The following is a 54,639-nucleotide window of genomic DNA, read 5'->3' as shown; positions in this document are numbered from 1 at the left end:
GGGAACCACTCGCCGTACAGCGAGCTCCGTACGGTGACCGTGCCGGTCGGCTGACGGACGCGGGGGACACGGGACAGGGCCGCCGCTACCGCCCTCCTCGCTCGCGGCGCACAAGCCGACTCCCCCGCCAGGCGGCCGACACCCGGCGGGGACCCCCGGCGCGGCGGTGGTCAGCCCACCTCGGCCTGCCGCGAGTGATCGGCCGACGGCTGACGCTCGCCGCGGGACACCTCCAGGACCGCCTTGCCGGGGACCCGGCGCCCGCGGAGTGCCTCGGCCGCCTCCGCGAAGCGTTCCCAGGGGTCCTGGCGGCCGATCTCGACCGTGAGGGCCCCTTCCGCGGCCAGTGCGGTGAGAGTGGCCAGGTCGGCACCGGCGTTGCCCTCGATGACGAAGGAGGTCAGCGACTTGGCCGGGCCGACCGTCGCGTACGGGGGGAAGACGGCCGGTTCCCCGGAGGTCCAGCCGACGCTCTGCACGGAGCCGCCGGGGGCGAGCAGGCTCCAGGCGGTGACCAGTTGGGAGCCTCCGACGCTGTCGATGATCACGTCGACCGGGCGGTCGAGTCCGTCCAGGCCGATCAGGACCTCGTCGGCGCCGAGTTCGGCCAGTCCCTCCCCGCGGGCGGCCGAGCCCACGGAGGCGATCACATGGGCTCCGGCCCGCGCCGCCAGCTGGACGGCGAACCGGCCGACCCCGCCGGAGGCACCGGTGACCAGCACCCTGCTGTCCGGTCCGAGTCCGGCGGCCCGCAGCGAGCGCAACGCGGTCACTCCGGCCACCGGCAACGCGACCGCCCGCGCCAGGTCCAGGGAGGCCGGCACCTCGGCGAGCGCGTCCACGTCGACCGCGACGCGTTCGGCGAACGCGCCCGGCGTCAGGGCCACGACCCGGGCGCCCACCGCCGGGCCGGTTCCGTCGGCGGCGGCCCGGGTCACCACTCCGACGGCGTCCGAACCGAGCACCGCTCCTGGCGGGACCCGGCCGGAACGGGCGTCGTTGAGATCGCCGTAGTTCAACGACACGTGGGTGACGTCCACCAGGACCTGGGACGGCCCCGCGACCGGGTCGGGAACCTCGTCGAGGCGGACGGCGGCGGGCGCGGACGGATCGACGACGAGAGCGCGAACGGACATGGCTTCTCCCCCTTGGCGCACGACGTGCTTGGTGCACGATGTGTTACAGAAGTCATCATCGGTAACGTGGTCGCTCGGCGGAAGGAGGCACATTCATGTCACGGAGTCACACCCGTGTCGCCGAGGCGGTGAGGGACGCGGTGCGGGACGAGGCGTGTCCGGTCACCGAGGTGATCGACCGGGTGGCGGGCAAGTGGAGCGTCGGCATCCTGATCGCCGCCGCCCACGGTCCCGTCCGGTTCACCGAACTCGAACGCGCCATCCACGGCATCAGCCGACGCATGCTCACCCTCACCCTGCGCCGGCTGGAGCGGGACGGACTGCTCGTGCGCACCGTGTACCCGACCGTGCCGCCCAAGGTCGAGTACGGCCTGACCCCCATGGCCCGGGAGCTCTACACCTCGCTGACCGGCCTGGTGGACTGGGCCGAGCGCCACCGATCCGCCATCGCCGAGGCCCGCGCCGCCTACGACGCCACCGCCGGGCGGGCGTCCGACGCGGTCTGAGGGGACCGGATCGCCTCACCGGTGACGGCCGTGCCCGTCGCCGGCGGCTGTCACACGAGGTGCGGCGAATCCGCGCAGGAGTGTCACACAGACTGCACACAGCCCGACGCGGGTGTCGTTAGCGTTGCTGCCCACTCCCTTCCCCGTACGAACGCGGCCCGAACGCGGCCACTTCACGGCCCCGAGGGTCGTCGACAGGTCAACTCAGGAAGGCCGCAGATGGACTACTGCTCCACGTGTCGCCGGCACCTCAACGGCGCCCTGGTGTGTCCGGGGTGCGGTGCCTACGCGCCGGACATCGCGCCGATCACCGACGGCCACACCGCTGTCGCGCGCGTGACCACGGCGCGGACGGCCACGGTGACCGGCGTCGCGGCGGCCTGGGAACCGACGTCCGGGGTGACGTGGCCCGAGGAGGGCGTCGGGGACGCGGAGGCGGCGGAGGCGGCCGACCGGGACGAGACCCCGGCGAGCGGCCCGTCCGGTGAGCCGGCGGGCGTGGCGAGCGCGCCGTCGGGGCGGGCGGCACGGCGCCGGCAGCTGGCCCGTTGGAAGAAGACACAGCGCCGCGCCCTGGTCGCGACGGCCGTGGCCTTCGTCGGAGGCGGCCTGACCGTCGCCGCGAACCCGTTCGACCGGCATTCCACCGACCGGGCCCAGGCGGCCACGACACCGGACACCACGGGCATGGGCGCCGCGGAGGAACCGGTGACGGAGCAGGACGTGCCCAGCGCCGTCCCGTCCTCCCCGACCGTCCCCGCGCGGTCGGCCGCGACCGACGACGCGCGCCGCAAGTCCACCGCGCCGGCGAACACCCGGCCGGACGCGACGACCGTCCTTCCCACGGCGGTGCCGTCGACGCCGCAGCCGCGGACCACGCCACCGACCTCGGGCTACGACGCGGTGGTCCCGGACCGGATCGGTACCGGCACCGGCGACACCGCCGGCAGCGCGGCCACCGCCGACACACCGGTGCCGCAGACGTCCGCGCCACCGGCCGCCGAGGACCCCGCGGACTCACCGGCGTCACCGCCGAGCCCGGCGCCGTCGGCGACGGCGCCGGAGAAGCTCTGCCTGCTCGTGGTCTGCCTCGGCTGACCGGGCCGGCCCGCGCCTTGCCGCCGGCCCCTCGAAGGGTCCGTTCCCACCGGACGCGACGCCTTCGGGGCGCGTCCGGTGGGAACGGCGGTGGGACGGCGGACCGGACGGCGGTCAGCGGAAGTTCACGTCACTGCAGAGGAAGTACGTCTGGTCCATGTGCGAGGCCTGCCAGATCGTGTAGACGACGTGCCGGCCGGTGAGGCCCGAGGTGCTCACGTCGATCGAGTAGTTCTGGCTGGGCGCGTACCGGCCGGTGCGGGCGACCAGTTGCAGGTCGCTCCAGCGCAGCGGCTGGGTGGCGGGGTCGAAGCCCTGGCGGGTGACGTAGACCAGGAAGTAGTCCGCGCCGTGGCTGGCCTGGTCGTACAGCCGCACGGTGAAGTTGCCCGAGACGTCGGTGGTCTTCCAGGCGCCCACGGCGTCCAGGGAGTTGTAGCGGCCGCCCTCGGTGCGGCCGCCGCTGCACAGCTGGCCGTCGGGGACGACGGCCTGGAAGTTGCCCGCGGAGCCGTTGCGGTACAGGCCGTTCCAGTTCCACATGGCGTTGGGGTTGTCCTGCCACGCCTGCCAGCACATGGGGTCCTGCTGTGCCATGGCCGGGTTCTGGAAGTCGCTGCCCCAGCGCAGCCAGCAGCCGTAGTTCCGCGACGCCGGGTCGACGACCGAACCGTGGGCCGCGGCGGTGCCGCTGCCGGGGATCAGGCTGAAGAGCAGCGCGGCGAGCACGCTCAGGAGGAGAGCCGGACGGAACCCGACCCGTCCCATGTCATGATCATGCCAAAGTGTACGGCGTAACACGGTCTCCCTCTTTCGGTGTGGGGGATGTGAGAGTGCCCCGGACGGGGGGTGGGAGCGCCGGTGTGGGGGGTGCGGGTGCCGATCTGGGAGCGCTCCCACACTGCACAGGCTGCGCCTCGGCCCCCATGGTCGCAACGCCGGATCGCGCCACTTTCACGCCCGGGTGGCGCGATCCTTGGGGTGCGGGCCACCGGGAGCCGAGGCGGGGTGGCGGCCGCCTCGGCGACCGCTGCCCGTGAGGCCGCGGGCGTTGCACACGCACCGGCCGGGGGCTCCGCACCGGTCGGGGGCGGTGGACCAGTCGGGGCGGGGCACCGGTCGGGGGCGGGGCACCGGTCGGTGGCGGTGCCGCTGAGGGCTCCGTCCAGGAGCTCCGTCCCGGGCGCCGGGTCCACCGACCGGTGGACAGCGGGTTCAACCGAGTGCCTCTGTCCGGCGACCGCCCCGCTCGACAAGGCTTTCGGGCATGAACTCACTCACTGTGCGCACGGCACGCTGGAGCGCGCGGCACCCTTGGCGGGCGATCGTCGGCTGGCTGGTGTTCGTGGCGCTGTGCCTGGGGGCCGGCAGTGCCGTCGGCACGAACAGCGCGAGGACGGCGGACTACCGGGTCGGTGAGGCGGGCCGCGCCGAGGCCCTGGCCGCCGAAGGCCACCTGGAGCGCAGAGCCACCGAGCAGGTGCTGATCTCCGCGAGGGCGGGCGCTCTCGACCACGGCGCCGCGCGGGCCGCGGCGGAGGAGCTCACCGCCCGGATGAAGCGGCTCCCGGACGTGGCGGCCGTGGCCGCCCCGCTGCTCTCCGACGACCGCTCGGTCCTCATGGTCGAGGTCGCGCTGAAGGGCGAGGAGCGGGACGCCAAGGACAAGGTCGACGCGCTGGTGGCGCAGACGGCGGCGGTGCAGCGGAGCCATCCGGAGCTGCGTCTCGAGGAGACCGGCAGCCCGTCCATCAGCAAGGGCGTCGACCAGCAACGCAGCGACGACCTGGCGCTGTCCGAGGCGATCACCCTGCCGGTCACGCTGATCACGCTGCTGGTCGTGTTCGGGTCGGTCACCATGGCCGGCGTCCCGCTGCTGTTGGCGCTGTCGTCGATCGCGGCGGCGATCGGGCTCTCCATGGTGGCCTCGCACCTCTCCCCCGACGCCGGGGTCGGCACCAACGTCATCCTGATGATCGGCCTCGCGGTCGGCGTGGACTACACGCTCTTCCACCTCAAGCGCGAGCGTGAGGAGCGGGCCCGCTCCGGCGGCCGGCTCGGCCCCGAGGCACTGGTGGAACTGGCGGCCGCGACCTCGGGCCGCGCGGTCGTGGTCTCCGGGCTCGCGGTCGTCGCCTCCACGGCAACGCTGTACCTGGCCTCCGACGTGATCTTCTCCTCGCTCGCGACGGGCACCATCGTCGTCGTCCTGGTCGCGGTGGCCAGTTCGCTGACGGCACTGCCCGCGCTCCTGGTCAAGCTCGGGCAGCGGGCGGAGCGCGGGGCGCTGCGGCGTGCGGCACGCGGGAAGCCCGACCGCCGGGTACGGGGGCAGGGAGGCGGCGGCCGGGTGTGGGGCGCGCTGCTGCGGCCCGCCGCCCGGCACCCCCTGGCCACTCTGTGCGTCTCGGTCATCGGCCTCCTCGCGCTCGCCGCGCCGCTGGCCGGACTGAGGATCACCGAGATGAGCCGGGACACCCACTCCCGCGACATCCCCGCGATGCGGGTGTACGACCGGCTCAACGAGGCGTTCCCGGAGCAGCGGGTGACCCACCAGGTCGTCGTACGCGCCGACGTCGCCCGCGCGGCGCAGGTCGCCGGGGCCCTGCGCGAGGTGGCCCGGCGCGCCGACGCCGACCCCCTGTTCACCGGTGCCTCCCGGACGCGGACCTCGGCCGACCACCGCACCAGCGTCCTCGAGCTGAAGGTGCCGTACCTGGGCGATTCCGAGCAGGCCCACGACTCCCTGGACCGGTTGCGGGACGACTACCTGCCCGCCACCGTGGGCCGGATCGACGGCGCCGAGTACGGGGTGAGCGGCGACGTCGCCCGCTACGCCGACTATCCCGCCCACCAGAACGGCAAACTCCCGCTGGTCCTGGGCGCGTTGCTGCTGGTGACCTTCGCGATGACCGTGTACGCCTTCCGGTCGGTCGTGCTCGGCCTGCTCGGTGTCGCGCTGAACCTGCTGTCCGCGGCGGCGGCGCTCGGACTGCTCGTCCTCGTCTTCCAGGGGACCTGGGCCGAAGGGCTGCTGGACTTCGACTCCACGGGGTCGATCGGCTCCCGCGTGCCGCTGTTCCTCTTCGTGATCCTCTTCGGGCTCTCGATGGACTACCAGGTGTTCGTGGTGAGCCGGATCAGGGAGGCCTCGCTCGCGGGGGTCCCCACGCGGCAGGCGGTGCTCGACGGGATCCGCGGCTCGGCGAGCGTGGTGACCAGTGCCGCGGTCGTGATGACGACCGTCTTCGTCAGCTTCGTCTTCCTGCACATCATCGAGATGAAGCAGATCGGCTTCGTGCTGGCGGTGGCCGTGCTGATCGACGCGTTCGTCGTGCGGGTGCTGGTCCTGCCGTCGGCGATGCTGCTGCTCGGCGAGGCGAGTTGGTGGCCCTCGCGCGGAGCGCGCCGCGCGGCGGCCGTACGGGAGGAAACCTCACTCGCCCGCCCGGCGGTCGACGTACGTTGATCGGCATGACCCCTCTCGCCGGGCCCCCCGCCGACGCCTTCTGGGCCACGACGCTGCGCCGCTGGAACGCGGTGTGCTGGGTGTTGTTCGCCGTGATGGCCGTCGGTCTCGCGGCCATGGACCGGCCCGATGGGGGCACGTACGCGGCGCTCGCGCTGCTGGGCAGCGTGGTGTTGTGCTACGCGGTCCTCGACCGCTTCCCGGACAACCCCGTCGTACGGCCGCACGTCTACCTGTCGGTGCTGGCCGTGGCGCTGGGCGGGATCGCGTACCTGCGCGGGAACTACGCGGCGCTGTTCATGGTGACGCTGCCGCACTACTGGATGTTCGGGCGGACACCGCGGGTCTCGATGGGCTTCCTGGGCCTCGCCACGGCCGGCACGCTGGCGGGCACGGTCCTGCGGCAGGACGGCTGGTCGGTGGAGTTCTTCAGCGAGACGCTCGTGTCCACGCTGATCGTCGTCGCCGTGGGGGTGCTCATCGGGCTGTGGGCGCACTCGGTGGTCGAGCAGAGCACGGAACGTGCCCGGCTCATCGACGAGTTGGAGCGGGCTCAGGCGCAGCTGTCCGAGGCGCACCAGCGTCAGGGGGCGGCGGACGAACGGGAGCGGATGGCGCGGGAGATCCACGACACGCTCGCCCAGGGCTTCGCTTCGATCGTCGTCCTCGCGGAGGCGGCCCGGGCGGGGCTCGACTCCGACACCGCGCGCAGTGCCCAGCAGCTGCGGTCGATCGAGTCGACCGCCCGGGAGAACCTCGCCGAGGCACGGGAGCTGGTCGGCTCGGCGCAGCGGCCGGGCCAGGTGGCGGCCGGTTCGGTGGCGCGGACGCTGCGCCGGACTCTCGACCGCTTCGTGGAGGACACCGGGCTCACCGTGGAAGCCGACCTGGAGGACCTGGTGTGCGACCAGCAGACCCGGATCGCGCTGCTGCGCTGCACCCAGGAGTCCCTGGCCAACGTACGCAAGCACGCCCGCGCCTCCACGGTCGGCGTGGTGCTGGCCCGGCAGGCGTACGGGGTGGAACTGGAGATCACCGACGACGGGGCCGGGTTCGTGGTCGGGGAGTCGCCGGGCTTCGGCCTGGACGGGATGCGCAAACGGCTGGCGGAGCTGGGCGGGAGGCTGACGGTGACGAGTTCGGTGGGTGACGGGACGCGGGTGCTGGCGCTGATCCCCGTGGCTGCCCCGGCGCCCGGAGAGAGCGGGGCGGGGACATGACCGGCCGGCACGGTACGGGAGCGACCGGCGGACGGGGTGCCCGCAGGGGTGGCGGAGGGGTCCGCGCGGGTGACGGAGGGGTGCGCGGGGTCCGCATCATCGTGGTGGACGACCACACCGTCATGCGGGCGGGAGTGGTGGCTCTCCTCGCCTCCGACGCCGGCATCGAGATCGTCGGCGAGGCGGGCGACGGCCGCGCCGCCCTCGAACTCGTCGAGCGGTACGAGCCCGACGTCGCCCTGGTCGACCTGCGGATGCCGGTGCTCGACGGGGTCGCCACGACGACCGAGATCGTGGCGCGCCATCCCCGTACCCGGGTGCTGATCCTGACGACGTACGACACCGACGCGGAGATCGAGCGCGGAGTGGAGGCCGGCGCCATCGGCTACCTCCTCAAGGACACCACCCGGGAGCAGCTGGTCGACGCGATCCACGCGGCGGCCCGCGGTGAGACGGTGCTGGCGCCCCGGGTGGCCGAGAGGCTGGTCGCCCGTATGCGGCAGCCCGCCCAGGTCCCGCTCACGGCTCGCGAGGCGGACGTGCTGAACGCGGTGGCGGACGGTCTGACCAACGCGGAGATCGGGCGGCGGCTCGTCATCGCCGAGGCCACGGTGAAGACCCACCTGCTGCGCCTGTTCGCCAAGCTCGACGTGAACGACCGGACCAGGGCGGTCGTGGTGGCGATGGAGAGAGGGCTGCTGCGCAGGGCGTCCGGTGCGGAGGGCTCCTCATGAACGGTCGACCGCGACGGCGGACGGGGACAGGCCGACCCCGGGGGGGACAGGCCGACCCCGGCGGACGGGAACAGGCCGACCCCGACGGGCGGGAAAGACCGCCCCCGACGGGCGGAAGAGGTCGGGCGCGACGGTAGGGGCGACTCTTTCGACTGACCGGGGCTGACCGAGGGGCACGGCTCGTCGAGTCCCTCGGTGGGCGGGCCCGCTCAGCGCGTGGGCCACCCCCAGCGGCTGTCGACCCGTTCCCACTCCGCGGCCCACTGCGCCAGACGGCGTCGTTCCAGCCCCAGCCGCACGGCCCAGGCGAGGCCCATGACCACCCCGCAGGTGGCCGCCGCCGCCAGCACACCGCCCGAGATCGCGTGCAGCCGGCTCTCGCCCGCGGTCAGCGGCTCGGCCGCGATCCGGCCTCCGCCGTCCGTCCATACGGTGACCGTGCTCCCGGACGGCGTCGTGGGCGCCACCCTCGCCTCGTCGGTGTACGTCCGGCCGTCCGGCGCGGTCCAGCGCACCGTGGCCCAGACCCGGTGGTCGACCGCCGCCCGCGCGGTCACGCGGTCCTTCACGTCCTCGACCACCACGGCCGAGACCTCACGGCTGCGCGCCCGCTGCCGCTCGGCCTCCGCCTCGACGGCGTCCGCCGTCACGAATCCCGCGACCAGGCCGCCCAGCAGGGCGAGCACCCAGGCGGCGAGCACGATCCACGCCTCGACGAGGTCGCTGCGGCGCCTGAGCGGATTCCGCCGCCACCTCCACAGACGCACCCTTCGGCACTGCGGAGCAGCCATCGGCCGACACCCCCTCGTGAGCATCGACAGCCCGCTTCCAGTGTGCGCCCGCGGAAGGCGTCCCGTCCGTTTCGCGTCAGGCCGGGGACGGTCCGCCCGCCGGAAAGACGGGGCCGTATCCCGGTCCCCGACCCGGGTGACATATACCCCCTAGGGGTATACATTGATGAGTGTGAGGCCGCCGCAACGGGGCCACACTGGATGGGAATGGGGATGGAAGTCATGGACCACAGCGCTCATCACACCGACACCACGCACGGCCGCACACCCCACGCCGCTCACGCCGCCCACGGTCACGCGGGGCACCCCGGTGGGCACGCGGGGGCGTCCTGGAGCACGGCCGTCAAGGCGACCCTGCACTGCCTGACCGGCTGCGCCATCGGCGAGATCCTGGGCATGGTGATAGGCACCGCGCTGGGCTGGGCCAACGTGCCCACCATGGCCCTGGCGATCGGCCTGGCGTTCCTGTTCGGCTACTCGTTCACCCTGTTCGCGGTAATCCGGGCCGGCCTGGACCTCAGAAGCGCGATCAAGGTGGCGCTGGCCGCCGACACCGTCTCGATCGCCGTGATGGAGTTCGTCGACAACCTCATCATCGCCCTCACTCCGGGCGCGATGGACGCCCACCTGGCCGACGGGCTCTTCTGGTCGGCCCTGCTGGGCGGGTTCGCCGTCGCCTTCCTGATCACCACGCCGGTCAACAAGTGGATGATCGGCCGTGGCAAGGGCCACGCGGTCGTGCACGCCTACCACTGACACCGCCACGGGGGCGCCCCGCGAGTGTCACTGACGCCGCCCTTCGCAGCCCCCGCCTAGGATGACGCCCGTGAACCGTCCCGAGCAGCGCACCGCCGAACCGCCCGCGCGGCGGTGGCGGGCGCTGCTCGTGCTGGGGCTGCTGGCCGGGCTGCTCGGCATGCACGGTCTGGCGCCCGGCGGCGCCCTTGCGGACCACTCCCACGCCCGGCCCATGACGGTCACCGCCACGGTCGTCGCCCACGACGACTGCTCCGGGCACGGGGACTGCGGAGGCAGCCCCCTCCACCACGCCGACCCGACCTGCGCGTCGGCCGGGGTGAGCGGAGGGCCGGCGCTGCCGGCGCTCGTGCCCGACCCGGTCGCCGCCCTCGTACGCGCCGACGCGGTCCGCCCGTACGCGGCCGTCGCCCCGGACGGTGCCCGAGCGCCACCCTCCCTGGCGGAACTCCAGCTCCTGCGGATCTAGACACCGCCCGCCGCACCGCGTCGCACCGCTTGCGCGACGTGGCGCACCGGTCTGTCGCGATCCCTTCCACCGAGCAGGAGTTCACGCATGAGCAGCACCCGTACCCTGACGCGCCGCGCCACCCTGGCGGCCACGGCCGTCACCGCCGCGCTCGTCCTCGCCGGCTGCGGCAGCGCCGACGGCGGCAGCGGCCACTCGGGCCACGGCGCCTCGTCGTCCGCGAGCGCCGAGGCCACCGCCGGCGCGCACAACGCCCAGGACGTCGCCTTCGCGCAGGGCATGATCCCGCATCACCAGCAGGCCCTGGAGATGGCGCGGCTCGCCCCCGACCGGGCCTCGTCCGCCCAGGTCAAGGACCTCGCCTCCCGGATCGAGAAGGCGCAGGACCCGGAGATCAGGACGATGAGCGGCTGGCTGACGGCGTGGGGCGAGGACGTGCCCGCCTCCGGCGGCTCCACGGAGTCGTCGATGCCGGGCATGGACCACTCGGCGCACTCCGGCATGCCCGGAATGATGGACGCCGCGGACATGGAGAAGCTGCGGAAGGCATCCGGCGCGGACTTCGACACCATGTTCGTGACCATGATGATCGAGCACCACGAGGGTGCCGTCGAGATGGCCACCACGCAGAAGAGCAAGGGTGAGTACGAGCCCGCCGTGGCGATGGCCGACGACATCGTCACCGCGCAGACCGCCGAGATCAGCGAGATGAACAAGCTCCTCGGCAGGAACTGACGGTCCCGGGAGGGGAGGCCGTGCCGTCACCGGCCTCCCCTCCCCCACCGCGGCCGGGACATGACGGGTACCGGCCAGGACACGAGGTCACTGGCCAGGAATGCCGGGCGGTCACGAGCCGGGCACCGTCCGCCCCTCAGGAGATCGGGTCCGTGAGCCGGGGACCGTCCGCCCCCTCAGGAGATCTCGTCCGGGTGGGTCCGGTCGGCGGGGGGCCTGCTGGCGTCGAGCCAGGAGCGGAGGGGGTCGGAGTCCTTCGAGCAGTCGAGCGTCAGGTGGAGCCGGGTACCCGTACCCGACGGGTCCGCGGGATAGCTGCGCTGCTCGCCGCCGGCGAAGAGGTGCCGGAGGGCGTCGGCCACCAGCCGGGCGGCTTCCGGGTCCTCGGAGACGATGCGGACCTCCACCCGGGCCCGCTTCCCGGGCTCCTCCCCGGGCTCCCCGGACCCTTCCGAACGGCGGTGTGTGGTGTCGGATGTCATGCCACGGAACCTACCCCGGACCCGCACGGCCCGCGTCGCCCTGCGTCCGAGGACGAGACCGGCCCGGCCACCGGCGTACGACGTGCCCTCGGCCGTTCCACGCTACTCCTGCGGGCCGGGGCGAGGACGCCGTCGGGAACGGCACGGTCTCCGGCTCGCCTCGCGGGACCACTCCGCGCGATGACGGGAATCTCCCACGGGGGGAGCACATTTCCGCGTCCGGCGGAGTTAGGGTTGTCGCGCCAGGCAAATGGTTCTGAGTCCTTCGGAGCACGGGTGCCGAGCACGCCCGAGTCCCTCGCCGCGTCCCCGAAACGAAGGTGCTATGCCCGCCGAGAACTCCCCCGCCGTCGGCAACCTCGACAACGACGACTACCCCGCGTACACCATGGGGAGAGCCGCCGACCTCCTCGGCACCACGCCCGCCTTCCTGCGGGCCCTCGGGGAGGCCAGGCTGATCACCCCGCTGCGCTCGGAGGGCGGCCACCGGCGCTACTCCCGCTACCAGCTGCGGATCGCCGGCCGGGCCCGGGAGCTCGTCGACCAGGGCACTCCCGTCGAGGCGGCGTGCCGCATCATCATCCTCGAGGACCAGCTCGAAGAGGCCCTCCGGCTGAACGAGGAAATGCGCCAGAACCTGGACGGGCGCGGTACGGATATCTAGTGCGGCCAATGCAGAAATGCGCGCGCCGCCGGGGCGAGTGCCCTGAAACACATGGGGTTTTCGGCAGACCTGTGTTAGCGTGATAGCAGTTGCAGTTTTGGTTACCAGAGACTTGTTTCTTTGCGGCGCTTTCCGGGTCTTTCCGGAGGGGTGATCATCGCGGCGACTCGGCATCCGTAAAGTGCGGATTCCGGCACTGCCCCCAAGGGAGATTCAATATGGCATCTGGCACCGTGAAGTGGTTCAACGCGGAAAAGGGCTTCGGCTTCATCGAGCAGGACGGCGGCGGCGCTGACGTGTTCGCCCACTACTCGAACATCGCCACCTCCGGCTTCCGCGAGCTTCAGGAGGGCCAGAAGGTGACCTTCGACGTCACGCAGGGCCAGAAGGGCCCGCAGGCCGAGAACATCGTTCCCGCCTGACGCTGACGCGAACCAATGTGGCTGGGGCCCGCACTCTAGGGGTGCGGGCCCCAGCCCATTGCTGTCCCGCAGTACCCGCCAGGCTCGGCTTCTTTTCGCGTTTCTTCGGCTCATTCTTGCGAATCCTCGTGCGGCTTTCCTGCCGCCGACTCGTGCGGCCCCTTTGCCGCCGGGAGGAATTCCTCGATACGTGCCGCATCGAGGAAGGTCCCCCATGACCCGCACCCGTGACACCGCTCGGGGCAACCGCTTCCGATCCCAGGACACCCGTCGGCAGGACTCCCGTCCGGCCACCCGGCGCAAGAACGGCCAGGGTTCCCGCCCGGCCCCGCGCCAGGGTGAGTTCGCCCTGCCGGTCACCCTCACCGAGCCGCTGCCGGCCGTCGAGGCGTTCGCCGACCTCGACATGCCCGCGCCGCTGCTGACCGCGCTGCGCTCCGAGGGCGTGACCGTGCCCTTCCCGATCCAGGCGGCGACGCTGCCGAACGCGCTGGCCGGCCGGGACGTCCTGGGCCGCGGGCGCACCGGTTCGGGCAAGACGCTCGCCTTCGGCCTGCCGATGCTGGCCCGGGTGAACGGACAGCGGGCGGAACCCCGCCAGCCCCTGGCCCTCGTCCTCGTCCCCACCCGGGAACTGGCCCAGCAGGTCACCGACGCGCTCACCCCCTACGCCCGGGCGCTGCGGCTGCGGCTCGCGACGGTCGTGGGCGGCATGTCGATCGGCCGGCAGGCGAGTGCGCTGCGCGGCGGCGCGGAGGTCGTCGTGGCGACACCCGGCCGCCTCAAGGACCTCATCGACCGGGGCGACTGCCGTCTGGACCGGGTGGCCCTCACCGTCCTCGACGAAGCCGACCAGATGGCCGACATGGGCTTCATGCCGCAGGTCACCGCCCTGCTCGACCAGGTGGCCCCGGGCGGCCAGCGGCTGCTGTTCTCGGCCACGCTGGACCGCAACGTCGACCTGCTGGTCCGCCGCTACCTGCACGACCCGGTGGTGCACTCGGTCGACCCGCCCGTGGGCGCGGTGACCACCATGGAGCACCACCTGCTGCACGTGCACGACGCCGACAAGCACGCCACCGCCACGGAGATCGCCGCCCGCGACGGACGCGTGATCATGTTCCTGGACACCAAGCACGCGGCGGACCGCCTCGCCAAGCACCTGCTGTCCGTCGGCGTGCGCGCCTCGGCCCTGCACGGGGGCAAGTCGCAGCCGCAGCGCACGCGCACGCTCGCCCAGTTCAAGGACGGCCACATCACCGTCCTGGTGGCCACCAACGTCGCGGCCCGCGGCATCCACGTCGACAACCTCGACCTCGTCGTCAACGTCGACCCGCCCGGCGACCACAAGGACTACCTGCACCGCGGCGGACGCACCGCCCGCGCCGGCGAGTCCGGCACCGTCGTCACCCTCGTCCTGCCGCACCAACGCCGCGCGGTGGACCGCCTGATGGCCGACGCCGGCATCACCGCGCGCACCGCCCGGGTCCGCCCGGGCGAGGCCGAGCTGAGCCGTATCACCGGCGCCCGGACCCCGTCGGGAGTGCCCGTCGTCATCGCCGCCCCGGTCGCCGAGCGCTCCGAGCGTCCCCAGCGCGCCGGGTCCGGCGGCCGCGGCCGGAGCGGACGGTCCGGCAGGACCCGGCGCTCCTCCTCGAACAACGGCCGACAGGCTTCCTCGAACACCGGCCGACAGGCCTGACCCCGGCGAAGAGAGAAGCCCTTGACGTCAGAAGCCGTCGGCGAGAGAAGCGTTGACGCGGAGAGGACACCCTTGACGCACGTTCCGAGCCGGCCCCCGCGGGCCGACGAGGCCGACGGCACCGGCCTGACCGCCCGTGACGCCATGGACGCTCCCGGACCGCAGGTCGACGACCACATGACGGTGGACGTGGCCCTGTCCGTCCTCATCGGTGCCCGCGTCCCGCACCTGCTCCTGCGGGACGACGACGGTCGCTGCTGCGGTCTGGTCACCCGGGCCCAGCTCGCCGCCCACCGCGGCGGCTCGTGGTTCAGCGACCGGACGCGGCTGCGGGACATCCCGCTCGACCGCGGGCCGTTCACCTCCTCGGCGGCGGGTCTCGGCGACGCCGAGGCCGCCATGCGGGTCCGGACACTGGATGTGTCCCCCGTGGTCGACGCGCAGGGCTTTGCCCTGGGTGTCCTCGCGCTCACCCCCTGACCGCTCGCGCGCGGTCGCCCCCTTCCGGCGTTCCTTCCACACCCTGTTGAGGCATCATGCGCTGTGTCATCGCACGTTTCCCCTTCGACCTGATCAAGAGCGAGGTCGAGCGGTCGATGGAGGGCATCACGCCCGAACCCGTCACCGGAGTGTCGGTGACCATCGGCAGCCACAAGTACCCCGTCAAGCAGGTCGGGGAAGTGATCACCAAGCAGGACCGCCGCGACTTCACCGCGCACGAGATGCGCAGGGCGCTGACCCGGCTCGGCTTCGTCTGCCACGACGCCCCCGCGGCGACGCCGGCCCCGGAAGTACCCTCCGGAACCGGCCAGTGGATCAGGTAACCCTTGTTGCGTCTCCCGCGTCCCCACCCCGCTCGACTAGGCTCTTCAGGCATGTCGCACCCTGACGAACTGCTCGTGGACATCGCCGCGCTGGTGGAGTCGGAGCGCAGCAGTCGGATGTCCCTGACCGTGGTCGTCCCCGGAGCCGTCATCACCGGACGGCTGGCCCCGGCCGCCCTGTGGAAGGAGCGCGTGGCGGAAGTGCTGCGCGACTCCGCGGACCTGGGGCACTTCGCCGCCGCGTTCACCACCGCCGACGACGGCGGCGGGTCAGCCGGGGACGAGGGCCGGCCCACGCACCTGCACTTCCATGTCGCCCGGATCCTCCAGGGCAGCTTCGGCATCCCCGACACAGGTGGCATGTACCGCGTGGCGTTGCGGGACGTGAGTGCCTGGACGGTCGGGGACATCGGCTACTCGGACCAGTGAGCCGAGACGGCGGCCGGACGTAGCCGGCTTCACCGCGGACGGCCGTGAGCCGTCCGGGACGGGACGTGATCGCACGATGGACGTGACCGCGCGCACCTACCGGATGCCCCTGCCCCGGCTGACACTCGCCCCGGGCACCGGCCACGGCCCGCTGGACGGCGCCTGGTGGCCCCGCTGCGACGCGCTGGAACTGGAGTTGCCCGCTCTGGTCGGCTCGCTGGACGCGGGCCTGGGGACCGTCACCCGGGTCACCGTGGACACCGCGGCCTGGCCGGACGCCCCGCGTACGGTCATGACGCCCGGCCAGGCGATCGAGGTGGCCCTGACGGACGTCGACGTCGAGGCGCACGCCATCAGCCTGGACTGCGGCGCCGCGGGCCGCTGGGAGCTGCTGGTCATCCCGCCCGGTGAGTCCGTCGCGGCGGCCACCTGGCTGCTGACCACCGCCTCCGATCCGCGCAACGCGCTGACGGCCCCGCACATGCTGGCCCTCGCCGAGTCAGGTTTCGACGACGGGACCGACCGGCGGCGGGACGGGGGCCCCGGCGCCTGGTGACACGCGCGCCCGCGCTCCCGTCCTCACGGAGTCATGACGGGCCGGACGGGTCACGGGGCGCGGCGTCGGCGCGGGCCTGGCGTGGCCGCATGCGGGTACTGGTCACCGGCGGTGCCGGTTCATCGCCGGAGCGGGTCGGCGCGGCTGAGGCGGCCGGTCCGGTGCGGCCGGTGTGCTCGGGCCGCCAGGCGTCCTCGCCGGTCATCGCCGCGGTGAGCCCCGCGTGGGCGGCTGTCTTGGTGGTCTGGAAGCCGCTCGGACCGCCGCCCGGGTCCGGGCCTCCGTGCGGGATGAGCAGGGCGGTCTCCCGCAGCGGCCCGTCGAAGCTGCGCCCGGCGTACCGAACAGCACCAGCGACCCCCACCGACCACCCACAGCGCCCCACGCCGGGAGACGGTGGGCGGTCCCGGGCGGGGGACACCAGTGCCCGCGTGGCTGCTCGCCGGGGTGGCGGTCGTGCCGACGGCGTTCACCCTCCTCGTGGCCGACCTGTCCGGCATGAGCAAGGCGGAGACGGAACGCGTCTGGCCGCCCTTCGCGCTGTGGCTGCTCCCCGCCTGCGCGTTCCTCCCGCGTCCGCGCGCCTGGCCGGCCGCGCAGGCGGTGCTCACCCCGCTCCTCAACCATCTGCTGCGCACCGGGTGGTGAGCCGGGGCGGACCGCGCGAGCCGAGGCCGTGACCGTCGACGTGACGGCCGAGCGCCGCGAGGGTGACGCAGGTCACTCCGGTCGCCCGATGATCTCGCGTACCTCCGCCGGTCCCACCCCGCGAGAACACCGCCGCACGGCGATCGCGCCGGGGCGGCCGAACGACAGGACGGCCAGGGCAGCCGGGACAGAGGGGACACCACACCGACATGACCGCCACCGCCAAGGGACCCGCCAGCTACTTTCCCTCCATCGAGAAGAAGTACGGCCGGCCGATAGCGGAGTGGAAGGAGCTCATCCGCTCCTCGCCACTGAGCAAGCACATGGGGCTCGTGAACTGGCTGAAGGCCGAGCACGGGCTGGGGCACGGTCACGCCAACGCGCTCGTCGCGCACACGCTCGCGGAGGCCGACGGCCCGCGCTAGTCTCCGTCCAGTCGACCGTTTTGCCCAGTTAAGGGAGATTTCATGGCCTCGCGTCTCAACCCGTATCTCAGCTTCGACGGCGACGCCCGGCAGGCGCTGGAGTTCTACCGGGAGGTCTTCGGCGGCGACCTGCGGATCAACTCCTACGGCGACTTCGGCGAGTCGGACGCCCCGGGGGCCGACAAGGTCATGCACGGCATGCTGGAGACGCCGAGCGGCTTCACCCTGATGGGCGCCGACGCCCCGCCCGGCATGGAGCACGCCGCCGGCAACAACTTCGCCGTGAGCCTGAGCGGCGACGACGACGCCGAGCTGCGCGGCTACTGGGAGAAGCTGTCCGCCGGCGGCTCGGTGTCCGTGCCGCTCGAGAAGCAGATGTGGGGCGATGTGTTCGGCATGTGCGCGGACCGGTTCGGCGTCCCGTGGATGGTCAACATCACCGAGCCGCGGGGCTGACGCAGGAGCCCGGCTCAGGGGGCCGGCGGGGCGGCCTGGACGAGGCCCGTCTGGTGGGCGACGACGACCAGCTGGGCGCGGTCGCGCACACCCGGCTTGGTCATCGCGCGATGAATGCGGGTCCGCACGGTCAGCGGGCTGAGCACGAGGACGACGGCGATCTCGGTGTGGGACCGCCCCTCGGCCGCCAGCGCCATCACCTCGCGCTCGCGGACGGTGAGCTCGGCCAGGTGTTCCGGGGGGTGCCGGGTGGGTGCCGGGGGCGGGGGAGGCGAGGAAGCGCGTGATGAGGGTGCGGGTGGCGCCAGTCCGCCGTGGGGACCAGGCGGTGTCGTGGGGGAGGCCGTGGGGCGTGGGCAGTGTCGAGGGTCGTGGGCTCCGGGCGCCGGCCCTGTGTGGCGGGGCCGAGGAGGCGCTCGGCCCCGTTCACGGCCGCTGGGTCATCCGCGGTCGGTGAGAGAGCGGGCCCGCAGGGCGCCGGAGGTGGCGGTGTCGGCGGTGGCCGCGTCGGCGAGGGCCTTGGCAGCGGCCTCCGCGGCCTGCGCGGCGTCGTCGGCGGCCTGGGCGGCCATGTCGTCCGAAGGCTTCTCGCGGGTGGCCGGCGACGGGGGGAGCGCCTCGTTGAAGGCGCGGGAGACCCCCTGGAGCGCGGAGGTGACCTCGCTGGGGATCACCCAGAAGGTGCTGCCGGAGTTCTGCGCGAGCTGGGGCAGCATCTGGAGGTACTGGTAGGCGAGCAGCTTGGGGTCGGGGTCGTTGCGGTGCACGGCCTGGAACACCTCGTCGACGGCCCGCGACTGGCCCTCGGCCTGGAGGATCGCGGCCGTGCGGTTGCCCTCGGCGCGCAGGACGGCGGCCTGCTTGTCGCCCTCGGCGGTGAGGATCTGCGACTGGCGTTGTCCTTCGGCGCCGAGGATCGCGGCCCGCTTGTCCCGCTCGGCACGCATCTGCTTCTGCATCGCGTCCTTGATGGACTGAGGGGGGTCGATGGCCTTGATCTCCACCCGGTTGACCCTCAGTCCCCACTTGCCGGTGGCCTCGTCCAGCACCCCGCGGAGCTGACTGTTGATGGTGTCGCGGGAGGTGAGGGTCTTCTCCAGGTCCATGGAGCCGACGACGTTGCGCAAAGTGGTGACGGTCAGCTGCTCGACGGCCTGGAGGAAGTTCGCGATCTCGTAGAACGCCGCTCGCGGGTCGGTGACCTGGAAGTACAGCACGGTGTCGATCTCGACGACCAGGTTGTCCTCGGTGATGACCGGTTGCGGTTTGAAGGAGACGACCTGTTCCCGCAGGTCGATCACCGGATACACGCGGTCGATGTAAGGGATGACGAGGTTGAGGCCGGGTTTCAGGGTCCGGTGGTAGCGGCCGAGCCGCTCGACGTTGCGAGCGCGCGCCTGGGGCACGATACGGACCGCCCGCACCACGGTGAATACCGCGATCAGCGCGACGATCAGGCCAGCGATGAGGTACGCCGAGGTCTCCATGTCTCAGTCCCGGGGGTAGACGAGCGCGGTGGTGCCGCTGATCTCTATGACGTCGACAGTCGCTCCGGGAGGGATCACCAGCGTCTCGTCGTAGGCGCGGGCCGTCCACTCCTCGCCGTCGATGCGGACCCTGCCGCCGAGGCCCGTCACCTCCGAGACGACATAGGCGGCTCTGCCGACCAGCGCGTCGATGCCGAACCGCTGGGCCTGGGGCTGGAGCACGTGGCGCAGCGCGATGGGCCGCACGAACAGCACGCTGGCGGTGGCGACGACGGTGAACACCAGGAACTGGAGGGGAAGGGGCAGCCCGACCGCGGCGAATCCCGCGGTGACCAACGCGGCCGCACCCAGCATGCCGAGCGCGGCGGTGAGTGTGAGGATCTCCGCCACAGCGAGCACCGCTGCGGTGATCAACCAGATCAGCCATGGATCCATCGCGCGCCTCTTCTGACGGGTGCGGCTCCTGACCGGTGCGGCCGCGGAAGGGCTGGATCGTCGGTCTCGGGTCACCACCGACATATCCCAGGGCTATATTTCCGCATTTCGGGCGGAAATACTCCTTTCCGGCACAGCAAACGACCCCCGGCCCGAGAGGGACCGGGGGTCGTCCGCCGCCCCGGGCGGCGCGGAAGGTCACCGCGTCGGCGCGGACGGACACCACGTCGGCGCGGACGATCACCGCGTCGGCTACAGCGTGACCTGCTTCCCGCCGAGGGTCACGACGAGCCGGCCGTCCGAGGCGAAGGACCAGCCCAGGGCGCCGCTGTACGAGGAGCACCGGGAGCCGTTGGAGCCGGTCCAGAACTGGTTGGTGCTGTCGGCGTCACCGACGGTCTTGTCGTTGGAGCCGCTGACGGTGAAGCGGCACGACGTGTTGTTCCGGAACACCGAGGTCCCGGCGTCCCAGGAGTAGTTGCGCTGGGTGTTGTCGATGCTGAGGTTGCCGGAGACGGCCATCGAGCCCGGGTTGCTGTTGTACGTGAACCCGTGCTTGCCGTTCTGGAAGGCGATGCTGCGCCGGACGACGTGGTCGACGGCGATGTCGTCGCCGCCGAGCTTGTAGCCGTTGCGGTCGCCGTTGGAGTTCACGGTGCCGTCGCTGAGGGTGCCGTTGCCGTAGGCGAGGGAGTCCTCAATGGTCACCGGGCCGATGGGGCCGGTGTCCGGCTTGGTGTAGAGGTCCCAGCCGTCGTCGATGTTGTGGTGGGCCACGGCGTACCGGAAGACGTTGCCGGTCCCGGTGGTGAGCTTCGCGGCGAACCCGTCGGCGTCCTCGCCGTCGGAGTCGGCGTTGTCGTGGGACTCGGCGCTCAGGACCAGGTTGCCGGAGGGCCACTGGGCGGCGGGGGTGGTGGAGGAGATCCGCCCGAGCTGGAGGCCCGTGTCCCGGTTGTAGCGGGTCACCGTGCGCTCGATGACGTTGTGGCTGCCGCCGACGTAGATGCCGTTGTCACCGGCGCGCTCGACGACGATGCCCTTGACGTGCCAGTACGAGCCGTACAGCTGAAGTCCGCGGTTCGACGAGCTCTCGGTCTGGGCGGCGAAGTTGAGCACCGGCGTCTCGCCCGGGTAGGCGGCCAGGGTGGTCCGTGCGGCGGCGGTGCCGTTGCTGGTCTGCGGGATGGTGACGGTCGACGTGTGGGTGTACGTCCCGCCGCGCAGGTAGATCGTCCCGCCGGCGGCGACACGGCTGATCGCCGAGGTGAGGGTGGTGGGGGCGGCCTGGGTCCCGGCCGCGCCGTCGGTGCCGTTCGGCGCCACGTACAGCGCGCCGCTCGCCGGCGGGGTGCTGCCGCTGGTCTCGACGTCCAGGTAGTCGATGTTGGGCAGGCCGGCGGCGACGGTCGGGCTGAGCCGGACGGTGTTGCTGCCCGCGTTGAGCGTGACCGTCAGGGTCTTGCCGACCCAGGTCGACCAGGCGCCGGTGCCCTCGAAGGACGGGGTCTGCACCGTCGTGCCGTTGACGATGAGCGAGGCCGGGCGGGCGGTGGTGGTGCCGTTGGCGAAGCGGACGTTCAGCGTCGCGGTGCCGGCGGTGGCGGCGTTCACGGTGAACTGGGCGTGGGCGCCGGTCGCGTTGGTGGCGTTGCAGAATCCGCTGCCGGAGTAGCCGGCCCAGTCGGAGTCGATGGTGCCGGTGCAGACCGCCGGGGAGGTCTCGGCCTCGTAGCGGGTGGTCGCGGCCTGCGCCGTGGGGCCGGACAGCGCGGCGAGCGCGCCTGCCAGCAGGCCGGCGCACGCCAGGGCGGATCTCAAACGCATCGTGGGGTCTCCCTCTCCAGGACGGTGCGGGTCGTCGACTGGTCGGAAAGCGCTTTCCACCGGCAGCTTGGAGTGTCGACCTGGACACGTCAATAGACGTGTCCTTGATTTCTGTTCATATGGATGGACAGAGACGGCCGGTTGCCGGTCAACTCCGGGGCATATCGCACGGAAAGTCGAGGAGGCAGACGAAGAAACGTTCTTCCCTTTGAACCGGGAGTCGCCGGGCCATCCCTCGCGCGGCCGGACGGGAAACGTCGTTGTGCCGGGTGATCGCGTTCGCCTAGTTTGGCCGGCCATGACCACGACGCGCAGAGCGATCCTCAAGGGCATGGCGGCCTCCCCGTTCGTCGGGGTGGCCGGTGGCCTGATCTCCCCCGCCGCCGCGCACGCGGCCACCCTCGACGCCGGGCAGTTCAGGCTCACCAGTCGCTCCGCCAACCGGTACGGCGAGTTCACCGGCCTGGCGGCCGGACTGGCGGACGTGCTGACCCGGGTGGACGTCGCCACGGTGATCGCCGGGACCAACCGCAGGGCCACCCGCCTCACCACCGCCCCCGGCACGGTCGAGGCCTTCCGGACCGGGTTCACCTGGGACAGCGCCGACCAGGCCGTCGACTACTGGATCCCGCAGGGCGTCACCACCAGCGCCGACGCCTACGGCAACGGCCTCTATCCGGCGGGCGGGAGCAACAAGGTCGTCCTCGTCTCCTGGTTCTTCGAGACCGACCCCGACGCCGACGGCGTCGACGAGTACCCGCTCGACAAGGGCATGCGGCTGACCTTCGTCGACCACTCCGACCCGGCCGCCCCGCGCTACCAGCACGTGCTGCTGGTCGAACCCGTCACGACCGGCACCGGCGCCCCCTCCTTCGCCCCGGTGCGCAAGCACGCCGGCGGCATCATGTGGTATGGCGACCTGCTGTACGTCGTCGACACGTACAAGGGGCTGCGCGTCTTCGACCTGCGCGCCCTCCTCAGGGTGGCCACCGGCGAGGGCGACGTGTGCGGTCTGCACACCGACGGCCGGTACTACGGCTACGGCTACCAGTACGTCCTGCCGCAGAGCCACGCCTACGACAACACCGGCGCCTACCTGCGCTACACGACGATCGGCCTGGACCGCGCCAGTACCCCCGACTCCCTCGTGGTCAGCGAGTACTCGACCGCCGGCACCGTCAGCTACACGGACGGCGCCTTCACCGGCACGGGCGAGCCCAGCACCGCCACCCCCAAGGTGGTCCGCTGGAACCTCGACCACACCACCCGCCACCTCGCCTCGCCCACCGCGACCGAGGCCGTGAGCGTCGCCCAGCGCAAGATCCAGGGTGTCGTCTCCCGCAACGGCAGGCACTACCTGTCCGTGAGCAACGGGCCGTCCGGCACCGGCGCCCTGCGCACCTTCACCTCCGGCGCCGACACCGCGACCACGGTCGGCGACCTGGCCGTCGGCTGCGAGGACCTCAGCTACCACAGCAGCGGGGCGTCCGGCTGGGCGTACGGCGAGTCCGTGATCTGGAACGTCAGCGAGTACGCCGGCAGGCGCTGGGTGTACGCGGTGCGGGCGGGCGGCTCCTAGGCCCTGTCGTCACATTCCCGTCGTCGCCCGAAGGGCGGCCCTGCGGCGTCAGGTGCGTGCTCTCGGTGTGCCGGGCCCTGACCCTCGTACTGGATGTACTCGGGTCTGGGCCCGGTGCGGCGAGAGTGCGTGCATGGCGTCGCGGGGCAGACGGGAATGTGACGACAGGGCCTAGGCGGACCGTGCCCGCGAACGGGACGAGCGGCCCGGCACGCAGACGCCCGACGGGAAACCGCCGCACGCGGCGATGCGCGGACCAGCCGGGCGCGGGGACCCCGGATCCGGCCGCGGCCATGGGCGGGGGAGCCGCCGTCGAGCCGGTCCCCGTCCGCCGGGACACGAGCGCGGGCTGCCGGCCCCACCCGCGCGTGGCGACGGGTTTCCGGCGGACAATGGGCCCATGAGCATCGTCAAGATCAACGTACTCACGGTCCCCGAAGAGCAGCGCGAGACGCTGGAGAAGCGGTTCGCCGCCCGGGCGGGCGCGGTGGAGAGCTCGGACGGCTTCGAGTGGTTCGAGCTGCTGCGCCCGGTGGAGGGCACCGACACCTACCTCGTGTACACCCGCTGGCGCACCGAGGAGGACTTCCAGAAGTGGATGTCCGGGCGGGGCCAGGCGGCGCACGGCGGCGGCTCCGCGGAGGGGAGCGGCGAGCGGCCGAAGCCCGCCGCGACGGACGCGACGCTGTGGTCCTTCGAGGTGGTCCAGCAGGCGGCGCCGAAGCAGGGCTGACGCCCGGGGCCCGGGATGCCGGGCACCGGGCGGGTCCCCGGCCCGACGGCGGGTGCGCCGGGCCGGGGACCGCTGGCCGGGACCGGTGGTGTCAGGCCGGGTCCGTCACGGTGAGCGTGCCCGTCAGGGTCAGGCCCGCTCCGGTGCCGTCCCGGGGCGCGGCCGTGAGTTCCCAGGTGTACGTACCCGCCGCCACCCGGGTGCCGTCGGCGAGGGTGCCGTCCCAGCCGGCGGTCAGGGCGGCGCCCACGGCGGTGGCGTCGAGGGTGCGCAGGACCTTCGTCCTGCGCTTGATCACCAGCGTGGCGCCGGTGGCCGGCTTCGACAGCCGCCACACCGGGTTCCAGGTGGCGCCCGCGGTGCGGGTGTAGACCGCGGGCGCGGCGGCCGTGGTGACGGCGAGCGGCTGGGCGGGGACGCCGCTCGGGACGACGTGGGCCTGTCCGGCGCCGTCCAGCCAGGCGACGCCGCCGCCGAACTTGTCGACGTCGTGGTTCTTCCACGTCGACACGACGGGCAGGTCGGTGAGGGTGCGGGGCCCGGTGGCGGTGCCGGTGTGGAAGTCGGTGAGCTGGAGCCGGCCGGCGGCGGTGTCGTGGTCGACGACGAAGCCGTCGCCGAGTTCGCCGCGCTGCGGGAGGGCGATGGTGGCGCCGGTCCGCAGGTCGTACACGCCGAACGGGGTGGACGGGTCGCCGCCCACGGTGTCCTGACCCAGGCAGTCCCAGTACACCCAGCGGCCGACGGTCTGGAGGTCGCGGATCACGCAGGAGGCGCCGACGGCGTACGAGGTGACCGTGCCGGTCGCCAGGTCGCGGGCCTCGATCCGTCCGCCCGTGCCGTCCGTGGTCCACAGCGTGGAGCCCCACAGCGCGGCGGCCGGGGTGGTGAGCCGCCGCACCACCGCCGCCCCGCCGGGTGCCTCGAAGTCGATGACCGCCCGTTCGTCGCCGCCGCCGTACACGGCGTACCGGCCGGCGGCGTCGCGCAGGCCGCGCCCGCTGGTCGCGGGGGTGGCCCGGTCGAAGGGGACGACCTCGGCGCGGGTGCCGGACGCGGTGGCGCGCACGACGACGTCGCGCTGGGTGGCGTCGTCGTGCCGGACGTGGACGACGGAGCCGTCCCCGGCGCCCAGCGGCCGGCCGTAGGCGTCGCCGGGCGGTGCGGTGGTGAGCTCGGCGCGCTCGCCCGCCGACGGCGTCCCGGTGAGCGTCACCTCGCGGGTCAGGTAGGCGGGGCGCGGCGCGCTGTCCTCCTCCTTGGTGACCAACCGGCCGCCGGAGAGCGCGATCCCGCGCACCACGGCCGGTCTGGAGGGCACCGTGGCCAGGGTGCGCAGGCGCAGACCGCCGTCCGCCGCGACCTCGACCCGGCGCACCGCCCAGTCGCCGGCGTCCGCGCCGCCCACGGTGACCGCGCCGCCGCCGGGGACCTGGAACAGGTCGGGCTGGGCGGCGGCCAGCAGGGTGACCGGTGAACCGCCGCCCAGCGGGGTGGCTTTGAGGGGGCCGCCGCGGCGCAGCGGCGGGTTCTGCTCGGTGGCGGCGGCGGGCCGGTAGCCGGTCAGCAGCCAGTCGCCGGCCAGTCCGACGACGGGAATGTCCGCGCCGTTCGACGGTACGGCGACCAGGGTCTGGGTCCCGGCCGGGTCGTCGCGGCGCACGACGCGGGCCGTGGTCATGCCCTGCTGGTACCAGGCGATGTGGGTCGGTGAGACGGCGGCCTGGATGTTCCAGGACTCGTCGACGGCGACGCCGGAGGTGACGGCCGTGAGGGCGCCGGTGGTCAGGTCGAGGACGCCGAGCGTGCGCCCGCGCAGGAACCGCACGACGGCGACCTGTCCGTCCCCGGCCACGACCGGGTACCGGTCGAACCGCTCCCCCTCCGCCGGGTCGACCGGGAGGTCGACGGTGACGCCGTCCTGGACGCGGAGGATGTGCAGCCTGTCCACCTGCCAGACCTCGTTGTACGAGATCGTCAGCACCGTCCGGCCGAAGGAGCCGACCGTGTACTGCCCGTCCGGCACGGTCAGTTGCGTCGACTCGCCGGTCGCCGGGTCGCGCAGCCCGACGACACCGCTCGCGCCGACCGGCACGGGCAGGATGTCCGTCCCGGCGCCGTAGTGGCCCTGCTGGCCCGGCACCGTGCCGGTGAAGTTCTCGACCGTGCGCTCGGTCCCGTCGTAGCCCCGCCACTGGTAGGTCGGTGTGGTGCCGTCGGTCGTCTCGCGGCGGTGGAGGTAGCCGGTGTCGCCCGCGGCGTACAGGGTGTCCTGGACCGGGACGTACTTCGCCGGGGTGGGCAGGACGAGTTCCGAGGCCGTCGTCGGGTCCGTGGCGTGGGCGGCCGGGGGAAGGGCGAGGGCGGGGACGGTGGCGACGGCCACGACGAGGGCCAGACGGCGGGCGGCGCGGCCGGCGGGCGCGGACGGGAGACGACGAGAACTATCGGGCGTGCGTTCGAATATGAGGCGCATGTTGATCACAGCGCGACGGGTGGCCGAACCGTCACAGCGGACGCACAGGCGGTCACACGGGCGGTCGCACCGGCAGACGCACCACCTCACGCACCGGTTACATTTCGCTCAACCCCTGGTTGCGGCGCGGTGATCGAGCGACCATGAGCACATGACACTGGCCGAACGCGCCATGGAACGACTGCGAGGCTGGCCCGACCTCCACGCGGGGCACGCCAGTTGTGGCGCAGGACGGGCGCTGCGCTCCGTCCACAGCGAGATACTCCACTTCCACTCCCCCCGGGACGTCGACCTGCACCTCACCGTCCCGGCCATCCAGCGCATCCACGCCGACCTGCGGGGGTCGACGGCGGTCCGGCTGGTGCCGGGATCGCGTTGGGTCACCGTCCACCTCGACTGCGACACGGACGTCGACCTGCTGATGAGCCTGGTCAGTGTCGCCCTGAAGGCCCACCTGGCGCAGGCACCGGGCACCGGGCCGTCCTCGGTCGCCTGCAACCTCCACCGCGTGACGCTGGTGCCGCGCGACGAACCCGACGAGCACTGAGGCCGCGTGGACCGACGGAGGGTCAGTTTCCGGCCACGGCACGGCGTCACCGCCGCGGCGGCGGCCGGGCTGGTGGTGGCGGTCGTGGCGGCGGGGGCGGTGTTCCTGGGAGCGCCCGCGGTGTACTTCCTGACCGACTACGGCTGCGGTGACGCGGAGGACCGGCTCGCCGGGACGCTGGCCGGGGAGGCCGTGCTGGCGGCCGAACCTGCGGGGGCGGGGCGCGAGGAGACGTACCGGGAGTGCGACGACGACGACCTGTTCGTGGTCGTCGGCGCGCGGTACCGGGCCGGCTCCGCCGCCCGGCAGGACGTCCTCGCCCACTACCGGCGGGCCGCCGTGGCGGACGGCTGGCGGCCCGGCCCGGTGTCCGGCTGCTTCACCAAGGCGGTCGGCGGCACGACCGCCTACTTGGAGCTGGAGACCCCGGACGCCGACGGCCGGTTCCACGTGGAGATCGTCGCGGACCGGGCGGGCAGCGAGTGGTGTTGACGGGCCGACGGCCCCTCAGGCCTGTGGTGCGCCCAGTCCGGTCGCCCGGCCCTCCTCGTCCCAGCGCACCTCGAGGACGCGGGTGACGGCATCGCGGTCGAGGGGGCCGAAGACGTGCGGGAACAGGGTGCCGTCGGGGACCCCGGGGGGCGGGGCGGGCTCCGCCGCCTCCCACGCACAGCGCGCGCGGAGACGCTCCTCGTCGAGGACCAGGGCCAGCAGCGGCCGGGGCGCGGCCCGGTAGAAGGCGTTCACGACGGCGAGGGTGGTGGCCTCGTCGGGCGAACAGTGCACGAAGCCGTCCTCGTCGAGGGAGGCGGGCGCGTAGGGCCGGTCGGGGCGGGCGTCCCAGTCGGCCTTCGGTACGACGTGATAGATCATGCGGACGCAGCGGCGTAACCGACGAAGTCCGCCCAGGACCGTGGGGTGAGGGTGAGACGGGGGCCGTCGGTGACCTTGGAGTCGCGGATGTGGATGGTGGCGGGGGTGGTGGCGACTTCCACGCAGGAATCGCCTTCGCTGCTGCTGCTGTAGCTGCTCTTGAACCATGCGAGCGCGACTTCTACGCAGGAGTCGCCGTCAGGGCCGTCGCTGTAACTGCTCTTGAACCACCGAAGCTCGGAGGTACCTCTGGCGGCAGCCTTGCGGATCATGTCTCTCCCAGCATTTTCTCGATGAAGGCCAGCGACTCCCTAGGGGTGAGAGCCTGAGCCCGGATGGTGCCATACCGCAGCTCAAGGATCTGCAGCTGCTTTGGATCCGAGATGGGTCGGCCGTTGTACGCGCCGTCAGCCCGGCCCAGGGCGGTGCCGTCCGGGAACTTCAACACCTCGATGCGGCCGCTCAGTCCAGGGTGTGCGTCGGAGTCCGTCGGCATCACCTGAAGCGTGACATTACGCATCTGGCCCACCTCCAGCAGATGTTCGAGCTGCCGACGCCACACCATTGTGCCTCCGACCGGCCGACGCAGCGTCGCCTCTTCTTGGACGAAGCTGAGCGCCGGTGCAGGCGACCTTTCAAAGATCGATTTCCGTGCCATGCGAGCGGCGAGTTGGCGTTCCAACTCGTCCGGTGAGTACACCGGCTGCCATGCCTCGAACAACGCCCGCGCATGCTCTGGCGTCTGCAACAGCCCATGGAGACTGAGCCCGACGTAGACCCCCAGTTCAATCGCCGCGGCCTCCAACTTGGCGATCTCCCGAACCTTCTTGGGATAGCGGACCTTCTTCACATCGGCCTTCATCGCCGAGATCAGCCCGCCCGCCTTCAGCACCTCGTCCGCCATGTCCAGGTACTCCGGCCGGGGAATCCTCTTCCCGCTCTCGATCTTGTAGGCGAGGTCCTCGCCGTACCCCACCGCCGCCCCGAACTCGGCGGCCCGCATCCCCACCGACTCCCGCCGCAGTTTCAGCTGGCGCCCGACCGTCGCGACGACCGCGACGCCCCAGTCGTCGTCCGGGTCCACCTCCCAACCCGGTCCGTCCGCCTCGCCCTTGAGCCGTGCCGCCTCGCCGTCGACCAGCATTCCGTGCCCCTCCTGTCGTACCCGCCGCCGACAAGCCCGGACACCACCGGACAACCGGCGGACAGTCACCGTACGCAACGGCGTCGTCACTTTTCACGGTAAGCGCGCCTGGCCACTCTGGGTGACGTGATCGGAAAAACCCCCCAACTCCACGCTCCCCTCCGCAACTTCTACGCCCAGCTGTCCCCCACGCCACGCGGAGCCCGTCTCGCCCGTCTGCTCGCGACCGAACAACTCCGCTCGTGGGGGCTTCCCTTGGATCCGGCGGAGCTGATCGTCGGCGAGCTCGCGGCGAACGCCGTCACGCACGGGCGCATCCCCGGCCGGGACTTCCGCCTGTTGCTCTACGTCATCGGCGACACCCTCCGCATCGAGGTGACGGACACGCGCAGTGACCGTGCGCCGTGCGTGGGACAGGGTGCCGCGGACGGCGAGTCGGGCCGGGGACTGGTCCTGGTGGACGCCCTGGCCGTCCGCTGGGGAGTGAGCGAGGGGCCGGCGCCGCGCAAGACGGTGTGGGCGGAGGTCCGTCTGCCACCGGAACCCGGGGCACCGTGCTGCGGTGCGAGGGGCGGTCTCTCCCAAGGACCCCATCGGTGAAAGAAACCCGACCAAGCCCCACCCCTCCCGCCCGCGCCGCAAACTCACTCGCGTGGGTGAATATGCCAACTCAGCTGGATTTGGGGGACCTTGCCTGCTCTACGCTCAGCGCGACCACCGCAGACATGCGACGGCCCCCGCCGGGACTGCCATCCCAGTGCGAGGGCCTAGCCACAGAGGAAGCCAAACCTTCCCCATGGATACGCGAAACCCTAGCGCGCCCGCGCCCGCCCGGTCCGGGCTTGCCGAGAACAACCACCCGAACCGGGGGCACCGTCACTCCGGACACGGCGGTCTCGTCCACGAGAACGCGCGGCACACCGAGCGGTTCACGGTGATTGGCAACCACCTCGCCCAGCACGAGGAGCTGTCACTGCTGGCGATCGGCCTGGGCGTGCACATCCAGTCGCTGCCGAAGGGCGCCCGGGTCGACATCAAGTCCCTGGCGGCCCGCTTCCCCGAGGGAGCGACCCGGATCGCCGCCGCGCTGCGCGAGCTGGAGACCCACGGCTACCTGCGCCGCACCCGCGAACGCGTCCCCGGCGGCCGGATCGTCACCCGCACGGTCTCCTGCAACCGGCCCGGCCACCGCAGTCCGGCCGCCGACGACCACAGCCCCTCCCCGCCGCCGCCCCGGAAACGCCCGGCCCCCCGCAAGGCGCTCCCCGCCGTGCCGCAGCCGTCGTCCCCGGCCCCCGCCCTCCTGCAGACGGCCACCGAGGTGCTGGTGGGCCTGCGCCGCCACGACCCCCGTCTCCTGCTCTCCGCCACCGACGCCGAACACCTCACCCCCGGCGTCGCCGCCTGGCTGGAACGCGACCTCACCCCCACCGCCGTACGCCACGCCCTGACCAGCGACCTGCCGGCCGAGCCCCTGCGCCGCCCGGCCGCCCTCCTCGCCCACCGCCTCGCCGCACAGCTACCGCCCCCGCCCCCGTTCCGGCCACCGGCCCCACCCGCCCCCGAGCCCAGACATCCGTTGCGGTGCTGCCAAGGCTGCGGCTGCCCCTTCCGCTCCCCGGACTACGGCTACTGCCCCGCATGCCAGTCCGACCCCCCGGAGGCCGCCTAGCATGAAAGCGACGATCCTTGCCCCTGGGCACAGACGACGAGGAGCGAGCGCCATGACCATCGCCCCGGACAACGCGCGGCAGGGCGCCTCCCCCCTCTACCGGGCCATGCGGGACTTCGTCCGGAACACGGACGACTCCCTGCCCGGCAAGTTCGAGATCACCAAGGAAGGAATCGTCCACGACATGATGTCGCCGGGAGGCCCCCACGAGGTCACGGCCGCGCACGTCAGTCGCCGTTTGGAGAGGGTCATGCCGGACGATCTTCTGGCCCACAACGGCACGCCCGATGTGGAGGACGAGCACGAAGGCATCATGCGGCATCCGGATGTGCTGGTGATCGCGTGGACGGACCTGGACGTCGAAGGGTCCGTCGACCCTCACACAATCATCGCCGCCATCGAGGTCGTATCCAAGTCCAACCCCGACAACGACTGGGTGACCAAGATGCGCGACTACCCCCTGATGGGCGTCCCCGTCTACGCGGTCTTCGACCCCCGCACCGGCACCGGCGCCGTCCTCACCGACATCCACCCCACCCCCGCCGGTCCGCGTTACGCCACCCGCAAGGACTTCGTCTACGGCGAGGACGTCACCATCGGCGAGTGGACCATCTCGACCCAGGACCTGCCGCTCTACGCGCACGAGCGGCACTCCCCCTCGGCACCCTGAGGCCTCACCCCTCTTCCACCAGGGCCTCCCGCAACTCCCCCCGCCGCCGTATCCCCAGCTTCCGGTAGGTGCTGGTCAGGTGGGTCTCCACCGTGCGGCGGGCCAGGTGGAGGAGTTCGGCTATCTCCGTGTTGGTGCGGCCGTCGGCGGCGAGTTCGGCGATGCGTCGTTCGCTGCCGGTCAGTGCGGCCGAGCCGGTGCGGGCGGTGGTGTGGCGGCGGGCGCCGCCCGCGCGGAGGGCGTCGTCGGCGAGGACGCGCAGGCGTACGGCGCCGAGGCGTTCGGCACGTTCGGCGGCCTCGCGCAGCCGGTCGCGGCCGCGGGCGCGTTCCCCGGCGGTGGTCAGCAGCCGGCCCTGGGTGAGGAGGGCGGCGATCAGTTCGGTCTCGGCCGGGGAGTCCCGCAGCAGGGCGACCGCCTCCTCGGCCAGCTCCAGGCCGCGCCGGCCGCCGGTGGCGCGGGCGAGGACACGCAGCGCCCGGCCGACCGTGCGCGGGGTGTCCCAGATCCGGGCCAGGCGGAGTTCCTCCTCGGCGAGGGCCAGTGCCTCCCGGTGGCTGCCCAGGGCGAGCCGGCACGCGGCGGCGGCCGTCCGCCACGGGGTGACGACCGGGCTGAGCACGGCGCGGGCCGACTGGCGGCGTCCGCACTCCAGGAAGTCGTGGAGGGCGCCGGTGGCGTCGCCCTCGGTGAGGCGAAGGACGCCCCGGGCGTACAGGAAGCGGTTCAGTTCCCAGGAGTCGGGCGCCTCCCGCAGGTCGAAGCCGTCCGCGAGGCGCCGCGCCTCGTCCGTACGTCCCGTCTCGACGAGGGCCAGCAGGGCGTGGGCGTCGGCGTTGACGGGGGCCACGCCGCGCCCGCGACGGGGGGTGAGGAGACGGTCGTAGCGGCCGCGCGCGGCGGCGATGTCGAGGCGGACGTCGTGCAGGGCGCGCGTCATCGGGTGCAGGAGGGCCGGGCGCTGGCCGGCGAGGCCCCGCTCGACGAGCCGTTCCGCCTCGTCGAGTTCGTCGGCCCACTGGGCGACGGCCGCGGCCGTGCCCAGCAGAAAGGGTTCCGCGAGCGGGTCGGCGGGCACGGTCAGCAGGGTCCGCAGTCTGCTCATCGCCACCCGCGCCGAACTGGCCCCGGCGGTGGCCGCGTACCGCACGAGCAGGGCCTGTCCGGTGGCGCCGACGAGTTCCGGGCTGCGTTCGGCGGTGTCGGTCAGCCAGCGGTAGGCCTCGTGGCGGACCGTCTGGTCCTGGTCGGACAGCAGCGCGGAGGCGGTCTGCACGGTGCGGGTCAGTTCGGGATGGTCGACCAGCCGCTCCTCCAGCCGGCGCAGCACCTCCACGGCCGTACGGACCTCGCCGCGCCCCGCGAGGGCGGTGCCGAGCGCGATGGCGGTACGGACCTGGTCGCGGGGTTCGGCGGGCAGGTTCAGGGCCTCGGCGAGACGGGGGATGCCGGCCGGGGCGTCGGCGGAGGCGTACTCCAGGGAGCCCAGCTCGGTCAGCAGCCGCTGCCGCTGCTCGTCGGGGAGGGGTTCGCGCAGGGCGCGGCGGAGGTAGGCGACGGCGTCCTCGGGGCGGGCCTCGCGCACGGCGACGGTGCCGGCGTCGCGCAGGACGCGCAGCGCCCAGGGCAGGCCGACGGGGGCGCTGTCCAGCAGTTGTCCGGCGACCGCCTCGACGCGGTCGCCGCGCCGCAGCATCGCCTCGGCGACCGCCCGGTGCGCCGCCTGACGCCGGTCGGCGGACCATCCGGTGAGCACGGCGTCCCGGAGCAGGGGGTGCGCGTACCGGGGCAGGCCCTCGGCGTCCGGACCGGTGCCCGGGCGGAGCAGTCCGAGCCGGGTCATCGCGGTCAGCCAGCCGGAGACGCGGGCGGGGTCGGCGCCGGAGGCGTCGGCGAGGAGGGCGGCGCCCTCGGTGCCGCTCCCCCAGCCGTCGAGCTCCGCCGCCGCCAGCAACCGCGCCACCTCGGCCGTCGCCGGGCCCGCGCTGTCCAGCCACCAGGAGACGGCCGCCGGGTAGGCGCCCGGGTACAGCGCCGCGCAGGTCCGCGGCACGGCCGCCGGGGGCGGGGTGCCGTCGAGGTCCTCCAGGAGGGCGCGCAGGAGCAGCGGGTTGCCGGCGGCCGCGCGGACGCAGTCCGCGATCCAGGCGGGCGGGGCGGTGGGGAAGGCGGCGCGCACCAGGTCGGCCGAGGCCTCGTCGGTCAGCGGGGCCAGGGTGTGGGTGCGGACCAGGGACGGGGACAGGGCGTGGGTGAGACCGGTGGGCTGCGGGTCGATGTCGTACTGGCTGCGCTCGGTGGTGACCACCAGCACCGGTAATCGGTCGATGTGGCGGGCCGCCTCGACGAGCCAGCGACGGGAGGCGCCGTCGGCGAGGTGGACGTCGTCGACGGCCACGAGCAGGGGGGACTCGGCCGCGTACGAGCGCAGCACCCGCCACAGCCGGGCCGCGCTGCCCCGGTCGTCGAGACCGGGCGCCAGGTCCGCGAACTCCGGTACCGGGCCCAGCAGATGCAGGACCGAGGAGAACGGGACGGCGGTGTCCTCGGGCGAGCAGCGGGCGCGCAGCACGCGCAGTCCGCGGGCGGTCGCGTGCGCGGCGGCGGCCTCCAGCATGGCGGAGCGGCCGGTCCCGGTGGCGCCGCGCAGCAGCACGAACCGGCCGCCGCCGGCGCGGGCCCGCTCGGTCTCGGACGCGAGCAGCGCGTGCGCGTCCTCGCGTTCACGCAACGGTGCGGTCATCCCTGCCTCCTGCTGGGTGATGGGCGGTGGGTGCGGGGTCATGAGGTGTGGCGCGGTGACGCGGGGGCAACAGGAAAGGGCCGGTGGGTGCGGGGCGGTGACCCGAGGGTCGAGGGATGATCTGCCCCGCAGGTTCCCGCAGGTGCTGTGGCGATCCTCACGGCGGTGCCCGAAACGGCCCGGAAAACCACGCACTCGCCTGTGACCTGCGACGATGCGGGTCCACCGTGGTGGTCGTGACGCTGCCCTCGTGGTCCCCCTCGTGGTGCTCCACGATTGCGCGCGCCCCGGGCGCCGCAGAAGTGTGGAGGTGACCCTCCCGCCACCGGCCCTCGCCGACCGGCGGGCCCGTGACCAGGGGGGAAACGGTTGCTCAGCGCACCCCGCACACCACACACCGGCGGCACGTCCCGCACACCGCACACCGGCGTCGGCACCGTCCGCCGGCGGATCGCCGTGTCCGTACAGGCCCCGGACCCGCTCTCCCGGGAGGGCGCGGTCAGCCAGCTGCGGGCCCGCCCGGAGGTCGAGCTGCGCGAGGAGTACGGGCACGAGACGGTGGCCCTGCTGATCGAGGACACGCTCGACGAGGCGGCGCTGGCCCGGCTGCGCCGGATCGCGCGCAGCGAGGGCTCACGGGCCGTGCTCGTCGTGGGCACGATCCGGGAGAACGAACTGCTGGACGTCATCGAGTGCGGGGTCGGCGCCATCGTCTGGCGCCGGGAGGCCACCGCGCACCGTCTGGTGCAGGCGGTGCTGGCCGCCGCCCGGGGCGAAGGGGACCTGCCCGCCGACCTGCTGGGCCGGCTGATCAGCCAGGTGGGCACCCTGCACCGGGGTGCGGCGAACCGGCCCGGCGCCCCCTCGCTGGGCCTGGCGTCCCGCGAGGTGGACGTCCTGCGGCTGGTCGCCGAGGGCCTCGATACCGGAGAGATCGCCAGCAAGCTGTCCTACTCCGAACGAACCGTCAAGAACGTCATGCACGGACTCACGACGCGACTGCATCTGCGCAACCGGGCGCACGCCGTGGCATATGCCCTGCGGGAAGGCTACATCTGACCGAACGGGCACTCGAAGGCGGACACGCGGGCCAGCAGCCCTGCCCGCCCGCCGACCCCGCCGCGCCTGCGGCCGGCCGGACGGACGGGGCACGATCGACGTCCGGGCAGCCGCCCGCACACGGCAGGTTGAGGAGCGCGACGGTGATCCACGAGGTGGACGAGGTCCTCAAGGGCCTGCTCGGCGGCGGCGCACTGGCGGGCTCCGGCATCGAGGTCTCCTTCGAGGCACCCACCCGCGACTGGGCCGCCCGCCGCAACGCCCCGGTCATCAACGCCTACCTGTACGACATCCGCGAGGACGTGGCCCGCCGCCAGCGCGGCCAGATCTCCGTGCGGGACGAGCGGGACGTCGTCGTGCGCCGCCGCCGGCCCCCGCGCTGGTTCCGCCTGTCGTACCTGGTGACCGCCTGGACCAAGACCCCGCAGGACGAACACCGGCTGCTGTCCGCCGCGTTGGCGACCCTGCTGCCCCGCGAACTGCTGCCCGCCGAGGAACTCCCCGCCGGCCTGGGCGCCCTGGGGCTCGCCGTCCCGCTGACCGTGGCCGGCCTGCACACCGAGTCCCGTTCCCTCGCCGAGATCTGGTCCGCGCTCGGCGGTGAACTCAAGCCGTCCCTGGACCTGGTGGTGACGGTGCCCTTCCCGGCGTACCCCGAGTACGACGCCGGGCCGCCGGTCACCGAGGGCGCGGTGGTCCGCGTCCGCGGCCTGGACGGCGACCCGCCGGAGTCGGCGGAGCGCGCCCACCGCCCCCACCAGGTGGCGGCGGCCCGCGAGGCCCGGGAGCGGCGGTGACCGACGTGCGCGCGCAGGCCCCCGCCGTCCACCGGGAGCCCCTGCTCACCCGCCTGGCCGCCCTGCGCGAGCGCGTCACCGCCCTGGTCGACCGGCGCACCGCCACCGACCCGACCGCCGACGACCCGCTGCGCGGCCTCTACCTCTCGGAGCAGGCGGTACGCCACCTGTTGACCACGCCACCGCCCGGGGCCCCGGTGACCGGCGACGACTTCCTGCCCGGGGCCCCGGTGACCGCCGACGGCCTCCTGCCCGGGGCCGGGGACGACCGGCTGGCCGGCCTCGCCGCCCGCCTGCCCCTCACCGACCTCGACACGGCGATCCTGCTCATCGCGCTCGCCCCCGACCTCGACCGCGCCTTCGAGCCGCTCTACGGCTACCTCAACGACGACGTCGGCCGCCGCCGCGCCACCACCGGACTCGCCCTCGACCTGTGCGGCGCCCCCGCCCACCACGCGCCCGCCCGAGGCCGTTTCCACCCCTCGGCACCCCTGCCCGCCCTGGGCCTCCTGGACGTCGAGGAGCCCGAGCGGCCCTTCCTCTCCCGCTCGCTGCGCGTCCCCGACCGGCTCCTCGCCCACCTCCTCGGTGACGACACCCCGGACGCCGCGCTCCACGGCCACCTGCTCCCCCTCCCCGACCCGGTCCCCGCCGGCGACGAGCCGTTCGTCGACCGGCTGGCGGCCCGCCTGCGCACCGGTCCCCTCACCGCCTACCTGCGCGAACACCGCGAGGGCGACGGCCTGGCCGGCATCGCGGCGGCCCTGGACGCGGCCGGCCTCGACGCCCTGCGCTACACCGGCCCCGAGGACCGCCTCCCCGAGTTGCTGCGCGAGGCCCGTCTGACCGGCCGGGCCGTCGTGCTGTCCGCCCTGCCCGAGCGACCCGCCGCGCTCGTCGGCCGGCTGGCCGGGGCCACCGACGTGACCGTGCTGCTGGCGGACCCCCGCCCGTACGACCCGCAGTGGTCACCCCGCGACCCGCTGGTCCTCGAAGCGCCGCGCCGCCGGTCGGGCGGCACCGCGGCCTGGGCGGCCGCGCTCGGTGAGCAGGCCTCGGACGTGGACCTGGCGACGGCCGTGGCGCCGTACCGGCTCGGCGGCGACCGGGTGGTCCGGGCCGCCCGGGCCGCCCGCGACCTGGCCTCCTTCGACGGCGGCCCGCTCACCGCGTCCCACCTCCGGCTGGCCGCCCGCCAGCAGTCCGCCTCCGGCCTGGAACGGCACGCCCGCCGCATCCGGCCCGACGTCACCTGGGACGACCTCGTCCTGCCCGACCGCCCCCTCACCCAGCTCCGCGAACTCGCCCTGCGCGCCCGCCACCGCGACCGCGTCCTCGGCGACTGGCGCCTGAGCGCGGGCGGCGGCCGGGGCCGGGGCGTGCTGGGCCTGTTCGCCGGCGAGTCCGGCACCGGCAAGACGCTGTCCGCGGAGGTCGTGGCCGCCGAACTCGGCCTGGACCTCTACGTCGTCCAGCTCTCCTCCGTCGTCGACAAGTACGTCGGCGAGACGGAGAAGAACCTCGAACGCATCTTCACCGAGGCCGACCGCACCGACGCCGTGCTCCTGTTCGACGAGGCCGACGCCGTCTTCGGCAAGCGCTCCGAGGTCAAGGACGCCCATGACCGGTACGCCAACATGGAGAGCGCCTACCTGCTCCAGCGGCTGGAGTCCTTCGACGGAATCGCGCTGCTCACCACCAACCTGCGCGCCAACATCGACGAGGCGTTCACCCGCCGCCTGGACCTGGTGGTCGACTTCCCGTTCCCGGACGCCGGCCAGCGCCTCGCCCTGTGGCGGCACGGCCTCACCCATGTGCCGTGCGCCGACGGCATCGACCCGGAGCCGCTGGCCCGCCGGTTCGAACTGGCCGGCGGCTCGATCCGCAGCGCGGTGGTCACCGCCGCCTACCTGGCCGCCGCCCGGGACGAGCCGGTCGGCGCCGAGGACCTGCTGGAGGGGGCCCGCCGCGAGTACCGCAAGGCGGGCCGCCTGGTCCCCGGCGAGGCCGGCTGGTAGGCGCCGGGAGCGGGCGGCGGCGGACCTACTCCGCCCGCCACTTCTGGGCGGGCACCCCCGTACAGGTCCACAGCTGCAGCTTGGTGCCGTTGCCGGTGCCGCCGTCCTTGGCGTCGACGCACTTGTCGGCCTGCGGGTTGACCAGGTCACCGGCGGCGCTCAGCACGAACTGCTGGGCGGGGTTGCCGCTGCACCGGGCGACCTGGATGACCGCGCCGTCGTCGCGCGAGCCCCACGCGACGTCCATGCACAGTCCGAGCGCGCGGACCGTGCCGTCGTCGTGGAAGACCCACTTCTGGTTGGCGGACCCGGCGCAGTCCCACAGCTGGAGCGGGGTGCCGTCCTTGCCCTCGCCGTCCTGGGCGCCGGTGACGTCGATGCACCGGTCGGATCCCTGGCCGATGATCACCGCGCCGGGGACCTGCTGGGGGGCCTCCTCCTCCGCGCCCCCGCCGGAGTCGTCCGAACCCCCGCCCTCCGACGAACCGGACCCGGTCGTCCCGGAGCCGGTGTCCTGCTCCTCCTCGGAGGCGGCCGGGACCTCGGGCACGGCAGGCGCCCCGGCGGAGGCGTCGGTCTTCGGCGCGGACGGCGCGGAGACGGCGGGACTGGGCAGCGCGGTGCTGCCCGCCTCGGCGAGCTTCTCGGTGGCGCGGCTGTTGACCTGCGGCTTGTACGCCAGCCAGATCATCACGAACGCGATCGCCAGCGCCATGGTGACGCTCAGCGCGGTCGCCAGCCAGCGGGGCAGGAAGCCGCGCTGCACGAACGTACCGTCCACCGACAGCGGCACCTCCCCCGACCGCTGCACGGTCAGCGCGTACGGCCGCTGCTCCTTCGACCCGAACCAGATCACCTGCCTCGGCCGCAGCGTCGCGTCGACGAACACCGCCCGCCCCGGCTCGATCTGCACGCTCCCCGGGCGGATGTCGTACGACAGGTGGTCGCCGGTGTCGGACCCGGCGACGGAGGCGGTGACGCGCGTGTTGCCGAGGTTGTCCACCGCGAGCCGGGGCCGGCCCCGGAACCTGCCCTTCACCGTCGGCGGCACCAGCTCCGCCCGCACCTGCGTGAACGGCGTCACCGTCAGGTTCCCCTCCGGGACGGTGACGGCGTCCGGGTGTTCGGTCGGCGTGATGCGCACCGCGTACGCGTTCGGGCCGGCCGTCGCGTCCGGGGAACGCGGCGGGGCGAAGGTCAGCTCGACCGTGCCCGTCGTCCCGGGGTACAGCCGCAGCGTCTGCGGCTCCACCGTCGTCCAGGGAGCGACGGGACCGACCGGCTCGAAGCGGTACTCGTCGACGACGTCACCGGTGTTGCGCACCCGCAGTCGCACGGTCGTACTGCCGCCGGGGTCCACCGTCGCGGCCGCCGGTTCCAGGGAAGTCCACAGAGTCACCTGTCGACGCTAAGACGGCGGACCACGGCCCGTCAGGAAGCGGCGGGGCAGGAGCGCTGCCCGATAGGGACGGATCGCCCTGCCCGTTCACACGGTGAAACGGACGGCCTCCAGCCGGTGACGCTCCTCCATCGGGCTGCCGCCGTACATCCACGCGCCCGCCTCGGTGCAGCCCGGGCCCATCCAGCCGCTGCTCCCGACGTGGGCGTTCTGGCAGACGGAGCCGTCGGTGACCTTGATGGTGCAGCCCTGGAGGGGTGAGTCCGCCTCCTAGGCGGAGCCGATGTACAGGTCGATCTGCACGCTCCCCGGCTGGATCTCGTACGCCAGCCGGTCGCCGGTGTCCGCGCCGCTGTCCACAGGCTCACGCTGCCACGCTGGAGCGGGTACGCGAGCGGGGTCGCCGCCCGGCGGACACCCCCGAGGACGGCCTGCCCCCGGCCTGCCCCCGGGGGCAAGAGCCCTGCCCCCACCCCTGCACCGGAGGCCGTTTCGGACCACGCGCTGCGCGCGTGACGGTGAGAGACGTCCTGACGCGTACCCCGAGGAGAGCACAGCATGCCGTCCTACCTGTCGCCCGGCGTATACGTCGAGGAGGTGGCCAGCGGCTCGCGCCCGATCGAGGGGGTGGGCACCTCGGTCGCGGCCTTCGTCGGGCTCGCGCCGACCGGCCCGCTGAACGAGCCGACGCTGGTGACCAACTGGACCCAGTACGTGGCGGCGTTCGGTGACTTCACCGACGGCTACTACCTGGCGCACTCGGTCTACGGCTTCTTCAACAACGGCGGTTCGGCGGCGTACGTCGTCCGCGTGGGCGGCTCCCCGGCGGGCGCGGCGGGAGACGCCGCGTCGCCGTCGGCGGTGAACGGTTCCGCCGCCCCCGCCGCGCTCCCCGCCGGTGAGCCCCGGCAGCTCGGCACGTTCACCGTGACGGCCGTGGCGCCCGGCAACCTGAGCGTGGAGGTCGCGGACGCGGAGGGCGAGGGCCCCGCCGAGCGCTTCAAGCTGATCGTCAAGGACGGCGACCAGGCGGTCGAGACGTTCGACGTGTCCGCGAAGAAGGGCAACCGCGCCTACGTCGTCACCCAGGTCAAGGAGCGCTCCAAGCTCATCACCGTGGCCGAGGCCGCGCCGGCCGCGCAGCTGGCCCGTCCGGAGAACCAGACGGTCGCGCTGCCGTCGACGCCGGCCGCCGCCCCCGCCGCCCCCGCCGAGGAGACGGGCCCGGTCGGCCCGGCCCAGTACCTCGGCGACAGCGCCGACCGCACCGGCTTCGGCGGCCTGGAGGCCGTCGACGAGGTGTCCATGGTCGCGGTCCCCGACCTGATGGCCGCCTACCAGCGCGGGGCGATCGACCTGGAGGCCGTCAAGGCGGTCCAGCTCGGCCTGATCGCGCACTGCGAGCTCATGGGCGACCGCGTGGCGGTCATCGACCCGCCGCCCGGCCTGAACGCCCGCCAGATCCGTGTCTGGCGCCAGGAGACGGCCGGCTACGACTCCAAGTACGCGGCCCTGTACTACCCGTGGATCAAGGCCTTCGACCCGGCCACCGGCCAGGCCCGCCTGGTCCCGCCGAGCGGCCACGTGGCCGGCGTGTGGGCCCGCAACGACTTCGAGCGCGGTGTCCACAAGGCCCCGGCGAACGAGGTCGTCCGCGGGGCCGTGGACCTGGAGATCCAGATCACCCGCGGCGAGCAGGACCTGTTGAACCCGATCGGCGTGAACTGCATCCGCGCCTTCCCCGGCCGGGGCATCCGCGTCTGGGGCGCCCGCACGCTGAGCTCCGACCCGGCGTGGCGCTACCTGAACGTCCGCCGGTACTTCAACTACCTGGAGGAGTCGATCCTGATCGGCACCCAGTGGGTGGTGTTCGAGCCGAACGACCACGCCCTGTGGGCCCGGATCCGGCGCAACGTCTCGGCGTTCCTGGTCAACGAGTGGCGGGCCGGCGCCCTCTTCGGCGCCCGGCCGGAGGAGGCGTTCTACGTCAAGTGTGACGAGGAGACCAACCCGCCGGAGTCGGTCGACGTCGGCCGGGTGGTGTGCGAGATCGGCATCGCGCCGGTCAAGCCGGCCGAGTTCGTGATCTTCCGGCTGGCCCAGTTCTCCAGCGGCAGCGGGGAGCTGGAGGAGTAGCCGAGCGAGCTCCCCCTCTGATCCCGACGTCAACTCTCCTCGAAGGAACGCACAATGAGCCTCCAGCCGGGTGACGCCCTCACCTCGCACAATTTCGGCCTCCAGATCGACGGCGTGATGGTCGAGTACCTCGCCGAGGTCAGCGGCCTCAGCCTCGAACAGGACGTCATCGAGTACCAGCAGGTCTCCGCGCAGGGCAAGCCGGTCACCAAGAAGCTGCCCGGCGTGAAGAAGGCGGGCACGTGCACGGTCGTGCGCGGCATGACCCAGTCCGCCGCCTTCAACCAGTGGATCACCGAGTCGATCAACGGCGCGATGGGCACGGCCCGCAAGAACGCCACGATCATGGTGATGGACTACCAGAACAATCCGGTAAAGCGGTACAACATGCGCAACGCCTGGTGCAGCAAGATCGACACCAGCACGGTGAAGGCGGGCGAGGCGTCCGCGCTGACCGAGACGGTGACCATCACGTTCGAAGAACTGGTCATCGAGTAATGCGGCGTACGGCTGTGCGGGCACCGGCACCGGCGGGCGGGGAGCAGGAGAACACACCGCTCCCGCCGACGGCGCCGGCGCCCACGCCTGCGCCGGTGCGGCAGCGTCTGCAGACGGAGTTCCCCTTCGAGCTGCCGCGCGGCTACGTCGACGAGGCGGGCACGGTCCACCGCGACGGTGTGATGCGGCTGGCGACGGCACGGGACGAGCTCGTCCCGCTGCGCGACATCCGCGTCCAGGAGAACCCGGCGTACCTGTCGGTGGTCCTGCTGGGCAGGGTCATCACCCGGCTGGGCACGCTCCCGCTCGTCCACGACGGGATCGTGGAGAACATGTTCGCCTCCGACCTGGCGTTCCTCCAGGACTTCTACCGCCAGATCAACGCGGAGGGCCACACCCGCGCGGCCGTGGAGTGCCCGCACTGCGCGGAGCCCTTCGAGGTGGAACTCGGCGGGAGCCGCCTGGGGGAATCGTGACGTACGCGACCGACCGGCTGCACGAGGAGATCGCGTACGTCGCCTTCCACTTCCACTGGAGCCACGAGGAGATCCTGGACCTGGAACACCACGACCGCCGCCGCTACACCGAACGGATCGCCGCGCTGGTGGCGGAGGGCTGAGGCATGGGGTTCCTTGACCGGCTGAGGGGCGGGGGCAGGCGCGGGCCCGCTCCCGAGGAGACGGCGGGCGCGACAGCGGCTGGGGCTACGGCGGCTGGGGCTACGGCGGGCGCGGTGACCGGGGTGAACTCGGTGACCGGTGCGCGGGAGGGCGCCGGTGCCGACGCGGCGCGGCCGCGTGCGGCTGCCTGGCCGACGCTGCCGCCCCTCCAGCGCGCGGCGGCGGGGTCGTCCACGGCGGGCGTCGCCGACTCCGGCTTCGGCCACCGGCTGGCCACCTGGCAGAACCCGTCCTTCACCGACGGACGCTCACCTGCCGTCCTGGAGGCGGCACGGGCGCACCGGATGACGGCACTGCCGTCCAGCGCCGAAGACGCCGGCGTCGGACACGCCGGCGGGGAAGCGGCGGTGACCGGGCCGGCGGGGCGGGCTGTGCCGATGGCGGGCGGGCGTGCGGTGCCGACGGGGCCGGCTGCCGGGGCGCCCGTGCCTGTCGCGCGTGCGGTGCCGACGAGCCCGGCGGGTCCGGCGGCCCAGGGGCCGACGCCGGGCGTACGGGCGTTGCCGACGGGTCCCACGGGTCCGGGCGCTGGGGCGCCGGCACGTGTCGCGCGTGCGGTGCCGACGGGTTCGGCTGGTCCGGCTGGTCCGGCTGGTCCGGCTGGTCCGGCTGCCCAAGGGGTGGCACCTGTCGTGCGTGCGCTGCCGACGGGTCCGGCAGGATCGGGCGCCCAGGCGCCGACGCCGGACGGGCGGACGATGCCCACGGGTCCGGTAGCTCCGGCCGCCCAGGCTCCGACGCCGGGCGTGCGCGCGGTGCCGACGGTGGCGGCCGAGCCGGCCGCCCGGGTGCCGACCCCGGCCGTCCGTGCGCTGCCGACGGCGCGGTCGGTCCCGGCCCCGGTGCGACGACGTTCGCTGCCCACCCGGGTCCCGTCCGCAGCACCGGCCCCCGCCTCGCCGCTGACCAGGTCGGCCTCGGCCCCGGTACAGCGCCGCTCCCTGCCCACCCGGGTGCCGCCCGCACCGACGCCGCCCGGCTCCGGTGACGGCGGTGGCACGGTGGCCTCCAGCCCGGGTGACGCCGGGGGAACGGTGGCGCCCGATTCCGGTGACGCCGGGGCGACGACGGTCCCCGACAAGGAACCCGGCCCACCCGCCGCGCCCCCGGTCCAGCGGAGGACGACGGCCCCACCGGACGCCGGGACCACGCCCCGGCACACCAGCGAGGCGCGGCGCCCCAGCGACACGGCTCCGGACACCGGCGGTACGGCCTCCCACCCGGCCCCGGCCCCGCCTGACCGGCGGCCCGCACAGCAGTCCGCGCCCTCCGCTGCCCGGCCGCCTCTTCCGGCACCGGCTGCCTCGACGACGTCCGGCGCGGGCGCACCGGCCGTTCAGCGGGCGGCTGCCAGGCGTCCGGCGCCGGCCGCCGGACCGAGTGCGCCGGTCGGGCCGGGGTCGAGTGCGCCGGTCGGGCCGGGGACGACGGCAACGCCGAATGCGGGCACCGCCTCCCGCCCGGCAGCGGGGGCAAGCCCGGCTTCTGGGAGCGGCCCGGTCACAGCGCCAGGCCCGGCCCCCGACACCCGTCCCGGCACAGCACCGAACCCGGCGACCACCACCCGTCCCGGCACGGCGCCGAACCCCGCCGCGAGCGCCGCTTCGACCGGGGGGGCCGCTCCGGCCGCGCAGCCCACCCCGGACGGCAGGACGCTCCCGGCTGTCCAGCGCGTTCCGGTGTCCGCCTCTCCGCAGTCCGTCGCGGCGAGGACCACTTCGGCGCCCGCTCCCACCAGCCCGGCCGCCACGCCGGGCACGCCCGACCCCGCTCCCGGCCGGGTCGGCGCCGGAACGGCGAGCGTGCAGCGTGCCGCTGTCGGCCGTACGACACCGCCTGCCGCTGCCGCGCGGGCAGCCGACGCCGGGGGCGGGGCACCGGCCGCACCCTCCGTCCCGGGGTCCGGCGCCGAGCCGTCGCCCGGTGTGCCGACGCCGCCCGTCGGCGGACCCGGCATGCCCACGGGCACACCGGCCCGCCGGGGAGTTCCGGCCCCGGCGACCAACCCGTCCCCGCCCGCTGCGGACACGCCGGCCGGCGTGCAGCGATCGGCCGCCCCCGGCCGCACGGAGTCTTCCGGCCGCACGGAGCCGCCCGCCCGGCCGACGCCCGGTCCGGCTCCCGTCCCCACCGGCGTGCAGCGGTCCTCCACCTCCGGCCGCGCTGTGCCGCCCGCCCCGGCCGCCGCCGACGCCGCGCCCGCCGACGTGCGGCGGTCGACGGCCCCGGCCGCCCCCGGCCCCGTACCCGCCCATGGTCGGCAACCGGCCGCGCCCGCCCAGCCTGCGGCGCCTGACGGCCGTACCCCCGCCCCCAGCCGTACGACACCGCCCGCGCGCCCGGCTGCCGTACCGCCCGCGCCCGCCGCCGAGTCACCGGCCGCGCACGCCACCGTGGCGCCGCGCGTCCAGCGGAGCGCGTCGCCGACACCTCCCGGCCCCCGGCGGGTCGGCCTCGGCGCCCCCGCGCGCGGAGCCGCGGCCCCTCCGAGCGGCCCCTCCGCACGCCCCGCCACCGCCCAGCGGATCTCACCGCCCGTTCCGCCCACGCCGCCCGTGAGCCCCGCGTCGGACCTCGCGCCCACGCCGCCCGTTCCGCCCACGCCGCCCGCACGCCTCGCGTCGGACGTTCCGTCAGGTGCCGTCCGGGCCCTCGGCGACCGGCCGGCCGAACCCCTGCCCCCGGTGCAGCGCACCGCCGCCCTGGGCGCGCCCCTGCCGACGACCCCGCGTACGCACGCGGCCCCTGCCCCACCCACCCAGCCCGCGCGCCCCCTGCTCGGCGGCCCGCTGCCCACCCGGCCCTCGGACGCGACGCCGCTCGTGGCCCCGCAGGTCGTCCCCGCCGTGCAGCGCACCGCCACGCCCGGGAACGCCACCGCCCACCCCGCTCCTCCCGTGCCTCGTTCCTTCCCCGCTCCCGGGACCGTCGAGAGCGGCCACCCGGCCGTCCGGCCATCCACCCCGCCCCCGGCCGCCGTCCCCCTGCCGACTCCGCGCCCGGCCGCGTCCGCCCCCGCACCAGCCGTACAGCGCAGGGCGGTCCCACCCGCCGTCGTCCCCCTGCGCCGCACCACCCCGGGCACGGACCCCCGCCGGGTCGCGCGACCCCGTCAGGCCCTCACCGCCCCCCGTCCCTCGGCGACCACTCCCCAGGCACCCCCGGCGGCCCCACCCACCCCCACGCCGACGCCCGTCCCGGCCCCCTCACCCGCACCCGCACCGCTCATCCAGCGCGCCCCGGCACCGGAACCGGCACCCCTCATCCAGCGCGCCCCGGCTCCCGCCTCCACGCCCACCCCGCGTCCCGCGCCCAGAGCCACGTCCGCACCCACGCGCACGCCCCCCGCCACCTCCACGTCCCCGGCCACGCCCCCGGCCCCCTTCGACCCCCGGTCCCTCACCGACTTCCAGCTCGACGAGCTCACCCACCGCCTCACCGGACGCATCACGCGTCTCCTCCGCACCGAACTCCGGCTCGACCGCGAGCGGATCGGCAGGCTCCGCGACCCCCGCCACTGACCCTCGACCGCACGTCAGCAACCCAGAAAGGCCGGCCCTTCGATGTCCCGCGATCTCGACCCGGGCTCCACCATTTTCTTCACCCTGACCATCGACGGCGAGAGCCTCGGTTACTTCAACGGGTGCGAGGGCCTGTCCTCCCAGGTGGAGATCGAGCACCGCCAGGAGGGCGGGAACAACGGCTTCGTCTGGCAGCTCCCCTCCCGCGTCACCTTCTCCACGATCCGCCTGACCCGCCCCCTCACCCCGGACACGACGAAGGTCGCCAAGTGGATCTCGTCGATCACCACGGGGGTGACCCGCCCCACCGCCCAGATCGCGGCGCTGCGCGCCGACGGTTCGGAGGTGGCCCGGTGGGGGCTGATCGACGTGCTGCCGGTCAGCTGGCAGGGCCCGTCCCTCGACCCCGCCAGCCCGGGCGTCGCGACGGAGGTCCTGGAGATCACCCACCACGGCTTCACGGACTGAGGGAGGACAGCGACACATGCCCAGGGGAAGCAAGGGCGGCGCCGGCAAGAGCCTGGTCCGCGCCACGCTCGCGATCCACGAACCGCCCGTCGGTTCCAGCACCACACCGGGCGGCCTCATCAGGTCCTTCGGGTTCGACTTCAATCCGGCGCAGCTGCAACTCGGCCGCCGCGCCCAGTGGAAGGTGACCCCCACGGCCGCCGTCCGCGACGGCTCCGTACCGGAGTTCATGGGCCCGGAGCCGCGCGAGATGACGGTCGAGATCTTCCTGGACTCCTCCGACGAGCCGGGCAGCAACACCGTCCTGAAGAAGGTCGAGTCGCTCCTGGAGTGCTGCGAGGTCACCACCAAGAGCATCGCCGCCAAGCAGCCCTCGCCCCCCTGGGTGGTCTTCCAGTGGGGTTCGTTCTCCACGGCCCGGTTCACCGCCTACGTCAGCAGTGTCGACGCCACCTACTCGCTGTTCGGCACGACGGGTGTCCCGATCCGCGCCACCTGCCAGGTCCGGCTGCACGAGATCCCCAGCAAGACCAAGGGCCAGAACCCGACCTCCGGCGCCCTGACCGCCCAGCGCGTGCACCGGGTCGTGGCCGGCGACTCCCTCCAGTCCCTCGCCTGGCGCGAGTACGGCGACACCTCGGCCTGGCGGGCCATCGCCGAGGCGAACGGCATCGACGACCCGACCCGCCTGCCCACCGGCGTCGAACTGGTCCTCCCGGCCGCCGAGGAGGTCCGTTTCTGATGGTGCAGTCGGCGTACTCCAGCGTCATCCAGGTCACCCTCGGCGGCCGTCCCCTCCCCTCCGACTTCGCGCCGCTCCTCGTCGAGGGCTGGGTCGACCAGGGCCTCGGCGTGCCGGCCGCCTTCCGGCTCACCTTCCGCGACCCCCACCACCAGATCCTCGGCAAACTGGGCGTACGGTTCGGCACCCCGGTCGTCCTCGCCCCGGTCGCCGACGGCCAGGGCGCCGCCGACCCGCTGCTCACCGGCGAGGTGTGCGGCCTGGAGGCCGACTACGACGGCACCGGCACCTTCACCGTCATCCGCGGCTACGACCACGGCCACCGCCTGATGCGCCGGCGCCGGGTCGCCGCCTACCGCAACCAGAGCGCCTCCGACATCGCCCGCCGGCTCGCCGCCCAGGACGGCGTCCCCGTCGGGCGGATCGAGTCCACCAGGACGGTCTACGAGTTCATCAGCCAGGCCAACGTCACCGACTGGGACTTCCTCGCCCGCCTCGCCGACGAGAACGAGATGGTCATGTCGGTGGACGCCAAGGGAAAGTTCCAGTTCGTCCGGCCCGACCCCGCCTCCGGTGCTCCGCCCGTCTCCACCCCCGGGGAGAAGAGCCCCTTCGTCCTGGAGGCCGGTACCGACATCCTGCGCCTGCGTGCCGCCGTCTCCGCCGCCGAACAGGTCGGCACGGTCGAGGCGCGCGGCTGGGACGTCACCACCAAGAAGAAGCTCACCGCCACCGCCCCCGCCCGCACCAACCCGGGCATCAGCATCGGCACCACGCCCGGCGAGGCGGCCGCCCGCTTCAAACCCGCCAAGCTGGTCGACGCGCAGGTGCCGTACGACCGGCAGTCCGAGGTGAAGTTCGCCGCCGAGGCCCTCGCCGACGACGTCACCGGCTCCTTCGCCGAGCTGGAGGTCGTCGCGCGCGGAACGCCGAAACTGCGGCCCGGCCTGCCCGTCGCGCTCGCCGACGTCGGCGCCCCCTTCGAGGGCAAGTACACGGCGACCTCCGTACGGCACGTCTTCGGCGACGGGAAGCACTACGAGGCGTGGGTGACCGTCAGCGGCCGGCAGTGGCGTTCGCTGTACGGGCTGTCCTCGGGCGGCGGGGACGCGCAGAACGGCCTGCGGCTGCCCGGCACCGCCAACGCCCTCGTCACCGACGTCCAGGACCCGCTGAAGCAGGGCCGGGTCAAGCTCCAGTTCCCGTGGCTGGACGACACATACGTCAGCGACTGGACCCGGGTGGTGCAGTGGGGCGGCAAGGACGGCGGGTCCGTCTTCCCGCTCGACGTCGGCGACGAGGTGCTGGTCGCCTTCGACCGGGGCGCCCTGGACCACCCGTACGTCATCGGCGGCCTCTACAACGGCAAGGACCGGCCGACGCCGGTGAAGGACGTCCCGCTGCACGACGGGGCACGGCACCGGGCCGCCCGGCACACCCTGTCCGACCGGGACGGCAACCGGGTCGACCTGCTCAGCCAGCGGACCGGCGGCCGCAAGCAGGGCGTGCGCGTGACCAGCGGTGACGACAAGCTCGTCATCAACCTCGACCGGACGAAGACCGAGATCACCGTCGACAGCAAGGGCACGGTCAGCATCACCGGCACCCGGTCGGTGTCCGTGGAGGCGGGCACGGACCTCACGCTCAGCGCGGGCCGCAGCGTGACGATCAAGAGCGGCGGGCCGCTCACCCTCCGGGGACAGGGCCTGGTCAACCTCCGGTCGGTCGCCGGCGCGGTCAGCGTGAACGCCTTCGGCGCCCTCGACCTGAAGGCGGCCGGCGCCGCCACGCTCTCCGCGACGGGCACCGTGCAGGTCAACTCCGTCGCCAACGTGGGCCTCCGGGCCGTCACGCTCGCCCTCCAGGGCGCCGTGTTCGTCAACGCCAAGCCGTACCCGATCCCGTGACGGCCGCCGAGCGGCCGGCCGGCAACAGAGCGCCGGGAAAGCCGGGACAGCCGGAGAGGGGACCGGAAGGAATGAGGAGAAGGCAGGTGGCCCTCTGATGGCCGAACAGTTCGTCGGGTCCGGCTGGGCGTTCCCGCTGCGGATCGGGCCCACCGGCGGCATCGCGCTGGTCAGCGGCGAGCGCGAGATCGAGGAGGCGATCCGGCTGGTCCTGGCGACCGCGCCGGGCGAGCGCCCGATGCGCCCGGAGTTCGGCTGCGCCATCCACGACCTGGTGTTCGCCCCGGTCAACGAGGCCACCGCCGGCCGGATCCAGCACGAGGTGTACGCCAGCCTGGACCGCTGGGAGCCGCGCATCGAGGTCCATGACGTCGAGGTCACCGCCGGCGCCGAGCAGGGCGTGCTGTTCATCGACGTCCGCTACTCGATCCGCGGCACGAACAACCCGCGCAGCCTCGTCTTCCCCTTCTACGTCATCCCGTCCCACGACGAGCCGGACTCCTCCGGCTCCTCCGGTACGGCTCCCGAAAGCGACCGCTGATGGCCCTGCCCTCACCCAACCTCGACGACCGCCGCTTCCAGCAGTTCGTCGACGACGCCAAGCGCTACATCCAGCAGCGCGCGCCGGAGTGGACCGACCACAACGTCTCCGACCCCGGGGTGACCCTCGTCGAGACCGTCGCCCACATGGCCGACCAGATCGTCTACCGGCTCAACCGGGTCCCGGAGAAGAACCACCTGGCCTTCCTGGACCTGGTCGGGATCCGCCTGTTCCCGCCGTCCGCGGCCCGAACCGACGTGACGTTCTGGCTGTCGGCGCCGCAGGAGGAGACGGTGCTGCTGCCGGTCGGCACCGAGGTGGCGACCGTCCGCACGGAGAGCGAGGAGGCCGTCGTCTTCGCCACCGAACGCGCACTGGCCGTCGTGCCGTGCGCGTTGCGGCACCTGGTGGTGCAGCAGCAGGGCCGGCCGGTGACCGACCGCACCACGGACCTCGCCGAGGGCAAGGACGTGCTGTGCTTCGCGGAGGCCCCGCAGCCCGGCGACTGCATGCTGCTCGGGCTGAGCGCGGCCGTCCCGCACTGCGCCGTCGGCCTGGAGCTGGACAGCAGCGTGGACGGCGTCGGCGTCGACCCGCGCCAGCCTCCCCTGGTGTGGGAGGCGTGGACGGAGGACGGCTGGCAGGAGTGCGAGGTCGACCGCGACGGCACCGGCGGCCTCAACCGCCCCGGCGAGGTCGTCCTGCACGTCCCCGGCGGGCACGTGCTGTCCCGCTCCGGCGGCCAGGAGGCCGGCTGGCTGCGCTGCCGCGTCACCGCCCCCCTCCCCGGCCAGCCCTTCTACACCACCTCCCCGACGGTCCGCAGCGCCGAGGCGTTCACGGTCGGCGGCACCGCCCCCACCGTCCACGCCGAGACGGTGTACGACGAGGCGCTCGGCGAGTCGACGGGCCTGCCCGGCCAGCGCCTGCGGCTCGCGCACACGCCGGTCGTGGGAGACGACCCGCCGCTGCTGCTCCAGACCGCCGAGCACGACGGCTGGGTGGACTGGCAGGTCGTCCCCCACTTCGCCGCCTCCGGCCCGCACGACCGGCACATCACCCTCGACGCCGCCACCGGCGAGATCGCCTTCGGGCCGTCCGTCCGCGAACCCGACGGCCGGCTGCGCCAGTACGGCGTCGTCGCCCCCAAGGGCGCGGTCGTCCGCGCCCGCCGCTACCGCACCGGCGGCGGCCGCGCCGGCAACGTGGCCCGGGGCTCCGTCCAGGTCCTGCGCACCTCCGTCCCGTACGTGTCGGAGGTCGTCAACCGGGAGGCCGCGCGCGGCGGGGTCGACGGCGAGACGGTCGAGGAGGCGAAGGTGCGCGCCCCGATCACCCTGCGCGCCCAGGAGCGGGCCGTCACCCTGCGCGACTACGAGGAGCTGGCCCGCCGGGCGGCCCCCGAGACCGCCCGCATCACCTGCCTCGAGGGCAAGCCCGACGAACACGGGTCGTACGCGGTGCGCGTGCTGGTGGTGCCGCAGGCGGTCCCCGACCCCGGCGGACGGCTCCGCTTCGAGCAGCTCGTCCCCGGCGACGCCCTCCTGGACCGCATCACCCGGCACCTCGACGAGCGCCGGCTGATCGGGACGAGGCTGGCGGTCGGCCCGCCCTACTACCAGGGCGTCACCGTCGTGGCCACCGTCCACGCCTTCCGCGGTGTCGACACCGACCGGGTGCGCCGCCAGGCCCACGACGCCCTCTACCGCCACCTCGACCCGCTGACCGGCGGCGCCGACGGCCGCGGCTGGCCGTTCGGCCGTCCCGTGCAGTCCGGCGAGGTGTTCGCGGTGCTCCAGCGCGTCCCCGGCGTCGAGCTGGTCGACCAGGTCACCCTGCACCCCGCCGACCCGCTGACCGGCAAGCGGGGCGAGGCGACGGACCGCATCGACCTGTCCGCGCCCTCCCTCGTCTTCTCCTACGACCACCGTGTCCGCGTGATCGGGGACGGCTCGTGACCGCCCGCGGCAAGAGCTCCGCGCACATGGCGAGCGGGCGGGCCGGGCGTCGCGAGCCGGGCACCCATGCCGCCCGGAGCTCCACGGGGGTCCGCCGATGAGGGGCTCCGTGGACGGCCTCGGCTCCTCCGCCCCGATCGGGGCGATGCTGCCGGCCGTGTTCGCCGACGACGACCTCGCGCAGCGGTTCGTCGCCGGACTCGACGAGGTGATCGCGCCGATCCTCAACGTCCTGGACTGCCTGCCCGCCTACTTCGACCCGGCGCTCGCCCCGGTCGACTTCACCCGCTGGCTGGCCGGCTGGATCGGCGCCGAGACCGACGGCACCGAACCGGAGCCGAGGCTGCGGACCGCCGTCGCCGCCGCCGCGTACCTGCACCGGGTCCGGGGCACCCGGCGCGGCCTCGCCGAGGCGATCCGGCTGGCCTTCGGCGTCGAGCCGGAGATCTCCGAGAGCGGCGGCGCCGCCTGGAGCGCCCGCCCGCTCGGCCCGTTCCCCGGCGAACACCGCCCCCACCTGCACGTCACGCTCCGCCTGCCCGACCCCACCCCGGCGGACGAACACCGCCTGGACACCCTCGTGGCCGCCGCCCGGCCCGCCCACATGCCGTACACGGTCAAGGTGACCGCCGCCGAAAGGATCCCGGAGAGATGACCACCCACCACTGCGCCGAATGCGGCACCCGGGCGGAGCCGGGCCAGTCCTTCTGCGACGCCTGCGGAGCCGTACTGAGCTGGACGGACCGGGCCCCGGCCCGTACGGCGTCCGGACCGGCGCGGGAGACGCGCCCGGGTCCGGCCGCCACGGAGCCGGAGGCGTCGGGCACCCCGGCAGGCGCCCGCGCCACCACCCGTACGACGTCCGCCCCGGCGGAGACGGCGGGAGCGGCGGAGACGGCCGGGGCGGCGGGGGCGGCCGCACGGACGCCGGCCGATCCGCCGGCCGGCCGTGCGGACCGGCGCACCAGCCCGGACGACGAGGACACCACGGAGACCCCGCTGCCCGTCCTCCCGCCGGACGACCCCGCCGCGGCGCACGACGGCACCGACACCCCGGCGGCCACCGCCCCGGTGGGGGCGGCCCCCGACGACACGGCCCCCACCGCACCGGTACCGGCTGCGGGCCCCGCCCCCGACGACACCATGACCGCCCGGGCCCGCTCCCTCCTCGTGCCCGTGTCCGAACCGGAGGCCCGCCCCACCCCGCCGCCCTCCGTCGCCCCGGTGCTGCCGGGCCGGCCGGTGGCGAACCGGCCCCAGGTGCGCGCCCCCGGCCCCGAACGGGGCGACGAGAACGGCCTGCCCTGCCCCTGGTGCTCCACCCCCAACCGCCCCGACCGGCACTTCTGCGCCCGCTGCGCGATGCCGATGACCCGCGAGGACCACTCGCCGGTGCATCGCCCGTGGTGGCGCCGGGTGCTGGACTTGCGCAACCGCGAGACGCCCTGGGCCGGCGACCGCCCCCGGCTGCGCCGCACCTTCGACCGGGTGGTGACCTGGGTGATGGCCGCGGCCGTCCTCAGCCTGCTGGTCTGGGCCGGGGTCAACACCCCGGACGCGATCCACGCCACCCGCGACCACTTCGCCAAGCGGGCCCCGGTCGCCCCGGACGGCATGGCCGCCTCCCGCTCCTACCCGGGCCACAAGCCGGAACTGGCCTTCGACAAGATCAACAACAGCTGGTGGGGCCCCGGCGTCTCCCAGTCGGGCCAGGGCGAGTGGATCGAGGCCCGCTTCGCCGAACCCACCCGTCTGCTGGACCTGATCATCACGCCGGGCGTCTCGACCCGCGCCGACCAGCTCTCCCAGTCGGCCCTGCCGCACCGGGTCGAGGTGACGATCACCCGGAAGGACGGCACCACCACGACGAGGGACCTCACGCTCGACCAGAGCGCGGGCGGCCAGCGGCGCGCGTTCCGGGTCGGCGAGGTGACGAAGGTCCGCTTCACGATCGAGTCGGCGTACGCGGCCTCCGCGAGCAAGCAGGTGGCGATCGCGGAGATCGAGTTCTTCGGCCGGTCGAACGCGAACGCGTCCTGAGGGAAGGGCGGGGTGGCCACCGGCGCCGGCAGGACGGCCACCCCGGCTCCTCCCCGTCGTCGCCGTCCTGCCCGCTCTTCCCGTCCTTTCGCGGCGAACCCCGTCCTCCCCGCTCAGCCGCGCAGGTCGCGCACGTCTCGCAGGTCGCGCAGGCCGAGCACCATGCAGTCGTAGAACGGCGCGTCCTCCCACGGATGGGAGACGCCCACCCGGCGGTAGCCCCACGCGGCGTAGGCGGCCCGCGCCGGCGCGGCCTCCGGTTCCGGACGCACCGTCAGCGTGACCCGCTCGACGTCCAGCCCGTCGAGGAGCCGGGCGTGCAGCGCGGCGGCGACACCACGGCGGCGCCACGCCTTCCCGGGAGGGCCGTGGGCGGAAGCGCCGGCATGACGACGACGATGACGACGATGACGACGATGACGCTGGTGATGACGGCGGCGACGACGCCATACACAACGCACGAGGCCCACCCCGCGTGACACGGGGTGGGCCTCGTAGTGAGAGCGCCGGGCAGGCCTTGCACCTGCATCTCCCCGCAGGAAGCGGGGCGTCTTTCCTTGGACCACCAACGCAGAACCGATTCGCCGCTGTTGTGGCGACCAGCTCGTGATCAAGCTTACCCCATCCCCGGGGGTACCGCACACCACCCGTCAGACGAGCTCGGCCACGTTCAGATCCGGGCCGACGACGAGGGTGACCACACCCGCGGTGGCGTCCGCCGACGCGGCGGAACGGGCCTTGGGCAGGCGCGAGGAGAGGACGGCGGCCTGCTTCTCCAGACCCGTCGGGAAGGTGATGGCCGTCTTGCTCACCGTCTCCGGCGCGTTGCCCGTGCCGGCGACGGTGAAGCCGGCCGTCCGCAGCTTCTCGGCGACGGCGGCGGCGCGTCCGGAAACTCCCGTGCCGTTGAGGACCTGGACGCGCACGGAGGAGGCGTACACGAGGTCCTTCACCGCCGCCTGCAACTGCGCCTTGGTCATCTCCTTGTCCTTGGCCAGGGAGGTGAACAGGTTGGCGGCCTGCGGGTACTGCCAGACGACGTTGGCCCTGTCCGTCGGGATGTCGGCCTCGCGCGGGTAGTTCGGCACGGTGAGGAAGGCCAGCCGGTCGCTGGGTATGCCCTTGAGCTCGTTGGCGAGGGCGTAGATCGGCTGGATGCCGGCCAGA

57 protein-coding genes and 2 pseudogenes (2 of these 59 running past the window's edge) are annotated in these 54,639 nt (G+C 73.8%); 42 read left to right on the top strand and 17 right to left on the bottom strand.

The window, feature by feature from the left end; genetic code table 11:
• Positions 1–54: the end of a PA14 domain-containing protein gene (locus ACIBBD_RS08450; RefSeq protein ID WP_399418520.1), read on the top strand. 1,341 nt of this gene lie to the left of the window's left edge; only the last 54 of its 1,395 coding nucleotides appear in the window; its start codon lies off the left edge, out of view; it ends in the stop codon at positions 52–54.
• A 116-nt stretch (positions 55–170) separates the two neighbouring features.
• On the opposite strand, the gene ACIBBD_RS08445 is transcribed toward ACIBBD_RS08450, so the two are convergent.
• Entirely contained in the window at positions 171–1,136 is a 966-nt protein-coding gene (locus tag ACIBBD_RS08445; protein ID WP_399418519.1) for a zinc-binding dehydrogenase, read from the bottom strand.
• A gap of 95 nt (positions 1,137–1,231) precedes the next feature.
• Here ACIBBD_RS08445 and ACIBBD_RS08440 point away from each other — a divergent pair, with 95 nt between their 5' ends.
• A complete protein-coding gene (locus tag ACIBBD_RS08440; protein ID WP_399418518.1) occupies positions 1,232–1,642 on the top strand; it encodes a winged helix-turn-helix transcriptional regulator in 411 nt (136 codons plus the stop codon).
• A gap of 219 nt (positions 1,643–1,861) precedes the next feature.
• Positions 1,862–2,740: a hypothetical protein gene (locus ACIBBD_RS08435; RefSeq protein WP_399418517.1), complete on the top strand. Its 879-nt coding sequence runs from the start codon at positions 1,862–1,864 to the stop codon at positions 2,738–2,740.
• A gap of 114 nt (positions 2,741–2,854) precedes the next feature.
• Here ACIBBD_RS08435 and ACIBBD_RS08430 read toward each other — a convergent pair whose 3' ends face one another.
• Entirely contained in the window at positions 2,855–3,508 is a 654-nt protein-coding gene (locus tag ACIBBD_RS08430) for a lytic polysaccharide monooxygenase (protein WP_399418516.1), read from the bottom strand.
• Between the two features lie 499 nt (positions 3,509–4,007).
• Between ACIBBD_RS08430 and ACIBBD_RS08425 the strand changes: the two genes are divergently transcribed.
• The 3 genes from ACIBBD_RS08425 (at position 4,008) to ACIBBD_RS08415 (ending at position 8,163) form a co-directional block, all read left to right on the top strand.
• Positions 4,008–6,209, top strand: a complete 2,202-nt coding sequence (locus ACIBBD_RS08425) for an MMPL family transporter (protein WP_399418515.1) — start codon at positions 4,008–4,010, stop codon at positions 6,207–6,209.
• Between the two features lie 5 nt (positions 6,210–6,214).
• Positions 6,215–7,429: a sensor histidine kinase gene (locus ACIBBD_RS08420; protein ID WP_399418514.1), complete on the top strand. Its 1,215-nt coding sequence runs from the start codon at positions 6,215–6,217 to the stop codon at positions 7,427–7,429.
• Between the two features lie 80 nt (positions 7,430–7,509).
• A complete protein-coding gene (locus tag ACIBBD_RS08415; protein ID WP_399418513.1) occupies positions 7,510–8,163 on the top strand; it encodes a response regulator in 654 nt (217 codons plus the stop codon).
• A 209-nt stretch (positions 8,164–8,372) separates the two neighbouring features.
• Here the strand turns inward: ACIBBD_RS08415 and ACIBBD_RS08410 are convergent, their stop codons facing one another.
• Positions 8,373–8,954, bottom strand: coding sequence for a hypothetical protein (locus ACIBBD_RS08410; RefSeq protein ID WP_399418512.1), 582 nt, complete (start codon positions 8,952–8,954; stop codon positions 8,373–8,375).
• Positions 8,955–9,176: 222 nt separating this feature from the next.
• Between ACIBBD_RS08410 and ACIBBD_RS08405 the strand changes: the two genes are divergently transcribed.
• The 3 genes from ACIBBD_RS08405 (at position 9,177) to ACIBBD_RS08395 (ending at position 10,914) form a co-directional block, all read left to right on the top strand.
• On the top strand, positions 9,177–9,710 hold the full coding sequence (locus ACIBBD_RS08405) for a DUF4396 domain-containing protein (protein ID WP_399418676.1): 534 nt from the start codon (positions 9,177–9,179) through the stop codon (positions 9,708–9,710).
• A 61-nt stretch (positions 9,711–9,771) separates the two neighbouring features.
• Entirely contained in the window at positions 9,772–10,179 is a 408-nt protein-coding gene (locus ACIBBD_RS08400; protein WP_399418511.1) for a DUF6153 family protein, read from the top strand.
• Between the two features lie 87 nt (positions 10,180–10,266).
• Positions 10,267–10,914: a DUF305 domain-containing protein gene (locus ACIBBD_RS08395; protein WP_399418510.1), complete on the top strand. Its 648-nt coding sequence runs from the start codon at positions 10,267–10,269 to the stop codon at positions 10,912–10,914.
• 176 nt (positions 10,915–11,090) lie between these two features.
• Here ACIBBD_RS08395 and ACIBBD_RS08390 read toward each other — a convergent pair whose 3' ends face one another.
• On the bottom strand, positions 11,091–11,396 hold the full coding sequence (locus ACIBBD_RS08390) for a hypothetical protein (RefSeq protein ID WP_399418508.1): 306 nt from the start codon (positions 11,394–11,396) through the stop codon (positions 11,091–11,093).
• 325 nt (positions 11,397–11,721) lie between these two features.
• Between ACIBBD_RS08390 and ACIBBD_RS08385 the strand changes: the two genes are divergently transcribed.
• From ACIBBD_RS08385 to ACIBBD_RS08355, 7 genes are all read left to right on the top strand, one after another.
• Positions 11,722–12,060, top strand: a complete 339-nt coding sequence (locus ACIBBD_RS08385) for a MerR family transcriptional regulator (protein ID WP_399418507.1) — start codon at positions 11,722–11,724, stop codon at positions 12,058–12,060.
• Between the two features lie 218 nt (positions 12,061–12,278).
• A complete protein-coding gene (locus ACIBBD_RS08380) occupies positions 12,279–12,482 on the top strand; it encodes a cold-shock protein (RefSeq protein ID WP_007383480.1) in 204 nt (67 codons plus the stop codon).
• Positions 12,483–12,696: 214 nt separating this feature from the next.
• Entirely contained in the window at positions 12,697–14,184 is a 1,488-nt protein-coding gene (locus ACIBBD_RS08375) for a DEAD/DEAH box helicase (RefSeq protein WP_399418506.1), read from the top strand.
• A 144-nt stretch (positions 14,185–14,328) separates the two neighbouring features.
• Complete coding sequence (locus ACIBBD_RS08370) at positions 14,329–14,664, top strand: CBS domain-containing protein (protein WP_399418675.1); 336 nt, start codon at positions 14,329–14,331, stop codon at positions 14,662–14,664.
• A gap of 56 nt (positions 14,665–14,720) precedes the next feature.
• Positions 14,721–15,008 carry an SCO5918 family protein gene (locus tag ACIBBD_RS08365; RefSeq protein WP_399418505.1) on the top strand — a complete coding sequence of 96 codons (288 nt, stop codon included), beginning with the start codon at positions 14,721–14,723 and terminating at the stop codon, positions 15,006–15,008.
• 51 nt (positions 15,009–15,059) lie between these two features.
• Positions 15,060–15,437: a hypothetical protein gene (locus ACIBBD_RS08360; RefSeq protein WP_399418504.1), complete on the top strand. Its 378-nt coding sequence runs from the start codon at positions 15,060–15,062 to the stop codon at positions 15,435–15,437.
• Between the two features lie 76 nt (positions 15,438–15,513).
• The gene (locus tag ACIBBD_RS08355) at positions 15,514–15,993 is read left to right on the top strand and encodes a DUF5994 family protein (RefSeq protein ID WP_399418503.1); all 480 of its coding nucleotides are present in this window, start codon (positions 15,514–15,516) and stop codon (positions 15,991–15,993) included.
• A 31-nt stretch (positions 15,994–16,024) separates the two neighbouring features.
• Here ACIBBD_RS08355 and ACIBBD_RS08350 read toward each other — a convergent pair whose 3' ends face one another.
• Entirely contained in the window at positions 16,025–16,357 is a 333-nt protein-coding gene (locus ACIBBD_RS08350; RefSeq protein WP_399418502.1) for a hypothetical protein, read from the bottom strand.
• A 59-nt stretch (positions 16,358–16,416) separates the two neighbouring features.
• Here ACIBBD_RS08350 and ACIBBD_RS08345 point away from each other — a divergent pair, with 59 nt between their 5' ends.
• The 3 genes from ACIBBD_RS08345 to ACIBBD_RS08335 all read left to right on the top strand — a co-directional run bounded on the left by ACIBBD_RS08345 (position 16,417) and on the right by ACIBBD_RS08335 (position 17,522).
• Positions 16,417–16,641: a hypothetical protein gene (locus ACIBBD_RS08345; protein WP_399418684.1), complete on the top strand. Its 225-nt coding sequence runs from the start codon at positions 16,417–16,419 to the stop codon at positions 16,639–16,641.
• A gap of 209 nt (positions 16,642–16,850) precedes the next feature.
• A complete protein-coding gene (locus ACIBBD_RS08340; RefSeq protein WP_399418501.1) occupies positions 16,851–17,066 on the top strand; it encodes a DUF4287 domain-containing protein in 216 nt (71 codons plus the stop codon).
• Between the two features lie 42 nt (positions 17,067–17,108).
• A complete protein-coding gene (locus ACIBBD_RS08335; RefSeq protein ID WP_399418500.1) occupies positions 17,109–17,522 on the top strand; it encodes a VOC family protein in 414 nt (137 codons plus the stop codon).
• Between the two features lie 14 nt (positions 17,523–17,536).
• Here ACIBBD_RS08335 and ACIBBD_RS08330 read toward each other — a convergent pair.
• The 4 genes and pseudogenes from ACIBBD_RS08330 to ACIBBD_RS08315 form a co-directional block, all read right to left on the bottom strand.
• Positions 17,537–17,825: pseudogene (locus ACIBBD_RS08330) on the bottom strand (LuxR C-terminal-related transcriptional regulator); the annotation flags it as partial.
• A 137-nt stretch (positions 17,826–17,962) separates the two neighbouring features.
• On the bottom strand, positions 17,963–19,009 hold the full coding sequence (locus ACIBBD_RS08325) for an SPFH domain-containing protein (protein ID WP_399418499.1): 1,047 nt from the start codon (positions 19,007–19,009) through the stop codon (positions 17,963–17,965).
• 3 nt (positions 19,010–19,012) lie between these two features.
• Positions 19,013–19,444 (bottom strand): NfeD family protein, encoded by a 432-nt coding sequence (locus ACIBBD_RS08320; protein ID WP_399418498.1) that lies wholly within the window; start codon positions 19,442–19,444, stop codon positions 19,013–19,015.
• A gap of 252 nt (positions 19,445–19,696) precedes the next feature.
• Positions 19,697–21,271 (bottom strand): carbohydrate-binding protein, encoded by a 1,575-nt coding sequence (locus tag ACIBBD_RS08315; RefSeq protein ID WP_399418497.1) that lies wholly within the window; start codon positions 21,269–21,271, stop codon positions 19,697–19,699.
• A 298-nt stretch (positions 21,272–21,569) separates the two neighbouring features.
• On the opposite strand from ACIBBD_RS08315, the gene ACIBBD_RS08310 reads away from it, so the two are divergent.
• Positions 21,570–22,850 (top strand): hypothetical protein, encoded by a 1,281-nt coding sequence (locus ACIBBD_RS08310; protein ID WP_399418496.1) that lies wholly within the window; start codon positions 21,570–21,572, stop codon positions 22,848–22,850.
• A gap of 400 nt (positions 22,851–23,250) precedes the next feature.
• The gene (locus ACIBBD_RS08305) at positions 23,251–23,583 is read left to right on the top strand and encodes an antibiotic biosynthesis monooxygenase family protein (protein ID WP_399418495.1); all 333 of its coding nucleotides are present in this window, start codon (positions 23,251–23,253) and stop codon (positions 23,581–23,583) included.
• 91 nt (positions 23,584–23,674) lie between these two features.
• On the opposite strand, the gene ACIBBD_RS08300 is transcribed toward ACIBBD_RS08305, so the two are convergent.
• Entirely contained in the window at positions 23,675–26,059 is a 2,385-nt protein-coding gene (locus ACIBBD_RS08300; RefSeq protein WP_399418494.1) for a FlgD immunoglobulin-like domain containing protein, read from the bottom strand.
• Between the two features lie 151 nt (positions 26,060–26,210).
• Here ACIBBD_RS08300 and ACIBBD_RS08295 point away from each other — a divergent pair, with 151 nt between their 5' ends.
• Together ACIBBD_RS08295 and ACIBBD_RS08290 are read left to right on the top strand one after the other, a co-directional pair.
• Positions 26,211–26,606, top strand: coding sequence for a luciferase family protein (locus ACIBBD_RS08295; RefSeq protein WP_399418493.1), 396 nt, complete (start codon positions 26,211–26,213; stop codon positions 26,604–26,606).
• Positions 26,607–26,612: 6 nt separating this feature from the next.
• Positions 26,613–27,098 carry a hypothetical protein gene (locus ACIBBD_RS08290; RefSeq protein WP_399418492.1) on the top strand — a complete coding sequence of 162 codons (486 nt, stop codon included), beginning with the start codon at positions 26,613–26,615 and terminating at the stop codon, positions 27,096–27,098.
• Between the two features lie 15 nt (positions 27,099–27,113).
• On the opposite strand, the gene ACIBBD_RS08285 is transcribed toward ACIBBD_RS08290, so the two are convergent.
• Genes ACIBBD_RS08285 through ACIBBD_RS08275 form a run of 3 tightly spaced genes read right to left on the bottom strand, consistent with a single transcriptional unit; the run spans position 27,114 to position 28,623 of the window.
• Positions 27,114–27,479, bottom strand: a complete 366-nt coding sequence (locus tag ACIBBD_RS08285; RefSeq protein WP_399418491.1) for a DUF952 domain-containing protein — start codon at positions 27,477–27,479, stop codon at positions 27,114–27,116.
• Positions 27,476–27,751, bottom strand: a complete 276-nt coding sequence (locus ACIBBD_RS08280) for a DUF397 domain-containing protein (protein WP_399418490.1) — start codon at positions 27,749–27,751, stop codon at positions 27,476–27,478. The genes ACIBBD_RS08285 and ACIBBD_RS08280 overlap by 4 nt, the downstream gene beginning before the upstream one ends.
• Positions 27,748–28,623, bottom strand: a complete 876-nt coding sequence (locus ACIBBD_RS08275; RefSeq protein WP_399418489.1) for a helix-turn-helix domain-containing protein — start codon at positions 28,621–28,623, stop codon at positions 27,748–27,750. Before ACIBBD_RS08275 ends, ACIBBD_RS08280 begins: the two co-directional genes overlap by 4 nt.
• Positions 28,624–28,749: 126 nt before the next feature.
• On the opposite strand from ACIBBD_RS08275, the gene ACIBBD_RS08270 reads away from it, so the two are divergent.
• The 3 genes from ACIBBD_RS08270 to ACIBBD_RS08260 all read left to right on the top strand — a co-directional run bounded on the left by ACIBBD_RS08270 (position 28,750) and on the right by ACIBBD_RS08260 (position 30,965).
• Complete coding sequence (locus ACIBBD_RS08270) at positions 28,750–29,223, top strand: ATP-binding protein (RefSeq protein ID WP_399418488.1); 474 nt, start codon at positions 28,750–28,752, stop codon at positions 29,221–29,223.
• 196 nt (positions 29,224–29,419) lie between these two features.
• Positions 29,420–30,295 (top strand): helix-turn-helix domain-containing protein, encoded by an 876-nt coding sequence (locus ACIBBD_RS08265; protein WP_399418487.1) that lies wholly within the window; start codon positions 29,420–29,422, stop codon positions 30,293–30,295.
• Positions 30,296–30,347: 52 nt separating this feature from the next.
• A complete protein-coding gene (locus tag ACIBBD_RS08260) occupies positions 30,348–30,965 on the top strand; it encodes a Uma2 family endonuclease (protein ID WP_399418486.1) in 618 nt (205 codons plus the stop codon).
• Positions 30,966–30,969: 4 nt separating this feature from the next.
• On the opposite strand, the gene ACIBBD_RS08255 is transcribed toward ACIBBD_RS08260, so the two are convergent.
• Positions 30,970–33,708 (bottom strand): ATP-binding protein, encoded by a 2,739-nt coding sequence (locus ACIBBD_RS08255; protein ID WP_399418485.1) that lies wholly within the window; start codon positions 33,706–33,708, stop codon positions 30,970–30,972.
• Positions 33,709–34,077: 369 nt separating this feature from the next.
• Here ACIBBD_RS08255 and ACIBBD_RS08250 point away from each other — a divergent pair, with 369 nt between their 5' ends.
• The 3 genes from ACIBBD_RS08250 (at position 34,078) to ACIBBD_RS08240 (ending at position 37,582) form a co-directional block, all read left to right on the top strand.
• Positions 34,078–34,767 (top strand): response regulator transcription factor, encoded by a 690-nt coding sequence (locus tag ACIBBD_RS08250; protein ID WP_399418484.1) that lies wholly within the window; start codon positions 34,078–34,080, stop codon positions 34,765–34,767.
• Positions 34,768–34,910: 143 nt separating this feature from the next.
• A complete protein-coding gene (locus ACIBBD_RS08245) occupies positions 34,911–35,564 on the top strand; it encodes a DUF4255 domain-containing protein (RefSeq protein WP_399418483.1) in 654 nt (217 codons plus the stop codon).
• Positions 35,561–37,582, top strand: a complete 2,022-nt coding sequence (locus ACIBBD_RS08240) for an AAA family ATPase (protein WP_399418482.1) — start codon at positions 35,561–35,563, stop codon at positions 37,580–37,582. Before ACIBBD_RS08245 ends, ACIBBD_RS08240 begins: the two co-directional genes overlap by 4 nt.
• A 25-nt stretch (positions 37,583–37,607) precedes the next feature.
• Here ACIBBD_RS08240 and ACIBBD_RS08235 read toward each other — a convergent pair whose 3' ends face one another.
• A complete protein-coding gene (locus ACIBBD_RS08235) occupies positions 37,608–38,981 on the bottom strand; it encodes a ricin-type beta-trefoil lectin domain protein (protein WP_399418481.1) in 1,374 nt (457 codons plus the stop codon).
• Positions 38,982–39,539: 558 nt separating this feature from the next.
• Between ACIBBD_RS08235 and ACIBBD_RS08230 the strand changes: the two genes are divergently transcribed.
• The 12 genes from ACIBBD_RS08230 (at position 39,540) to ACIBBD_RS08175 (ending at position 53,472) form a co-directional block, all read left to right on the top strand.
• On the top strand, positions 39,540–41,117 hold the full coding sequence (locus ACIBBD_RS08230; RefSeq protein ID WP_399418480.1) for a phage tail sheath subtilisin-like domain-containing protein: 1,578 nt from the start codon (positions 39,540–39,542) through the stop codon (positions 41,115–41,117).
• 54 nt (positions 41,118–41,171) lie between these two features.
• Positions 41,172–41,615, top strand: a complete 444-nt coding sequence (locus ACIBBD_RS08225) for a phage tail protein (RefSeq protein ID WP_399418479.1) — start codon at positions 41,172–41,174, stop codon at positions 41,613–41,615.
• Positions 41,615–42,091 (top strand): hypothetical protein, encoded by a 477-nt coding sequence (locus tag ACIBBD_RS08220; RefSeq protein ID WP_399418478.1) that lies wholly within the window; start codon positions 41,615–41,617, stop codon positions 42,089–42,091. The genes ACIBBD_RS08225 and ACIBBD_RS08220 overlap by 1 nt, the downstream gene beginning before the upstream one ends.
• Positions 42,088–42,234 (top strand): DUF6760 family protein, encoded by a 147-nt coding sequence (locus ACIBBD_RS08215; RefSeq protein ID WP_391646018.1) that lies wholly within the window; start codon positions 42,088–42,090, stop codon positions 42,232–42,234. The genes ACIBBD_RS08220 and ACIBBD_RS08215 overlap by 4 nt, the downstream gene beginning before the upstream one ends.
• Before the next feature lie 2,745 nt (positions 42,235–44,979).
• Positions 44,980–45,816: an extensin gene (locus tag ACIBBD_RS08210; RefSeq protein WP_399418477.1), complete on the top strand. Its 837-nt coding sequence runs from the start codon at positions 44,980–44,982 to the stop codon at positions 45,814–45,816.
• Between the two features lie 42 nt (positions 45,817–45,858).
• Positions 45,859–46,284: a phage tail protein gene (locus tag ACIBBD_RS08205; protein WP_399418476.1), complete on the top strand. Its 426-nt coding sequence runs from the start codon at positions 45,859–45,861 to the stop codon at positions 46,282–46,284.
• 16 nt (positions 46,285–46,300) lie between these two features.
• Positions 46,301–47,026 carry a LysM peptidoglycan-binding domain-containing protein gene (locus tag ACIBBD_RS08200; RefSeq protein ID WP_399418475.1) on the top strand — a complete coding sequence of 242 codons (726 nt, stop codon included), beginning with the start codon at positions 46,301–46,303 and terminating at the stop codon, positions 47,024–47,026.
• Positions 47,026–48,933 (top strand): VgrG-related protein, encoded by a 1,908-nt coding sequence (locus tag ACIBBD_RS08195; RefSeq protein WP_399418474.1) that lies wholly within the window; start codon positions 47,026–47,028, stop codon positions 48,931–48,933. The genes ACIBBD_RS08200 and ACIBBD_RS08195 overlap by 1 nt, the downstream gene beginning before the upstream one ends.
• A 97-nt stretch (positions 48,934–49,030) precedes the next feature.
• Positions 49,031–49,474 carry a GPW/gp25 family protein gene (locus ACIBBD_RS08190; protein WP_399418473.1) on the top strand — a complete coding sequence of 148 codons (444 nt, stop codon included), beginning with the start codon at positions 49,031–49,033 and terminating at the stop codon, positions 49,472–49,474.
• Positions 49,474–51,432 (top strand): putative baseplate assembly protein, encoded by a 1,959-nt coding sequence (locus ACIBBD_RS08185; protein WP_399418472.1) that lies wholly within the window; start codon positions 49,474–49,476, stop codon positions 51,430–51,432. Before ACIBBD_RS08190 ends, ACIBBD_RS08185 begins: the two co-directional genes overlap by 1 nt.
• Positions 51,433–51,529: 97 nt before the next feature.
• The gene (locus ACIBBD_RS08180) at positions 51,530–52,087 is read left to right on the top strand and encodes a phage tail protein (protein WP_399418471.1); all 558 of its coding nucleotides are present in this window, start codon (positions 51,530–51,532) and stop codon (positions 52,085–52,087) included.
• Positions 52,084–53,472: an NADase-type glycan-binding domain-containing protein gene (locus tag ACIBBD_RS08175; RefSeq protein WP_399418470.1), complete on the top strand. Its 1,389-nt coding sequence runs from the start codon at positions 52,084–52,086 to the stop codon at positions 53,470–53,472. The genes ACIBBD_RS08180 and ACIBBD_RS08175 overlap by 4 nt, the downstream gene beginning before the upstream one ends.
• Positions 53,473–53,585: 113 nt before the next feature.
• On the opposite strand, the pseudogene ACIBBD_RS08170 reads toward ACIBBD_RS08175, so the two are convergent.
• Positions 53,586–53,828: pseudogene (locus ACIBBD_RS08170) on the bottom strand (GNAT family N-acetyltransferase); the annotation flags it as partial.
• Between ACIBBD_RS08170 and ACIBBD_RS08165 the strand changes: the two are divergent.
• Entirely contained in the window at positions 53,790–53,951 is a 162-nt protein-coding gene (locus ACIBBD_RS08165) for a hypothetical protein (protein WP_399418683.1), read from the top strand. The pseudogene ACIBBD_RS08170 and the gene ACIBBD_RS08165 overlap by 39 nt on opposite strands.
• A 171-nt stretch (positions 53,952–54,122) precedes the next feature.
• On the opposite strand, the gene ACIBBD_RS08160 is transcribed toward ACIBBD_RS08165, so the two are convergent.
• A protein-coding gene (locus tag ACIBBD_RS08160; RefSeq protein ID WP_399418469.1) for an LCP family protein crosses the window boundary here: on the bottom strand, positions 54,123–54,639 show its 3' portion. The gene runs 782 nt beyond the window's last position; only the last 517 of its 1,299 coding nucleotides appear in the window; the start codon falls outside the window, past its right edge; its stop codon occupies positions 54,123–54,125.

This window comes from Streptomyces sp. NPDC051315 (assembly GCF_044455165.1).
Taxonomy (GTDB): domain Bacteria; phylum Actinomycetota; class Actinomycetes; order Streptomycetales; family Streptomycetaceae; genus Streptomyces.
This window is presented reverse-complemented; position numbering and strand designations above follow the sequence as displayed.

Excerpts from the sequence above, each read along its gene's own strand:
- ACIBBD_RS08445 (WP_399418519.1), bottom strand. The coding sequence starts at position 1,136 with ATGTCCGTTCGCGCTCTCGTCGTCGATCCGTCCGCGCCCGCCGCCGTC.
- ACIBBD_RS08440 (WP_399418518.1), top strand. The coding sequence starts at position 1,232 with ATGTCACGGAGTCACACCCGTGTCGCCGAGGCGGTGAGGGACGCGGTG.
- ACIBBD_RS08435 (WP_399418517.1), top strand. The coding sequence starts at position 1,862 with ATGGACTACTGCTCCACGTGTCGCCGGCACCTCAACGGCGCCCTGGTG.
- ACIBBD_RS08430 (WP_399418516.1), bottom strand. The coding sequence starts at position 3,508 with ATGGGACGGGTCGGGTTCCGTCCGGCTCTCCTCCTGAGCGTGCTCGCC.
- ACIBBD_RS08425 (WP_399418515.1), top strand. The coding sequence starts at position 4,008 with ATGAACTCACTCACTGTGCGCACGGCACGCTGGAGCGCGCGGCACCCT.
- ACIBBD_RS08420 (WP_399418514.1), top strand. The coding sequence starts at position 6,215 with ATGACCCCTCTCGCCGGGCCCCCCGCCGACGCCTTCTGGGCCACGACG.
- ACIBBD_RS08410 (WP_399418512.1), bottom strand. The coding sequence starts at position 8,954 with ATGGCTGCTCCGCAGTGCCGAAGGGTGCGTCTGTGGAGGTGGCGGCGG.
- ACIBBD_RS08405 (WP_399418676.1), top strand. The coding sequence starts at position 9,177 with ATGGACCACAGCGCTCATCACACCGACACCACGCACGGCCGCACACCC.
- ACIBBD_RS08400 (WP_399418511.1), top strand. The coding sequence starts at position 9,772 with ATGACGCCCGTGAACCGTCCCGAGCAGCGCACCGCCGAACCGCCCGCG.
- ACIBBD_RS08395 (WP_399418510.1), top strand. The coding sequence starts at position 10,267 with ATGAGCAGCACCCGTACCCTGACGCGCCGCGCCACCCTGGCGGCCACG.
- ACIBBD_RS08390 (WP_399418508.1), bottom strand. The coding sequence starts at position 11,396 with ATGACATCCGACACCACACACCGCCGTTCGGAAGGGTCCGGGGAGCCC.
- ACIBBD_RS08385 (WP_399418507.1), top strand. The coding sequence starts at position 11,722 with ATGCCCGCCGAGAACTCCCCCGCCGTCGGCAACCTCGACAACGACGAC.
- ACIBBD_RS08380 (WP_007383480.1), top strand. The coding sequence starts at position 12,279 with ATGGCATCTGGCACCGTGAAGTGGTTCAACGCGGAAAAGGGCTTCGGC.
- ACIBBD_RS08375 (WP_399418506.1), top strand. The coding sequence starts at position 12,697 with ATGACCCGCACCCGTGACACCGCTCGGGGCAACCGCTTCCGATCCCAG.
- ACIBBD_RS08370 (WP_399418675.1), top strand. The coding sequence starts at position 14,329 with ATGGACGCTCCCGGACCGCAGGTCGACGACCACATGACGGTGGACGTG.
- ACIBBD_RS08365 (WP_399418505.1), top strand. The coding sequence starts at position 14,721 with ATGCGCTGTGTCATCGCACGTTTCCCCTTCGACCTGATCAAGAGCGAG.
- ACIBBD_RS08360 (WP_399418504.1), top strand. The coding sequence starts at position 15,060 with ATGTCGCACCCTGACGAACTGCTCGTGGACATCGCCGCGCTGGTGGAG.
- ACIBBD_RS08355 (WP_399418503.1), top strand. The coding sequence starts at position 15,514 with ATGGACGTGACCGCGCGCACCTACCGGATGCCCCTGCCCCGGCTGACA.
- ACIBBD_RS08340 (WP_399418501.1), top strand. The coding sequence starts at position 16,851 with ATGACCGCCACCGCCAAGGGACCCGCCAGCTACTTTCCCTCCATCGAG.
- ACIBBD_RS08335 (WP_399418500.1), top strand. The coding sequence starts at position 17,109 with ATGGCCTCGCGTCTCAACCCGTATCTCAGCTTCGACGGCGACGCCCGG.
- ACIBBD_RS08325 (WP_399418499.1), bottom strand. The coding sequence starts at position 19,009 with ATGGAGACCTCGGCGTACCTCATCGCTGGCCTGATCGTCGCGCTGATC.
- ACIBBD_RS08320 (WP_399418498.1), bottom strand. The coding sequence starts at position 19,444 with ATGGATCCATGGCTGATCTGGTTGATCACCGCAGCGGTGCTCGCTGTG.
- ACIBBD_RS08315 (WP_399418497.1), bottom strand. The coding sequence starts at position 21,271 with ATGCGTTTGAGATCCGCCCTGGCGTGCGCCGGCCTGCTGGCAGGCGCG.
- ACIBBD_RS08310 (WP_399418496.1), top strand. The coding sequence starts at position 21,570 with ATGACCACGACGCGCAGAGCGATCCTCAAGGGCATGGCGGCCTCCCCG.
- ACIBBD_RS08305 (WP_399418495.1), top strand. The coding sequence starts at position 23,251 with ATGAGCATCGTCAAGATCAACGTACTCACGGTCCCCGAAGAGCAGCGC.
- ACIBBD_RS08300 (WP_399418494.1), bottom strand. The coding sequence starts at position 26,059 with ATGCGCCTCATATTCGAACGCACGCCCGATAGTTCTCGTCGTCTCCCG.
- ACIBBD_RS08295 (WP_399418493.1), top strand. The coding sequence starts at position 26,211 with ATGACACTGGCCGAACGCGCCATGGAACGACTGCGAGGCTGGCCCGAC.
- ACIBBD_RS08285 (WP_399418491.1), bottom strand. The coding sequence starts at position 27,479 with ATGATCTATCACGTCGTACCGAAGGCCGACTGGGACGCCCGCCCCGAC.
- ACIBBD_RS08280 (WP_399418490.1), bottom strand. The coding sequence starts at position 27,751 with ATGATCCGCAAGGCTGCCGCCAGAGGTACCTCCGAGCTTCGGTGGTTC.
- ACIBBD_RS08275 (WP_399418489.1), bottom strand. The coding sequence starts at position 28,623 with ATGCTGGTCGACGGCGAGGCGGCACGGCTCAAGGGCGAGGCGGACGGA.
- ACIBBD_RS08265 (WP_399418487.1), top strand. The coding sequence starts at position 29,420 with ATGGATACGCGAAACCCTAGCGCGCCCGCGCCCGCCCGGTCCGGGCTT.
- ACIBBD_RS08260 (WP_399418486.1), top strand. The coding sequence starts at position 30,348 with ATGACCATCGCCCCGGACAACGCGCGGCAGGGCGCCTCCCCCCTCTAC.
- ACIBBD_RS08255 (WP_399418485.1), bottom strand. The coding sequence starts at position 33,708 with ATGACCGCACCGTTGCGTGAACGCGAGGACGCGCACGCGCTGCTCGCG.
- ACIBBD_RS08230 (WP_399418480.1), top strand. The coding sequence starts at position 39,540 with ATGCCGTCCTACCTGTCGCCCGGCGTATACGTCGAGGAGGTGGCCAGC.
- ACIBBD_RS08225 (WP_399418479.1), top strand. The coding sequence starts at position 41,172 with ATGAGCCTCCAGCCGGGTGACGCCCTCACCTCGCACAATTTCGGCCTC.
- ACIBBD_RS08220 (WP_399418478.1), top strand. The coding sequence starts at position 41,615 with ATGCGGCGTACGGCTGTGCGGGCACCGGCACCGGCGGGCGGGGAGCAG.
- ACIBBD_RS08205 (WP_399418476.1), top strand. The coding sequence starts at position 45,859 with ATGTCCCGCGATCTCGACCCGGGCTCCACCATTTTCTTCACCCTGACC.
- ACIBBD_RS08200 (WP_399418475.1), top strand. The coding sequence starts at position 46,301 with ATGCCCAGGGGAAGCAAGGGCGGCGCCGGCAAGAGCCTGGTCCGCGCC.
- ACIBBD_RS08195 (WP_399418474.1), top strand. The coding sequence starts at position 47,026 with ATGGTGCAGTCGGCGTACTCCAGCGTCATCCAGGTCACCCTCGGCGGC.
- ACIBBD_RS08190 (WP_399418473.1), top strand. The coding sequence starts at position 49,031 with ATGGCCGAACAGTTCGTCGGGTCCGGCTGGGCGTTCCCGCTGCGGATC.
- ACIBBD_RS08185 (WP_399418472.1), top strand. The coding sequence starts at position 49,474 with ATGGCCCTGCCCTCACCCAACCTCGACGACCGCCGCTTCCAGCAGTTC.
- ACIBBD_RS08180 (WP_399418471.1), top strand. The coding sequence starts at position 51,530 with ATGAGGGGCTCCGTGGACGGCCTCGGCTCCTCCGCCCCGATCGGGGCG.
- ACIBBD_RS08175 (WP_399418470.1), top strand. The coding sequence starts at position 52,084 with ATGACCACCCACCACTGCGCCGAATGCGGCACCCGGGCGGAGCCGGGC.